Annotated in this window: 57 protein-coding genes and 1 pseudogene (1 of these 58 only partly in view); 32 read left to right on the forward strand and 26 right to left on the reverse strand. The window is 64.0% G+C overall.

All coding sequences use genetic code 11. From position 1 onward, the window contains the following. Positions 1–4 precede the first annotated feature (4 nt). Entirely contained in the window at positions 5–2,035 is a 2,031-nt protein-coding gene (locus AC04SI_RS14495; RefSeq protein WP_404280501.1) for a transcriptional regulator, read from the reverse strand. A 209-nt stretch (positions 2,036–2,244) separates the two neighbouring features. On the opposite strand from AC04SI_RS14495, the gene AC04SI_RS14500 reads away from it, so the two are divergent. Genes AC04SI_RS14500 through AC04SI_RS14510 form a run of 3 tightly spaced genes read left to right on the forward strand, consistent with a single transcriptional unit; the run spans position 2,245 to position 5,682 of the window. Then, positions 2,245–3,330: a PLP-dependent cysteine synthase family protein gene (locus AC04SI_RS14500; RefSeq protein ID WP_404280449.1), complete on the forward strand. Its 1,086-nt coding sequence runs from the start codon at positions 2,245–2,247 to the stop codon at positions 3,328–3,330. Positions 3,331–3,354: 24 nt separating this feature from the next. After that, entirely contained in the window at positions 3,355–4,827 is a 1,473-nt protein-coding gene (locus AC04SI_RS14505; RefSeq protein ID WP_404280447.1) for a pyridoxal phosphate-dependent decarboxylase family protein, read from the forward strand. Positions 4,828–4,851: 24 nt separating this feature from the next. Then, a complete protein-coding gene (locus AC04SI_RS14510) occupies positions 4,852–5,682 on the forward strand; it encodes an alpha/beta fold hydrolase (RefSeq protein WP_488474385.1) in 831 nt (276 codons plus the stop codon). Here AC04SI_RS14510 and AC04SI_RS14515 read toward each other — a convergent pair. From AC04SI_RS14515 to AC04SI_RS14525, 3 genes and pseudogenes are all read right to left on the reverse strand, one after another. Continuing rightward, a complete protein-coding gene (locus AC04SI_RS14515) occupies positions 5,679–6,059 on the reverse strand; it encodes a YciI family protein (RefSeq protein WP_404280444.1) in 381 nt (126 codons plus the stop codon). The genes AC04SI_RS14510 and AC04SI_RS14515 overlap by 4 nt on opposite strands. Before the next feature lie 145 nt (positions 6,060–6,204). After that, a pseudogene (locus AC04SI_RS14520) lies at positions 6,205–7,613 on the reverse strand (ATP-binding protein). After that, entirely contained in the window at positions 7,610–8,326 is a 717-nt protein-coding gene (locus AC04SI_RS14525) for a response regulator (protein ID WP_040582875.1), read from the reverse strand. The pseudogene AC04SI_RS14520 and the gene AC04SI_RS14525 overlap by 4 nt, the downstream one beginning before the upstream one ends. Positions 8,327–8,563: 237 nt before the next feature. Between AC04SI_RS14525 and AC04SI_RS14530 the strand changes: the two genes are divergently transcribed. The 4 genes from AC04SI_RS14530 (at position 8,564) to clpS (ending at position 10,125) form a co-directional block, all read left to right on the forward strand. Next, positions 8,564–8,866 (forward strand): hypothetical protein, encoded by a 303-nt coding sequence (locus AC04SI_RS14530; protein WP_192183772.1) that lies wholly within the window; start codon positions 8,564–8,566, stop codon positions 8,864–8,866. Between the two features lie 38 nt (positions 8,867–8,904). After that, positions 8,905–9,150, forward strand: coding sequence for a hypothetical protein (locus tag AC04SI_RS14535; protein WP_120014725.1), 246 nt, complete (start codon positions 8,905–8,907; stop codon positions 9,148–9,150). 175 nt (positions 9,151–9,325) lie between these two features. Then, the gene (locus AC04SI_RS14540) at positions 9,326–9,688 is read left to right on the forward strand and encodes a hypothetical protein (RefSeq protein ID WP_404280439.1); all 363 of its coding nucleotides are present in this window, start codon (positions 9,326–9,328) and stop codon (positions 9,686–9,688) included. A gap of 131 nt (positions 9,689–9,819) precedes the next feature. Beyond that, positions 9,820–10,125, forward strand: a complete 306-nt coding sequence (gene clpS, locus AC04SI_RS14545; RefSeq protein ID WP_120014723.1) for an ATP-dependent Clp protease adapter ClpS — start codon at positions 9,820–9,822, stop codon at positions 10,123–10,125. 6 nt (positions 10,126–10,131) lie between these two features. Here clpS and AC04SI_RS14550 read toward each other — a convergent pair whose 3' ends face one another. The 4 genes from AC04SI_RS14550 to AC04SI_RS14565 are packed head-to-tail and all read right to left on the reverse strand — an operon-like array spanning position 10,132 to position 16,957. Further along, positions 10,132–12,219 carry a hypothetical protein gene (locus AC04SI_RS14550; RefSeq protein WP_488474386.1) on the reverse strand — a complete coding sequence of 696 codons (2,088 nt, stop codon included), beginning with the start codon at positions 12,217–12,219 and terminating at the stop codon, positions 10,132–10,134. A gap of 3 nt (positions 12,220–12,222) precedes the next feature. Then, entirely contained in the window at positions 12,223–15,042 is a 2,820-nt protein-coding gene (locus AC04SI_RS14555; RefSeq protein ID WP_404280436.1) for a DUF4159 domain-containing protein, read from the reverse strand. Beyond that, complete coding sequence (locus tag AC04SI_RS14560) at positions 15,039–15,953, reverse strand: DUF58 domain-containing protein (protein ID WP_404280434.1); 915 nt, start codon at positions 15,951–15,953, stop codon at positions 15,039–15,041. Before AC04SI_RS14560 ends, AC04SI_RS14555 begins: the two co-directional genes overlap by 4 nt. Further along, on the reverse strand, positions 15,953–16,957 hold the full coding sequence (locus AC04SI_RS14565; RefSeq protein WP_192183777.1) for an AAA family ATPase: 1,005 nt from the start codon (positions 16,955–16,957) through the stop codon (positions 15,953–15,955). Before AC04SI_RS14565 ends, AC04SI_RS14560 begins: the two co-directional genes overlap by 1 nt. Positions 16,958–17,104: 147 nt before the next feature. On the opposite strand from AC04SI_RS14565, the gene AC04SI_RS14570 reads away from it, so the two are divergent. Genes AC04SI_RS14570 through AC04SI_RS14580 form a run of 3 tightly spaced genes read left to right on the forward strand, consistent with a single transcriptional unit; the run spans position 17,105 to position 19,634 of the window. Next, on the forward strand, positions 17,105–17,734 hold the full coding sequence (locus AC04SI_RS14570) for a DUF1285 domain-containing protein (protein ID WP_404280500.1): 630 nt from the start codon (positions 17,105–17,107) through the stop codon (positions 17,732–17,734). After that, a complete protein-coding gene (locus AC04SI_RS14575) occupies positions 17,734–18,366 on the forward strand; it encodes a CoA pyrophosphatase (protein WP_404280432.1) in 633 nt (210 codons plus the stop codon). Before AC04SI_RS14570 ends, AC04SI_RS14575 begins: the two co-directional genes overlap by 1 nt. Continuing rightward, positions 18,363–19,634 carry a CCA tRNA nucleotidyltransferase gene (locus tag AC04SI_RS14580; RefSeq protein WP_404280430.1) on the forward strand — a complete coding sequence of 424 codons (1,272 nt, stop codon included), beginning with the start codon at positions 18,363–18,365 and terminating at the stop codon, positions 19,632–19,634. Before AC04SI_RS14575 ends, AC04SI_RS14580 begins: the two co-directional genes overlap by 4 nt. Positions 19,635–19,646: 12 nt before the next feature. Here AC04SI_RS14580 and AC04SI_RS14585 read toward each other — a convergent pair whose 3' ends face one another. The 3 genes from AC04SI_RS14585 to hemF form a co-directional block, all read right to left on the reverse strand. Beyond that, complete coding sequence (locus AC04SI_RS14585; protein WP_006202582.1) at positions 19,647–19,832, reverse strand: DUF1059 domain-containing protein; 186 nt, start codon at positions 19,830–19,832, stop codon at positions 19,647–19,649. 269 nt (positions 19,833–20,101) lie between these two features. Next, positions 20,102–20,545, reverse strand: coding sequence for a DUF1344 domain-containing protein (locus AC04SI_RS14590; RefSeq protein ID WP_345892492.1), 444 nt, complete (start codon positions 20,543–20,545; stop codon positions 20,102–20,104). 62 nt (positions 20,546–20,607) lie between these two features. After that, the gene (gene hemF / locus AC04SI_RS14595) at positions 20,608–21,522 is read right to left on the reverse strand and encodes an oxygen-dependent coproporphyrinogen oxidase (RefSeq protein ID WP_404280427.1); all 915 of its coding nucleotides are present in this window, start codon (positions 21,520–21,522) and stop codon (positions 20,608–20,610) included. A 107-nt stretch (positions 21,523–21,629) separates the two neighbouring features. Here hemF and AC04SI_RS14600 point away from each other — a divergent pair, with 107 nt between their 5' ends. Continuing rightward, positions 21,630–21,887: a hypothetical protein gene (locus AC04SI_RS14600; RefSeq protein WP_120014714.1), complete on the forward strand. Its 258-nt coding sequence runs from the start codon at positions 21,630–21,632 to the stop codon at positions 21,885–21,887. Here the strand turns inward: AC04SI_RS14600 and soxR are convergent. Next, positions 21,884–22,330 carry a redox-sensitive transcriptional activator SoxR gene (soxR, locus tag AC04SI_RS14605; protein WP_006202577.1) on the reverse strand — a complete coding sequence of 149 codons (447 nt, stop codon included), beginning with the start codon at positions 22,328–22,330 and terminating at the stop codon, positions 21,884–21,886. The two genes, AC04SI_RS14600 and soxR, sit on opposite strands and share 4 nt — an antisense overlap. A gap of 153 nt (positions 22,331–22,483) precedes the next feature. Beyond that, a complete protein-coding gene (locus AC04SI_RS14610; RefSeq protein WP_404280424.1) occupies positions 22,484–22,942 on the reverse strand; it encodes a tRNA (cytidine(34)-2'-O)-methyltransferase in 459 nt (152 codons plus the stop codon). Positions 22,943–23,405: 463 nt separating this feature from the next. Between AC04SI_RS14610 and AC04SI_RS14615 the strand changes: the two genes are divergently transcribed. Genes AC04SI_RS14615 through AC04SI_RS14635 form a run of 5 tightly spaced genes read left to right on the forward strand, consistent with a single transcriptional unit; the run spans position 23,406 to position 28,460 of the window. Then, positions 23,406–23,855, forward strand: coding sequence for a hypothetical protein (locus AC04SI_RS14615; RefSeq protein ID WP_404280422.1), 450 nt, complete (start codon positions 23,406–23,408; stop codon positions 23,853–23,855). Between the two features lie 21 nt (positions 23,856–23,876). Beyond that, positions 23,877–25,778: an ABC transporter ATP-binding protein gene (locus tag AC04SI_RS14620; RefSeq protein WP_404280499.1), complete on the forward strand. Its 1,902-nt coding sequence runs from the start codon at positions 23,877–23,879 to the stop codon at positions 25,776–25,778. Then, positions 25,775–27,658 (forward strand): ABC transporter ATP-binding protein, encoded by a 1,884-nt coding sequence (locus tag AC04SI_RS14625; RefSeq protein WP_488474387.1) that lies wholly within the window; start codon positions 25,775–25,777, stop codon positions 27,656–27,658. The genes AC04SI_RS14620 and AC04SI_RS14625 overlap by 4 nt, the downstream gene beginning before the upstream one ends. 3 nt (positions 27,659–27,661) lie before the next feature. After that, positions 27,662–28,117 (forward strand): GNAT family N-acetyltransferase, encoded by a 456-nt coding sequence (locus AC04SI_RS14630; protein WP_488474388.1) that lies wholly within the window; start codon positions 27,662–27,664, stop codon positions 28,115–28,117. Between the two features lie 34 nt (positions 28,118–28,151). After that, positions 28,152–28,460 (forward strand): DUF6665 family protein, encoded by a 309-nt coding sequence (locus AC04SI_RS14635; protein ID WP_404280415.1) that lies wholly within the window; start codon positions 28,152–28,154, stop codon positions 28,458–28,460. Positions 28,461–28,544: 84 nt separating this feature from the next. On the opposite strand, the gene AC04SI_RS14640 is transcribed toward AC04SI_RS14635, so the two are convergent. Further along, entirely contained in the window at positions 28,545–28,889 is a 345-nt protein-coding gene (locus AC04SI_RS14640) for a cupin domain-containing protein (protein WP_404280413.1), read from the reverse strand. A 314-nt stretch (positions 28,890–29,203) separates the two neighbouring features. Between AC04SI_RS14640 and petA the strand changes: the two genes are divergently transcribed. The 5 genes from petA to AC04SI_RS14665 all read left to right on the forward strand — a co-directional run bounded on the left by petA (position 29,204) and on the right by AC04SI_RS14665 (position 33,961). Next, the gene (gene petA / locus AC04SI_RS14645) at positions 29,204–29,764 is read left to right on the forward strand and encodes a ubiquinol-cytochrome c reductase iron-sulfur subunit (protein ID WP_120014706.1); all 561 of its coding nucleotides are present in this window, start codon (positions 29,204–29,206) and stop codon (positions 29,762–29,764) included. A 16-nt stretch (positions 29,765–29,780) separates the two neighbouring features. Further along, entirely contained in the window at positions 29,781–31,082 is a 1,302-nt protein-coding gene (locus AC04SI_RS14650) for a cytochrome b (RefSeq protein WP_488474389.1), read from the forward strand. Between the two features lie 27 nt (positions 31,083–31,109). Further along, entirely contained in the window at positions 31,110–31,967 is an 858-nt protein-coding gene (locus AC04SI_RS14655; protein ID WP_488474390.1) for a cytochrome c1, read from the forward strand. Positions 31,968–32,179: 212 nt separating this feature from the next. Continuing rightward, entirely contained in the window at positions 32,180–33,325 is a 1,146-nt protein-coding gene (locus tag AC04SI_RS14660) for an alpha-hydroxy acid oxidase (protein ID WP_488474391.1), read from the forward strand. Positions 33,326–33,415: 90 nt separating this feature from the next. Continuing rightward, positions 33,416–33,961 carry an adenine phosphoribosyltransferase gene (locus AC04SI_RS14665; RefSeq protein ID WP_006202565.1) on the forward strand — a complete coding sequence of 182 codons (546 nt, stop codon included), beginning with the start codon at positions 33,416–33,418 and terminating at the stop codon, positions 33,959–33,961. Positions 33,962–33,971: 10 nt separating this feature from the next. Here the strand turns inward: AC04SI_RS14665 and AC04SI_RS14670 are convergent, their stop codons facing one another. The 7 genes from AC04SI_RS14670 to AC04SI_RS14700 form a co-directional block, all read right to left on the reverse strand. After that, positions 33,972–34,442, reverse strand: coding sequence for a MaoC family dehydratase (locus AC04SI_RS14670; protein ID WP_488474392.1), 471 nt, complete (start codon positions 34,440–34,442; stop codon positions 33,972–33,974). Continuing rightward, a complete protein-coding gene (locus AC04SI_RS14675) occupies positions 34,439–34,909 on the reverse strand; it encodes a MaoC family dehydratase (protein WP_404280403.1) in 471 nt (156 codons plus the stop codon). Before AC04SI_RS14675 ends, AC04SI_RS14670 begins: the two co-directional genes overlap by 4 nt. A 143-nt stretch (positions 34,910–35,052) precedes the next feature. After that, a complete protein-coding gene (corA, locus tag AC04SI_RS14680; RefSeq protein WP_404280400.1) occupies positions 35,053–36,018 on the reverse strand; it encodes a magnesium/cobalt transporter CorA in 966 nt (321 codons plus the stop codon). 84 nt (positions 36,019–36,102) lie between these two features. Beyond that, positions 36,103–37,206 carry a redox-regulated ATPase YchF gene (gene ychF, locus AC04SI_RS14685; RefSeq protein WP_404280397.1) on the reverse strand — a complete coding sequence of 368 codons (1,104 nt, stop codon included), beginning with the start codon at positions 37,204–37,206 and terminating at the stop codon, positions 36,103–36,105. A gap of 95 nt (positions 37,207–37,301) precedes the next feature. Then, entirely contained in the window at positions 37,302–38,027 is a 726-nt protein-coding gene (pth, locus tag AC04SI_RS14690) for an aminoacyl-tRNA hydrolase (RefSeq protein ID WP_404280394.1), read from the reverse strand. Positions 38,028–38,051: 24 nt separating this feature from the next. After that, positions 38,052–38,693 (reverse strand): 50S ribosomal protein L25/general stress protein Ctc, encoded by a 642-nt coding sequence (locus AC04SI_RS14695; protein WP_404280392.1) that lies wholly within the window; start codon positions 38,691–38,693, stop codon positions 38,052–38,054. A gap of 325 nt (positions 38,694–39,018) precedes the next feature. Next, on the reverse strand, positions 39,019–40,056 hold the full coding sequence (locus AC04SI_RS14700; protein WP_404280390.1) for a LacI family DNA-binding transcriptional regulator: 1,038 nt from the start codon (positions 40,054–40,056) through the stop codon (positions 39,019–39,021). 273 nt (positions 40,057–40,329) lie between these two features. Here AC04SI_RS14700 and AC04SI_RS14705 point away from each other — a divergent pair, with 273 nt between their 5' ends. The 10 genes from AC04SI_RS14705 (at position 40,330) to AC04SI_RS14750 (ending at position 49,071) form a co-directional block, all read left to right on the forward strand. After that, complete coding sequence (locus tag AC04SI_RS14705; protein WP_404280388.1) at positions 40,330–41,337, forward strand: sterol desaturase family protein; 1,008 nt, start codon at positions 40,330–40,332, stop codon at positions 41,335–41,337. 102 nt (positions 41,338–41,439) lie between these two features. Continuing rightward, the gene (locus AC04SI_RS14710) at positions 41,440–42,420 is read left to right on the forward strand and encodes a sugar ABC transporter substrate-binding protein (RefSeq protein ID WP_404280386.1); all 981 of its coding nucleotides are present in this window, start codon (positions 41,440–41,442) and stop codon (positions 42,418–42,420) included. A gap of 168 nt (positions 42,421–42,588) precedes the next feature. Further along, the gene (locus tag AC04SI_RS14715) at positions 42,589–43,590 is read left to right on the forward strand and encodes an ABC transporter permease (protein WP_404280384.1); all 1,002 of its coding nucleotides are present in this window, start codon (positions 42,589–42,591) and stop codon (positions 43,588–43,590) included. Then, entirely contained in the window at positions 43,590–44,408 is an 819-nt protein-coding gene (locus AC04SI_RS14720; protein WP_404280379.1) for an ATP-binding cassette domain-containing protein, read from the forward strand. Before AC04SI_RS14715 ends, AC04SI_RS14720 begins: the two co-directional genes overlap by 1 nt. A gap of 110 nt (positions 44,409–44,518) precedes the next feature. Further along, on the forward strand, positions 44,519–44,830 hold the full coding sequence (locus AC04SI_RS14725; protein ID WP_006202552.1) for a MocE family 2Fe-2S type ferredoxin: 312 nt from the start codon (positions 44,519–44,521) through the stop codon (positions 44,828–44,830). A gap of 1 nt (position 44,831) precedes the next feature. Further along, positions 44,832–45,614 carry a TIM barrel protein gene (locus tag AC04SI_RS14730; protein WP_404280376.1) on the forward strand — a complete coding sequence of 261 codons (783 nt, stop codon included), beginning with the start codon at positions 44,832–44,834 and terminating at the stop codon, positions 45,612–45,614. A 10-nt stretch (positions 45,615–45,624) separates the two neighbouring features. Then, positions 45,625–46,455, forward strand: a complete 831-nt coding sequence (locus AC04SI_RS14735; RefSeq protein WP_404280374.1) for a 3-methyl-2-oxobutanoate hydroxymethyltransferase — start codon at positions 45,625–45,627, stop codon at positions 46,453–46,455. Between the two features lie 128 nt (positions 46,456–46,583). After that, entirely contained in the window at positions 46,584–47,585 is a 1,002-nt protein-coding gene (iolG, locus tag AC04SI_RS14740) for an inositol 2-dehydrogenase (RefSeq protein WP_404280372.1), read from the forward strand. Between the two features lie 171 nt (positions 47,586–47,756). Further along, positions 47,757–48,641, forward strand: coding sequence for a formyltetrahydrofolate deformylase (gene purU, locus AC04SI_RS14745; protein WP_404280370.1), 885 nt, complete (start codon positions 47,757–47,759; stop codon positions 48,639–48,641). Between the two features lie 223 nt (positions 48,642–48,864). Further along, on the forward strand, positions 48,865–49,071 hold the full coding sequence (locus AC04SI_RS14750; RefSeq protein WP_488474393.1) for a transcriptional regulator: 207 nt from the start codon (positions 48,865–48,867) through the stop codon (positions 49,069–49,071). 325 nt (positions 49,072–49,396) lie between these two features. On the opposite strand, the gene AC04SI_RS14755 is transcribed toward AC04SI_RS14750, so the two are convergent. After that, positions 49,397–50,626 (reverse strand): MFS transporter, encoded by a 1,230-nt coding sequence (locus AC04SI_RS14755; protein WP_404280366.1) that lies wholly within the window; start codon positions 50,624–50,626, stop codon positions 49,397–49,399. A gap of 130 nt (positions 50,627–50,756) precedes the next feature. Here AC04SI_RS14755 and AC04SI_RS14760 point away from each other — a divergent pair, with 130 nt between their 5' ends. Further along, complete coding sequence (locus AC04SI_RS14760) at positions 50,757–51,641, forward strand: AraC family transcriptional regulator (protein ID WP_404280364.1); 885 nt, start codon at positions 50,757–50,759, stop codon at positions 51,639–51,641. Here AC04SI_RS14760 and AC04SI_RS14765 read toward each other — a convergent pair. The 4 genes from AC04SI_RS14765 to pgeF form a co-directional block, all read right to left on the reverse strand. After that, on the reverse strand, positions 51,638–52,573 hold the full coding sequence (locus AC04SI_RS14765; RefSeq protein ID WP_006202540.1) for a ribose-phosphate pyrophosphokinase: 936 nt from the start codon (positions 52,571–52,573) through the stop codon (positions 51,638–51,640). The genes AC04SI_RS14760 and AC04SI_RS14765 overlap by 4 nt on opposite strands. 156 nt (positions 52,574–52,729) lie before the next feature. Next, positions 52,730–53,356, reverse strand: coding sequence for a hypothetical protein (locus AC04SI_RS14770; RefSeq protein ID WP_404280362.1), 627 nt, complete (start codon positions 53,354–53,356; stop codon positions 52,730–52,732). 61 nt (positions 53,357–53,417) lie between these two features. Further along, positions 53,418–54,569, reverse strand: coding sequence for a M24 family metallopeptidase (locus tag AC04SI_RS14775; protein ID WP_404280360.1), 1,152 nt, complete (start codon positions 54,567–54,569; stop codon positions 53,418–53,420). Further along, positions 54,569–55,073, reverse strand: partial view of a peptidoglycan editing factor PgeF gene (gene pgeF / locus AC04SI_RS14780; RefSeq protein ID WP_404280358.1) — the 3' portion only. 290 nt of this gene lie beyond the right edge of the window; only the last 505 of its 795 coding nucleotides appear in the window; its start codon lies beyond the right edge, outside the window; its stop codon occupies positions 54,569–54,571. Before pgeF ends, AC04SI_RS14775 begins: the two co-directional genes overlap by 1 nt.

Genomic DNA, 55,073 nt, shown 5'->3' on the forward strand with positions numbered 1-55,073 from the left:
AAGTTCAATTCAATCCGATGAGCCTGGCGCCATTACGGAATAGGGCCTCTCCTTCGGAATCGAAACGGAAGGTGGCGATGAAATCGTCGGCGCGGTAGTCCGGCAGCGTCTTGCGGATGGCGGCGGCGAAGCTTCGTGCCTCATCCTGCCGGCCCGCCAGCGCCAGGCAATGCGCTGCGATCGACAGGATGATGGTGTGGGCGTTGGGCCGCGCGGCCGCTTTCAGGGCCCATTCGGCCGCCTCGTCGAACTGGCCGAGCCGAGCCAGCGCCATGGCCCGCGACCCCATCATGCCGAACAGCAGCGGGTCGAAGGGGCTGAGATGGCGCGAATGGTCGGATGAGCCGATCGCGGATTTCGGGTCGCCCGACTGGGATTGCACGAAGGACAGCGCATAATGGCCGAGCGCAAAGTTCGGGCTGAGGTCGACGGCTCTTTCCAGCTCGAGCAAGGACCCGTCCTGTTCCCCGCGCAGCCACAGCGCGCGGCCCATGGCCCAGTGGGCGGCGGGGTTGTGGTCGTCGACCAGCAGGCTCTGGCCGGCGCTTTCGAAGGCAAGCGCGGTTTCCTGGTCGCGATCGCCCCAGCGCTGGAAGGCGTTCTGCCAATGGGTGAAGGAGAGGCCGGCGTAGGCGCGGGCGAAGGTCGGATCCTGCTTCAGGGCCATGCCGAAGAACTGCTGGGCCAGTTCGTTCTCCGTGCGGGTGAAGCGGTACATGTGCCAGAGGCCGCGGTGATAGGCCTCCCAGGCATTGAGCGAGTTGGGTGCCTTCAGCATGGCGCGGTTGCGCTCGACCGTGGCGATCTCGGCTGCGATCGAGGAGACGATGCTGTTGCCGATATCGTCCAACACGATGAAGATGTCGTCCGGCTTGCGCTCGAAGGTCTCGGCCCAGACGATCCTTGCCGTGCGCACCTCGATGAGTTCGACCGAGACGATGATGCGGCCCGCCAGGCTGCGGACGGTTCCGGTGGCCACGTAGTCGACGTTCAGCCGGCGCCCTGCATCCTCCGGCGCGATGTTTTTCTCGGCCAGCGCGAACATCGACCCACGCGCGATGACGAAGAAATCCCTGAGCTTGGCGAGGCGGGTGATGATGTCGTGGGTCATGCCGTCGGCCAGCCCGCCGCGAATGCCGTCGGTGCCGGCGTGCTCGACAAACGGCATGACTGCAAGCGAGGCCCGGCGCGATGCGGCCGCATCCGGTTCGGCAAGCGCAATCGGAACCTGGGGCGCGAAGGCAATCGCCGGCTGCGCGCCTGGCGCCGCACCCGACTGCCGGTCCTTGATCGCCCGCCATGCCTCGCGCACGGGTGCAAATTCCAGCTCTTCCGATTGAAACAGCTGGGCGGCGACAACAAGGTGTTCCTCGCACTGGCCGATCTGGCCCCGCCTGGCCAGGTTCTCCAGCAGGGCCACATGCGCGCGCACGTCGAAGGGCGCGAGTTCCAGCCATTTGTCGAGATAGGGAGAGGCGTCGGAGCCAGCCGGCAGGGTGTTGACCAGATGTTCCAGGATGGCGATGTGGCAGGAGGTGAACCGGCGGCGTTGCGCAACCAGCCAGCTGTCGAAATGCGGACAGCGGTCCAGCTCCAGCCCATCGAGGAAATCGCCGGCGAACAGGTCGGACAGCGCCTGCAGTCGCTCCGGGCCAAGTGTTCCTATTCCCGCCGCCGCGGCAGCCGCGATCTCGACGGCATCGACCGAGACGCCGTCCAGGCGCAGTCCGACCGTGTCGCCCTGCGTTTCGATCCTGCTGAATCCCGGTTCGTCTAGAACGCCGCGCAGCTTGCTGAGGCACCAGCGAAGCTCGCCCCGCGGGTCGTTCGGCACATCCCACAGAAGCTCGCACAGGCGACTGCGCCCGACGGCATGCGGCGTGAGCGTGAGATAGGCCAGCAACGCACGCAGCTTGCGCGATGCCGGCAATGCCACGGGAATCCCGCCGCGAAGAACAGTCAGCGGCCCGAGCAGGCGCACGGAAGGGCCGGCAACCTCGCCACTTTGGATCTTTTGAGTGGATTCCACGGGCAATACCACGCTTGCTACCACGCTGGCCAACCGGTCCCTATTTTATCACCGAACCCGACAAGGCGCATCCGGCAGCGAATTCTAGGCGCCGGACGCCGCCATTGCCGTATTGACGGCAAGTCGGGAACCGTAACGCGGCAAGGTCTCGAAACCGCGCCGCCCAAACCGCCGGCCTGTAACCGGCTCGTGACGACAGCTTGAGGAGAGCGGACATGTTGCATCAGTCAAAGATCAGGACCACGGCCGGCCGCGGCCGCCTGTTCGACAGCATTCTCGACACGGTCGGCGATACGCCGGTGATCCGGATCAACAATCTCGGCCCGGCGCATGCGACGATCTATGTGAAGGCCGAGTTCTTCAATCCAGCGGCCTCGGTCAAGGATCGGCTGGCGCTCAACATCATCGAGGCGGCCGAACGCAGCGGTGCGTTGCGGCCTGGGCAGACCGTCGTCGAGGCGACCAGCGGCAACACCGGCATCGGGCTTGCCATGGTCTGCGCGCAGAAGGGCTATCCGCTGGTGGTGACGATGGCCGACAGCTTTTCCGTCGAGCGCCGCAAGCTGATGCGCATGCTTGGCGCCAAGGTGGTGTTGACGCCGCGCGCCCAGAAGGGTTTCGGCATGTACAAGAAAGCGGTGGAACTCGCCGAAGCCAATGGCTGGTTCCTGGCGCGGCAGTTCGAGACCGAGGCCAATGCGGCCATCCACGAAGCGACCACGGCGCGCGAGATCGTCAATGATTTCGCAGGCTCCAGGCTCGACTGCTTCGTCACCGGCTATGGCACCGGCGGCACCGTCGCCGGCGTGGCGCGCGTGCTGCGCCGGGAGCGGCCGGAGACCCGGATCGTGCTCACCGAACCGGCCAACGCGCAACTTGTCGGCAGTGGCAAGCCGCAGGAGCGCGGTAAAAACGGCGCACCGGCCGCCAGCCACCCGGCCTTCGAGCCGCATCCGATCCAGGGCTGGACCCCGGATTTCATTCCCAACGTGCTGCAGGAAGCGATCGACAAGCGCTACTATGACGAAGTGATGCCGATCGCCGGGCCCGAAGGCATCAAATGGGCCAAGGCGCTGGCGCAGCAGGAGGGGATCTTCACCGGCATCTCCGGCGGCTCCACCTTCGCCGTGGCACGCCAGATCGCCGGGACATCGCCGGCCGGCTCGGTGATCCTGTGCATGCTCCCCGACACCGGCGAACGCTACATGACGACGCCGCTGTTCGACGGCATCGAGGCGGAGATGGATGCGGAAGAGATCACGCTTTCGCGTTCGACGCCCGGCTGCCAGTTCGACGCCTGACAGCAGATCGCGGGGGACACCACTATGGACGCGATGCCGCAAACCTCGAGCGCGACAGCGGAGGAAACGCTCGATCCCCTGGACTGGGCCGATATGCAGGCCCTGTCGCACCGGATCGTCGATGATGCCGTCGGCTATCTGCGCGACGTTCGCGACCGCCCGGTGTGGCGGGAGATGCCGGGCGAGGTGAGGGCGTTCTTTGACGCGCCCTTGCCGCGCTCGCCTGCGCCGATCGCCGAGATTTACGGCGATGTCGCGCGCAACGTCATGGCCTACCCGATGGGCAACATCCATCCGCGCTTCTGGTCCTGGTACATGGGCTCCAGCAATTTCACCGGCGCGCTCGGCGATTTCCTGGCGGCGATCCAAGGTTCCAATCTGGGCGGCGGCAACCATGCCGCCGGCCTTATGGACAGCCAGGTGGTCGACTGGTTCAAGCAGATCGTGGGCTTTCCCGCTTCGGCCAGCGGCACGCTGGTCAGCGGCGGCTCGATGGCCAACATCATCGGGCTCACCGTGGCGCGCAACACCAAGGCTGGCATCGACGTGCGCGAGCATGGCGTCGGTGCCATCGCGCAGCCCTTGCGCTTCTATGGCTCGGACCAGACCCACTTCTGCCACCGCAAGGCGATGGAGGTGCTCGGCCTCGGCAACCGTGCGCTTCGCCGCATCCCAAGCGATGCCGCAATGCGCATCGATATCGCCGCCTTGCGGGCGGTGATCGCGGAAGACCGAAAGGCGGGCCTCAAGCCGGCCTGCGTCATCGGCAACGCCGGCACCGTCAACACCGGCGCGATCGACGATCTCGAGGCGCTTGCGAGGCTGGCGGCGGAAGAGGATCTCTGGTTCCACGTCGACGGCTGCATCGGCGCGCTGATTGCGATCGCGCCGGAGAATGCAGCGCTCGTCGCCGGCATCGAACGAGCCCATTCGCTTGCGCTCGACCCGCACAAATGGCTGCACGCGCCATTCGAGGCGGGCTGCGCGCTGGTCCGCGATGCCGAGGCGCATCGCGGCGCCTTTGCTGTCATACCGGAGTATCTGGAATCGACGTCGCGCGGCATCGCGTCCGGAAAATGGCTGCATGACTACGGGCTGCAGACATCGCGCGGCTTCCGCGCGCTCAAGGTGTGGATGGCGCTAAAGGAGCACGGCATTGAAAAATTCGGCCGCCTGATCGACCAGAACATCGCTCAAACCAAGTATCTGGCCAGCCTGATCGAGGCCGAGCCGGCGCTGGAGCTGATGGCGCCGGTGAGCATCAACATCGTCTGCATTCGCCACCGCGCCAATGGGCTGTCGGGTGAGCGCCTGAAGGCGTTCAACACCGAGATCATGCTGCGACTCCAGGAAGAAGGCATCGCGGCCCTTTCGGACACCACCGTGCACGACCAGCATTGCCTGCGGGTGGCGATCGCCAATCACCGCACCCGGTACGAGGATCTCGATTTGCTGGTCGCGGAAATCCTGCGGCTCGGCGCAGAACTTGCCGCGTGAGCGGCGCAGCACAGGGAGGGACGCATGTCGTCCATGGACTATGCGATAGACTATGCGGAAGAAGGCTCGGGACCGACCGTGCTGTTCATTCCGGGATCCTTCAGCACATATGCGGCCTGGCGGCCGATACAGAGATGGCTATCGCCTGACTACCGGATGATCGGCATCAGCCTTTGCGGATATGGCGCGACCGCGGAGACCCGCTCGCGCAATGATTTCGGCATGCGGCACCAGCTCCGGATCATCGAGCAGGCGGCACGTCGTGCCGGAGGACCCGTGCATCTGGTCGGCCATTCCTTTGGCGGTGCTGTTGCCCTTGCCGCGGCCCTGGCAAATTCCATCGACGTGGCGAGCCTGTCGCTTTTCGAGGCAAATCCCATCGCGCTCCTCAACAGCGAGCCGAGGCAAGGCCTCTACCAGGACGTTCTGAGGCTTAGCCGGGAGTTCAGCGCGGCGGTCGCGGCCGGCGACGCCGACGCGGCCGGCATCATCATCGACTTCTGGGGCGGTCAAGGCACCTTTGCAGCGCTTCCCGAAATCGTGCGGACCCACTGCCGGCAGACTGCCCCGACAAATGTGATCGACTGGCTGACGGTTTTCAGTTTCGAGGCTTCTCTCCGCGACTACAGTGCCCTCGATATCCCGGTGCTTCTCGTCAGAGGCGGGTTCGCCAATCCGGCCATGGCGGCAATGACCGACATGCTGCAACACGCCTTGCCGCATGTGCATAGCGCGGTTGTCGAAGACGCCGGCCACTCCCTCATTGCGACCCATGCGCAAAAATGTGCCGCGCTGCTGACACGGTTCCTGACGATTGCAGACGCGGAACTGCCGGAAGCCGCGATGGTGGCCTAATCCTGACCAGCGGGAAGTGGCGCGCCGGGGAGATAAAGCATGATCGGGCGGATCTCGTAGACGGCGCTGGGATTGACGCGCTTGAGGTCGCGCGCGACTGCGATCGCCTCTTCCTGGCTCGCGCAGTCGAGGACATAGAGCCCCAGCAACTGCTCCTTGGTCTCGGCAAAGGGACCGTCGATCACCATGCCCTCGCTTGGGCCGCGCAACGTGACGGCCGCCGCGGTTGCACCCAGCCTTGCCGCCGGCCCGAGTTTTCCCTCGCGGGTCAGCCTGGCGTTGACCTCGAGCAGGTCGTCCATTAGGGCCGCATCCTCGTCAGGCGTCCAGGACTGGACGGTCTGTTCGACGTGGTAGGCCAGGATCGCATAGAACATGGACGGTTTCCTCAAATCAAGTTCTACAGCGTCCTTTGCGCGTCCAAGAGGGCGCGCGGCGCTGTGGTGCCGGATTGGGCGGCAATATCACAAGGATCGCGGGACTGATCCAGCCTCGGTGCCGATCAGGCCGCCTCCTACTGACTCATGCTGCCAGCGGCAGGCGCAGTTCCGTCAGCAGGCCGCCGCCGGATCGTTGGAGAGGCTGATCTCGCCGCCGGCGGCACGCGCGATGTTGCGGGCAATGGTCAGGCCAAGACCGAGGCCGCCGGTCTGGCGGTTGCGCGATTGCTCGATGCGAACGAAGGAGCCGAACACCGTGTCGAGTTGTGCCTGCGGGATGCCGGGTCCCTCGTCGCGGATGGCGAGCGTGATTGTGTCCTGCGACCGCTCAAGGCTGAGATGCGCCTTCTTGCCGTAGGTCACGGCATTCTGGACGAGGTTGGTGACGCAGCGCTTCAGTGCTACCGGCCGGGCCATGCAGATCAGGCCGCGCGGCCGTGTACCGTCGTGGTCGAACGAGACCTCCTCGAAGCCGTCGGCGACCGCCTCCACCAGCGACCAGAAATCGATGCGTTCGGCCTTCTCCTCCGTCACCTCGAACTTGGCGAAGTCGATGACCGAGCTGGCAATGCTCTCGATGTCGGCGAGGTCATGCGCCAATGCCGCGCGGGCCGGCGATTTGCGCAGCAGTTCCAGGCGCAGCCGCATCCGCGTCAGCGGCGTGCGCAGGTCATGCGCGAGCGCCGCCGCCAGGTGCTCGCGATCCTCGACATAGTCGCGCAGCCTGAGCTGCATGGCGTTGACCGCCTTGGCGGCGGCGCGGATCTCGCGGCTGCCCGACTCGGCGATCGGCGGGCTCTTCAAATCGTGGCCGATGCGCTTCACGGCGGTTTCCATCATCCGGTAGGGCGCGGTCAGCCGGCGCAACGACCAGATCGACATCATCACCACCAGCCCGGCGATTAGGACATAGAGCGGCAGGCTGTCGAAGCTCAATATCGGGCCCACCGGCGTGATCGGCTCGGTGAAATTCAGCCACTGCCCGTCGGCGAAGCGCAGCGAGGCTGTCAGCTTGTCGCTCTGGGCGAAATCCGCCGCCAGCACCAGAAGGTCGCGCTCCACCTGGCCGACATCCTTGTTCATGATCGCGCCGCCGGGAGCATCCGACTCGCGCGTTGCCGGATCGCGCCGCACGCGCGCGTCGGTGATGCCGAATTTGGTCAGGCGCCCGACGAGGATGTCCTCCAGTTCGGCGAGTTCGTCGTCGCCGGCGATCGAGGAGGTGACGGCCGGCGTGTCCGAAACGGTCAGCGCGTAGGTGGCGTTGAACAGTCCCGACGCGGTCGCCTTGCGTTCTTCGGGCGTCGCATCGTGCATCAGTTGCACCAGCGAGAAGGCGCGGTCGTTGAGGCGGTAGAGATCGACCACGTCGTTGGCGGCGTCGCGGTCACGCGCGACGATGTAGAGTGTTGCGATCTGGCTGATCAGCAGGCCGGCAATGACGATGAGCAGCACCCACACGGGCAGGGTCTGCGGCAGGAAGCGTCTCATTCGGAGGTCGTTTCGGGCAGGAACTGATAGCCGCCGCTGCGCACGGTCAGGATCAGTTTCGGCGTCTTGGGATCGTCTTCCATCTTGCGCCGCAGCCGGCTGACCAGGATGTCGACGCTGCGGTCGAAACTGTAGCCGGTATCGCCGCCCGAGAGCTCGATGAGCTGGTCGCGGGTGAGCACGCGTTGCGCGCTTTTGACGAAGGTCTGCAGGAGGTTGAATTCCGCCATCGTCAGCTCGACCCTGACATCGCCGGGCGCCGTCAGGCGGCGGCGCGAGCAATCCATCGTCCAGCCGGCGAAGTGGTAGATCTGCTTGGTTGTCGGGCGGCGCGGCTCGGCGGCGCCGTTGCGCCTCAGCACGGCGCGGATGCGGGCCAGGAGCTCGTGCGGATCGAAGGGTTTCGGCACATAGTCGTCGGCGCCCATCTCGAGGCCGACCACGCGGTCGGTCGTCTCGGTGACGGCCGTCAGCATGATGATCGGCGTTGTGTGGTTGGCGCGCAGTTCGCGGCAAAGCTCCAGCCCGCTCTTGCCGGGCAGCATCACGTCGAGAACGATGAGATCGACCTGCATGCGGCGCAGGATGGCCTCCATCTCGACGCCGTCGGCGGCAACGGTCGTGTGCAGGCCCCGCTTCTGCAAAAACTCCTGAAGCAGGTCGCGTATGCCCTTGTCGTCGTCGACGATCAGTATGTGTGCGTCGGATTTCACGGGAACCCTGTCATTGCTGGTGGCCAAGCGGTCATTCGATCATCTCCCACACGATAGAATTCGGGCCATATGTTGGCCAGTGGCGATAGCACAGCCCAAGGCAGATGCGGCAGAAACAATCCAGAAACAAATTTCTATAGTCCGGAAAAACTCACGAAAAAATTCAAGGGCATAACGGTGTCGTGGCGGTCAGGTCATCGGCTGCGACGCAAGTCTCCGGAGTAACGGACAAGACCAATGCATAGGTTCACGATCAGCTTGATGGGTGCGTTGCTCGGCATTTCGCTCGTCACGGCCGCGGTCGGAGCCTCCGATGCAAAGGTGGCGCCGATCACCCGGGCCGAGCGCTGCAGCGACCTCAACCGTCAGGTTGACGAAGCCCTCGAAACCCATGCCGCGGCAACGCAGGTCACCGCGGCGAAAGCACTGCAAAGAAAGGGAACCCGGTTCTGCGCCAACAAGAAGCAGGCACAGGGAATCCGGATGCTCGCAAACGCTTTGAAGCTGCTTGGAGTGACACCGAACGACCCGGTTCAGTGACGCTCAAACCCCGACCCGCATAAAAAGGAAATGAAGCCATGAACAAGTCCCTCCTCTCCGCCCTCGGTCTCGCTGTTGCTCTCGCCTTCTCGATGCCGGCTCTTGGCAACGCAGCTGCGACCACGACCGCTGCTCCCGCTGCTTCGACCACCGCGCCGGCGGCTGCGCCTGCCAAGGCTGCTCCGAAGAAGGTCACTGCCAAGAAGACCGTCAAGGCCTGCAAAGTGACCAAGACGCACAAGTGCCCGGTCAAGAAGGCGCCGAAGGCAGCCAAGAAGTCCTGATCCCGGCCTGGCAGTAGCCAGCTCTCCTGACAAGGCCGCTCCAGCCGGAATTCGGCTGGAGCGGCCTGGATCGAGCCGGAATACCGGTGACGTCCAACCCCGGCATGCCAAAACTGGTTCAACGGCTGGCGATCCTTTAACCCGATCGCAATGCCGGCCCTGTAGGACAATCCGCATGAAGCGGCTTTCGTCCATTTTGCGCTCAATGGTCATCGGCGGCCTGGTGGTCAGCGGAGTGGCCAAGGTGTTGATCCTGCTCTCAGCCAGCCCGGTGCCGGACCCCGCCAGCGGACGGACCGAGCCGTCGCTGTTCGCGCCGAAAATATCCACCGACTGGGACTACATCACGCCCGGGCAGACCTGGCTGCTCATCGTGCTGACCGGCACGGTGCTGATCTGCTTCATCGCCTGGCCAGTCGCGGCCTGGATGGAGCGCCGGGTCGATGCACCCGATACGCGTTCCCGTCCAGAATCGCCATCTGTAGGGACGGTGCGGCAGATCCCGCCGCGGCGCATGTTCGGCCGGCATGGCCGTTGAACGGCCTGCGGCAGTGACCCACATAGATTTGTTAGAGATCGCGCTGCTGTTTGGCCGATCGAAAATGGACGACCGCTTTCGCCCGTGACAAAGTGAAGGCGAATTTCTCGCTTGCAGTTGCCGGGTTTCCAATGCCTGAAACCACCACCACACCGCGCACCAAGACGCAGCCGAAGACCGAACGGCCGAAGCTCTACAAGGTCATCCTCATCAACGACGATTTCACCCCGCGCGAGTTCGTGGTGACCGTGCTCAAGGGCGAGTTCAAATTGAGCGAAGACCAGGCGCAACGGGTAATGATCACCGCGCACCGGCGCGGCGTCTGCGTCGTCGCCGTCTTCACCAGGGACGTCGCTGAGACCAAGGCGACGCGGGCGACGGACGCCGGCAAGGCCAAGGGCTACCCGCTGCTGTTCACGACCGAACCGGAAGAGTGAAGAGCGTTACCGCCCCTCGCGGTACCACATCGAGCCCATCGCCAGAAGCAGCAGGCCGAGGCCGAGGAAGCCGCCGAAGAGCGGAACGCGCGAGACGGCCTTCAGCACGCTGTCGTCGGTGGTGCGGAGCCCAATCCAGTCGTTGCCGGAGGCCGCACCGGTGGAGCGGACCGGGACGATCGAAGGCAGCGCCACGCCGCCGGCAAGGGTGCCGAGCGTGGACGAAGGCGCCAGCCGGCGCACGCTGCCGCCGGTTGCCTCCGCCGGCGCCTTCAGCCGGTCCTCGGTGGAGATGACGTCGGTGAACTCCGGCGCGTTGATCGGGCCGACATGGGCAAGCGCGGTGAGGTCGCCATTGCCGACCTGGTAGAGGCCGATCTCGCTGGTCTGGACGGTGCCGAGGAAAATGCCGGGCTCAGATTTTTCGAGCCTGACGATCAGCGCTTTGCCCGACGGCGTGATCACCTGCGCCGGGCCGGGGTCGTCGCTCATCGTCTGGCGGCGTATTTCCAGCGTCATGCCGCGCCCGTCGGCGGTCAGGCGCTCCTCTTCGAGTTCGGGCTCTTTCATCAGCCAATGGGCGATGCGGCGATAGAGCTGGACATGCGGGCCGCCGCCCTCGAAGCCGCGCGCCCACAGCCAGCCCTGGTCGGACAGAAGCATGCCGACACGGCCTTCGCCCTTGCGGTCGAGCAGAAGCAGCGGCCGGTTGTCGGCGCCCTTCATCACCACTTCGCCCTCGGGGTTCTCGACGCCGATGGTGCGGAACCAGCGGCTCCAGTGCGGCGGATCGGTGGCCGAGCCGTCCAGCCCGCGCGTCACCGGATGATGCTGGCCGAGCTCGGTCAGGCGCGGGTAGAAGGCCTTGTCGACGACCTCTCCGGTCGGCATCGCCGGCAGCGCCGACATCAGCGGCGTGCGGGCGATCGAGCTTTCGCCGGCATATTCAGGCCCCGCGGCGATCAGCAGCGCGCCACCCTTTTCGACATATTCGGAGATGTAGTCGTAATAGAGGATCGGCAGCACGTCGCGGTGCTGGTAGCGGTCGAAGATGATGAGGTCGAAATCCTTGATCCTCTCGACGAACAGTTCGCGCGTCGGAAAGGCAATCAGCGACAATTCGTTGATTGGCGTGCCGTCCTGCTTTTCCGGCGGACGCAGAATGGTGAAATGGACGAGATCGACCGACGCGTCCGACTTCAAGAGGTTGCGCCAGGTGCGTTCGCCGGCATGCGGCTCGCCGGAAACCAGCAGCACGCGCAAATTCTCGCGGATGCCGTCGATCAGTGCGATGGCGCGGTTGTTGGCGTCGGTCAGCTCGCCCGGCACGGGGTCGACGGCGAGCTCGACGATGTTGCGGCCGGCGGTCGGGATCGTCACCTGCAGCGGCATCGCCTGGCCGATGGTGGCGTGCTCGACCGACACCTGCTCGCCATTGACCGAGACGCGGACATCGACCGGGCCGGTCTGATTGTCGGTGGCGATGACGCGGTAGCTCATATCGAGCGGCTTGCCGACCAGGCCGAAGCGCGGCGCGTTCTCGAAGCGTATGCGGCGGTCCTTCTCGTGCTCGTTGCCGGTGATCAAAGCGTGCAGCGGCGCATGGAAGTCGGGCGCGCCGGCCGGCGCATCGTGCACCTCGCCGTCGGTGATCATGATGGCGCCGCCGATGCGCGACGGCGGCACGTCGCGGAAAGCACCTTCGAGCGCGCCGAACAGCCTGGTGTCGGTACGCTCCTCGGCTGCCTCGGACCGGCCGGACTCGACGACGCGCACGTCGAACTGCTTGAAACGGCCAAGGCGCTGCTGAAGCCCGGCCAGCGCCTCGTCGGTCTGCTTGGTGCGCTCGCCGATATCCTGGCTCTGGCTGCGGTCGACGACGATGGCGACGACGCTTTTCAAGGCCTCGCGTTCCTCGTCAAGGAAGACCGGGTTGAGCAAAGCGGCGCCGAGCGCGAGCAAAGCGGCGAAGCGGAAGACCGAGCCGCGCTGGCGAAACCACAGGCCGACCAGCGCCAGCAACACCAGCGGCACCAGTACGGCGGCAAGCAGCGGCCAGGACAGGAGCGGTTCGAAGTTGATCGACCAGTTCATGGCTTACTGCCCCAGCCGTTCGAGCAGGACGGGCACGTGCACCTGGTCGGATTTGTAGTTGCCTGTCAGCATGTACATCATGATGTTGACGCCGGCGCGCAGCGCATAGATGCGCTGCATCGGGTCCGCCGGCACGGTCGGCAAAAGCGGGTCGCCATTCTCGTCGACGGCCCAGGCGCCGGCAAAATCATTGGCGGTGATCAGGATTGGCGAGACGCCGTCGCCGACGCGCACGGGGCGGTTCTCGGTGTTGCTGGCGTCGAGCGAGGCCTCGACCCAGAGCGGACTGCCGGCGAAGCGGCCGGGAAACTCGGGCAGGATGAAGAAGGACTTGGTCAGCACATGGTCCGACGGCACCGGCTCCAGCGGCGGCACGTTGAGATCGCCGAGAATGTCGCGCAGCCGCTCCGTCGCCGGGCTGGTCGAATCGGCGCCGATGCCGTTGGCAAACTGGTCGCGGGTGTCGAACAGAACCGTGCCGCCCTGTTGCATATAGGCATCGACGCGCGCGATCGCCGCTTGGCTCGGCATCGGCGCGGCAGGGTCGATCGGCCAGTAGATCAGCGGGTAGAAGGACAGTTCGTCCTTCGCGATGTCGACGCCGGCCGGCGCTCCGGGTTCGAGCGCGGTCTTTTCGATCAGGAAGCGGGTCAGGCCTTCGAGACCGGCGCGGCTGATTGAATCGACGCCTGGCTCGCCGGTCAGCACATAGGCGATGCGGGTCTTCGCGATGTCCTCGATCGCCTGGGCATCGCCCGGTTTCGCGTCGTCGGCGCGGGCGAGGTCGGCATGGCCAAAGAGCGCGCCCAGCGCGATCAGAACGGCGGCCGCCGTCGTTGCGGCGGCGCGGCGCGGCCGGCGCGCCAGCAGCCCGCCCATCCAGAACACCGCCAGCGTGTCGAGCACCATCAGCACCAGGGCGGCGGCGACCAGCGCGCCTTTCAGATTGCGCGATTCGTCGAAAGCGTACTGGACGGTGGTGACCGGCAACGAAACTTGAGGCCGGTCCAGCAGCGCGAACGTTCTGTCGGCCTCGAGCAAATTATGGGCGAAGACGCCGGTTTCGGAGCCGTAAAGGCCGGGCGGGTTCTCGAACGTCACCGGCAGCGGCCCGGCGCCGGGCACCAGGGGTCGTGCATCCGGCGTTGGCGGTACCAGATCGCCGTCGGCGGCAATCATGCGGTAGGGCGCCAGCGAAGTGGCGGCGGCTTCGGCGTTGGCGATCGCCGCGCCCTGGTTGCGCGACAGCTGCACGATGCGCCTGAGCATCTCGACGAAGCTGCCCGATATCGGCAGGTTGGACCAGGTTGCCTCGGGCGTGACGTGGAACAGGACGAGCGTGCCCTTGCCCTTCTTCAGCCCGGTCACCAGCGGCGTGCCGTCGGCAAGCGTCGCCCAGGTGCGCTCGACGATGTCGGGTGTCGGCTCGGCCAATACCTGCCTGGTGACGGTGACCTCGGCCGGCGGCGCGAGATCGGCAAAGGGACCGGCTTTTGGAAACTCGGTGACCGGCTGCGGCGTCGTCCACGACAAGGCGCCGCCCATCGAGCGTTCGCCGGTGCGCAGCCTGACCGGCAGCAGATCGTCGTCATTGCCGGCGGCGGCGAGCCTCGACCCGGCAAAGCGCACCAGTGTGCCGCCCTTGTCGACCCAATCGACCAGCCTCTGCTTCACCTGTTCCGGAATGGTGCCGACATCGGCCATGACGATCATCGCCGGCTTCTGGTCGAGAAGCTGCGGGATGGCGTCGGCAAGGTCGACGGTCGATGGCTCGACCAGATCGGCGAAAGGCTGCAGCGCACGGCGGATATAGTAGAGCGGCGACAAAAGCGGCTGCGCCTGGTCGGCCTCGGCCTGCGACAACAGCCCGACACGGCGGCGCTTGGAGCTTTCGTCCAGCACCCGCACGGCGCCGGCCTGGTGCTCGCCGTCGAGCGCGATCGAGGCGAAGTCGTTGCGCAGCTCGAATGGCACCGCCATCGTCCCGGTAGCGGTGGACTCGCCCGGCGAGAAGGTCAGCGTCGCGTCGGCGATGCGACGGCCCTTGTCGTCGAAGGCACCGGCGGTGACTTGAGCCGGCGCCGGATCGTTCGGTGCGCGGATGGCGGTGAGCGCAAAGCCGTCGACCTGGTTATCGGCGACCGTGAGGCCGGTCAGCGACAGCCTGTCGGACGTTGCCCAGACGAGGCGCGCCGCGTTTTTCGACAGCAGCGTGTTGAAGGCGGCTTCGTCGCCTTGCGCCGCCAGTCCATCCGCGAGCACGGCGACACTGGCGCCCGGCAGGCGCTCCAGGGCCGCCGCGACGCGTGCATAGATGGCCGGTCGATCGGTCGGGATCGGCCGCGGCTTGGCCGCGCGCAGCCGGTCGAGCGCGGTGGCAGCATCGAAGGGTCCGATCTCGGCGTTGGGCTTTTCGGCGGTGAAGGCGATGACGACAGGCACGCCATTCGAACTGGCGTCGGCGATCAGGCGCTGCGCGGTGGCGACGCGCTTGCCCCAGTCGGCCGCACTTGCCCAGTCATTGTCGATGACCAATGCAAGGGCCGAGCCCTCGGCAGGCAGCTTCTCGCGCGGATTGAAGACGGGTTCGGCAAGGGCTGTGACGACAAGGGCGGCCATCAGCAGCCTCAGCAGCGTCAGCCACCACGGGCTTTGATGCGGGGTCTCCTCGCGCTTCAGCACGCGGGCCAGTATCTTCAGCGGCGGAAACACTTCCGTCTGCGGCTTGGGCGGGGTGAGCCGCAACAGCCACCAGATCACCGGCAGCGCCAGCAGGCCCCACAACACCATCGGCGCCCCGAAGGAAAGCGGCAGCCAGCTCATGCGCTGATCTTTCCGGCATAACTGCTTTCAGCGGTCATCGCCATGTGGATGCGCACCAGCGCCTCGGAAGCCAGGCGATCGGTGTGGTTGACGGTGAAGCTCCAGCCGAGCCGCTTGCACCAGCCGGCCAGTTCCTGGCGGCGGGCGGTGTAAAGCAGGCGATAGTCGTCGCCCAGCATCTCGGCGCGGCCGGCGGTCAGCTTGTCGCCGGTCTCGGGATCGGTGAATTCGGTGCGGCCGGCATAGGGAAAATTCTCCTCGGCCGGGTCGGCGACCTCGATCAGATGGGCGCGCACGCCGTGACGGGCGAGCACGTCGAGCCAGGCCATGGTGTCCTCGACCGGATCGAGGAAATCGCTGACGACGACAATGTCGCAGAAGCGGCGAATGCCGGAGAGATCAGGCTTTGCCGGCAGCGCGCCGGCATGGGTGAGTTGGCTCGCGATTCGCTCGGCGCCGTCGCGGGCGGTGAACGGATCGGTGAGGCCCGGCCAGGCTATGCGTTCGCCGCTGCGCGACAGGAGCTCGGCCATGGCTAGCGTCAGCACCAGCGCGCGCGATTCTTTCGAAACGCTGGCGCCTGCGGATTTGTAGAGCATGGAAGGCGAGGGGTCGGCCCAAAGCCATACCGTATGGGCGGCCTCCCATTCGCGGTCGCGTACATAGGTGTGGTCGTCGCGGGCCGATCGGCGCCAGTCGATGCGCGAGGAATCGCCCTCGACATAGGGGCGGAACTGCCAGAAATTCTCGCCAATGCCGCGCTTGCGGCGGCCATGCCAGCCGGCGATCACGGTGTTGACGATGCGGCGCGCCTCGACCAGGAGGTCCGGCACCAGCGAGGCCCGCAACCGGCCACGGGCGAGCGCGTCGCGCGTCGCTACCGGTGCCTGGACCTCGCCTATGCGCGCCATCAGATACCTTTTGCCAGTTTCGCCACCACGTCGCGCACCGAGGTGCCTTCGGCGCGAGCGGCGAAGGTCAGCGCCATGCGGTGCTGCAGCACCGGCTCGGCCAGCGCACGGATGTCGTCGACCGACGGTGCCAGCCGTCCATCATACAACGCGCGAGCGCGGGCGCACAGTGTCAGCGCCTGACTGGCGCGCGGGCCCGGACCCCAGGCGACGAGCTTGTCGGTTTCGGCATGGCCCTGGCCCGGACGGGCCGAGCGCACCAGCTTGAGGATCGCCTCGACGACGCTTTCCGGCACCGGCATGCGGCGGATCAGCGTCTGGATCTCCTTCAGCCGCGCCGGCTGCAGCACGTTCGCGGCCTTGGCATCCTCGACGCCGGTGGTTTCCAAGAGGATGCGGCGTTCCGCCTCGATTTCCGGATAGAGGATGTCGACCTGCATCAGGAAGCGGTCAAGCTGGGCCTCGGGCAGGGGATAGGTGCCTTCCTGTTCCAGCGGGTTCTGCGTCGCCAGCACGTGGAAGGGCGCCGGCAAATCGTGGCGGGCGCCGGCAATGGTGACGTGGTATTCCTGCATCGCCTGCAGCAGCGCCGACTGGGTGCGCGGCGAGGCGCGGTTGATCTCATCGGCCATCAGCAATTGCGCGAAGATCGGCCCCGAAATGAAGCGGAACGAACGCTTGCCGAATTCGTCCTGTTCCATCACCTCGGAACCGAGAATGTCCGACGGCATCAGGTCGGGTGTGAACTGGATGCGGCGGGAATCGAGACCGAGCACGACGCCCAGCGTCTCGACCAGCTTGGTCTTGGCGAGGCCTGGCACGCCGACCAGCAGCGCGTGGCCGCCGGCCAGGAGCGCCACCAGTGTTCGTTCGACGACCGCTTCCTGGCCGAAGATGACCCTGCCGACGCCGTCGCGGATCCTGGAGATGTCGGCCAATGCCTTCTCCGCCTCGGCGATCATGTCTTTTTCGCTGATCGGGCTTTCCTTGATCATCACGCTCATGGCCGCATCGATCCTTGTGTTGGAAATACCGGCTTGCACTTGTCTGTGCCGCAGAATGCCGCGATTCGGCCTCGCATGGCGCCTGCGTTTGAATTTAAATCACAGACTTAGGCTGACAAGCGGAACAACAGTGACTATTTCGTGACCATGACGGAACGCTCCGAACATGCTGAAGAGAGTCTGACGGCCGCCAGGGAAGCGCGCGGACTGGAGGCGCTGATCTCGCGGGCGACGCGCGCCGGCAAGGGGCCGGCGCCGGTGGAGCGCTGGAATCCTGACTTCTGCGGCGATCTCGACATGGAGATCAAGGCCGACGGCACCTGGTTCTATCTGGGCACGCCGATCGGGCGCATGCCGCTGGTGCAGCTCTTTTCCACGGTTCTGCGCAAGGATGCAGACGGTAAGACCTATCTGGTGACGCCGGCGGAAAGGGTGGGTATCCGTGTCGCCGACGCGCCCTTCGTGGCCGTCGAGATGGACGTTTCCGGCGCCGGCGACGACCAGGTCATCACCTTCCGCACCAATGTCGGCGACGTCGTCGAGGCCGGGCCCGGCCATCCGCTGCGCTTCGTCGACGAGAACGCCACCGGCGGCCTGAAGCCTTACGTTCTGGTGCGCGGGCGGCTGGAAGCGCTGGTGGCGCGGCCGGTGATGTACGAGCTGGTCGAACATGGCGAGGAAATCGGCATCGGCGGCAGGACGATGTTTGCCGTCCGCTCGAAGGGCGCGGTCTATCCGATCATGCCGGCGGAAAAATTGAAGCGGCTGAGCGCGTGATGGACCAGGTGACGCCGGCGCCGTTTTCCACCGCTGATTTTCGCGCGCGCTTCGCCGCGCAGCCGGATGCGCATGCCAGCGACGATTTTGGCGATCATCGCTTCAATCCCGGCCATCCGCGCCTGACGCAAGCCAAGCCGCTGCGCGACGCCGCGGTGTTGATTCCGGTGGTCGATCATCGAGGCGATGCGACGGTCTTGCTGACAAAACGGGCCGAGAAGCTGCGCAGCCATTCAGGGCAGGTGGCATTCCCCGGCGGCACGATCGATGCAACCGATCCCAGCCCGGAGGCGGCTGCGCTGCGCGAAACCTTCGAGGAGATCGGGCTTGGCGAGGATCGCATCGAGATCATCGGCCGCATGCCCGACTATGTCGCGGGCAGCGGCTACCGCATCGCGCCGGTCCTGGGCATCGTGCGGCCGGGTTTCCAGCTGACGCTGAATTCCGAGGAGGTCGATGCCGCCTTCGAGGTGCCACTGCGCTTCCTGATGGACCCGGCCAATCACAAGCGGGACAGCCGCATGTGGAATGATCTCGAATGGTTCTTCTACGACATGCCCTATGGCGACCGGCGTATCTGGGGCGTCACCGCCGGCATCATCCGCACGCTTTATGAAAGGCTCTATGCGTGAGTGCTCCGGTGTCGCTTGCGGGCAGGGCCGACTGGCTCGGCGAAAAGCAGCTGCAGCGACTGCTCGCCGCGCTTTCGGGCGGCGGCGAAGAGGCGCGCATTGCCGGCGGCGCGGTGCGCAACGCGCTGATCGGCCAGCCCGTCGCCGACATCGACATCGCCACGACTTGCGTGCCTGAGGAAACCATCCGGCGCGCTGGGGCGGCGGGGTTCAAGACGGTGCCGACCGGCATCGAGCACGGCACCATCACCGCGATCGCCGGAGGCAAGGCCTATGAGGTCACCACGCTGCGCGCCGACATCGAAACCGACGGGCGGCGGGCAAAGGTGTCGTTCGGGCGCGACTGGAAACTTGATGCCGAGCGGCGCGACTTCACCATCAACGCGCTTTACGCCGAAGCCGACGGCACCGTGGTCGACCTGGTCGGCGGCATCGCCGACATCGAAGCGCGCCGGCTGCGTTTCATCGGCGATGCGGAGGGGCGCATCCGCGAGGACTATTTGCGCATCCTGCGCTTCTTCCGGTTCTTCGCCTGGTATGGTGATGGCCGACCCGACGCCGAGGGGCTGAAGGCCTGCGCGCGGCTCAAGGAGGGGCTCGGCCAGCTTTCGGCCGAGCGCGTCTGGTCCGAGTTGAAGAAGCTTCTGTCGGCGCCCGATCCGTCACGGGCGCTTCTTTGGATGCGCCAGGCCGGCGTTCTCACCAGCGTCCTGCCGGAGAGCGAGAAATGGGGCATCGACGCCATCCACGGACTGACCAGGACCGAAAAGGAGCTGGGTTGGACGTCGGACCCGCTGCTCAGGCTGGAAGCGATGGTGCCACCGGATGCGGCGCGGATGAAAACGCTTGCCGAGAGGCTGAAATTCTCGACCGGCGAGGCGGATCGCCTGCGCCACTGGGCGCTGACGGCCGCTGTCGAACCCAAGACAACCGAAGGCGATCTGGCGAAAAAGCTCTATCGTGGCGATCGCCAGGGCTTTGTCGACCGGCTGCGGCTTGCGCTGGCCTCGGCGCGGGCGCGGGCGGTCGAGGACAATGCAGCGCTGCTCGATGCCGGCGGCCTTTCGCGCCTGCTTGGTTTCGCGCTGAAGTGGCAAAGGCCCGACTTCCCGGTCAAGGGAATCGATCTGACCGAGCTTGGCGCTGCGCCGGGGCCGAAGCTCGGCGCCATCCTGAGAAACCTGGAAAGGGAGTGGATCGAGTCCGGTTTTGCGCTTGATCGCGGCGCGCTGCTCGAGCGCGCCGCGGAAGCCTTGAAAGCCAGCTGAGATCAGCTGAGATCAGGCCGCGTCGCGGGCTTTCTCGATGCGCGAGCGGATCGCTTCGACCATCGTCTCGCGGATCACCGTCTCGCCGTGGGTCTCGCGCATGTGCTCAACGGCACGGCGCATGATCTCGGCCTCCTCGTCGGCCCGCGTATGCCAGTCACAACCGGGGACGAGCGAGCCGCAGTGGAATTCCTTCATGGGATTCTCCTTTTTCCTCCCTGGAGCGGGCGGCAGCTGAGACACGGGCGCTCCAGCACTTTGATCGTTGCATGATCCTTCCGAAACCGGTTCCGATCTTGCTGGGCCGACCTTCGGTTCAGGACACGCTCGGGGGAGCAACCATAACACAAATGCCTGGTTTTGGTTGCCGGCCAGGAACAAAAAGGCGGAGCATCGCTGCTCCGCCCTCTTACGCTACCCCGGAGCAAGACCAGACAAAAGCTGGTCTTGTTCCGACGAGCGGGCCATCACTTCACGATCTTGACTGCCTCGGCAACTTTGTTCTTGCCGCTCATGTCCCAGGAAACGCGGACCTTTTCGCCGGCCTTCAGGCCAGGATCCTTGAAGGTCTTGGGAAGCGTAAAAGATGATCCATCCTCGAGAACCAGGCTCATGGCCGTTGCGTCAAAGGCCTTGACCGTCCCGGTGGTGTGCTTGACGGCGGCAAAGGCAACCGAGCCGGAGGCGAGAAGGGCGGCCGCGGCGGCCGACACAATGATTTTGCGCATTGCAAAGTACTCCTGGGAAAAGCGGACATCCTTGTCGAGAAGATGATCCGCGTCGTCTTGGGCCGTCCGGTTGCGTCGAGTCGCGGTTTCGCGGGCGAACCGCCGGCGCTTCCCGACCCGAGACGACAAATAACCCAGTTTTTTCAAATGGATATTAGACGAAAAAGAAATCTGTGGTGCCACATTCCCTGCCAGAATTCGGCGAATGGGACGTCATTGCGGCTCACGCCCCGCTCACCGATTTTTTACGGCCATCTTACCTCCGGCGGCAGGCTGGACAGGATCGAGGCGACATTGCCGCCCGTCTTGAGGCCGAAGATGGTGCCGCGATCGTGAAGAAGGTTGAATTCGACGTATCGGCCGCGCCGGATCAGCTGTTCGTCGCGGTCGCCATCGGTCCAGTTCTCGTTGAAATTGGCCCGAACCAGATGTCCGTAGACGACGAGGAAAGAACGCCCGACATCCTGGACGAAGTTGAAATCGGCGTCCCAGCCACCTTTGTCGTCGTCCGAATGCAGCCAGTCGAAAAAGATGCCGCCGGTACCGCGCGGCTCGTTGCGGTGCGGCAGGAAGAAGTATTCGTCGCACCAGGCCTTGAATTTCGCATGATCGGCGACACCGGCGTTCTTCTCGCAGGCGAACTGCATGGCGCGGTGAAAGGCCAAAGTATCGGGGTCGTCCTGGACGCGGCGGCGGTCGAGCACCGGCGTCAGGTCGGCGCCGCCGCCGAACCACTGGCGCGAGGTGACGACCATGCGGGTGTTCATGTGCACGGCTGGCACGTTGGGGTTCCATGGGTGGGCGATCAGCGAGATGCCGCTTGCCCAGAAGCGCGGGTCTTCCTCGGCGCCCGGCATCTGCTTGCGGAATTCGGGCGAGAACTCGCCATAGACGGTCGAAGTGTGGACGCCGACCTTCTCGAAGACGCGGCCATACATCATCGACATGGTGCCGCCGCCGCCCTTGCCTTCGTCGCGCTCCCACGGCGTCTTCTCGAAATGGCCGGGCGACCATGAGGCGAGCGGTCCCTGAACATCCTGCTCGATCTGCTCGAAGGCGGCGCAGATGCGCTCGCGCAGCGTCTCGAACCAAAGCTTGGCCTTCATCTTCTTCTGTTCGATGTCGTCCGGCAGCCCCACGGGTATTTCAGGTCGTTCCAAAATGCTGTCTCCCGTCGCAGCCGACAAATGACTCGTCTTTTCCGGGCGCGATCCCTAATCTCTTAAGGGCAAGGGTCAAGTGTCATTAAGGTGCAAGGAGTTGTTTCGTGCGCACCCCGGCAAGACCGAAGCTGGATGGGTTGAAGAAAAGGCTCGATCGTTCGCGCGCCGAGCGCGAGCGCATGCCGCGCGACGGTTTCCTGCGCGAGACCTTCGTCTTGCCGCGCTCCGATGCGCGCCTCAAGGCCAAGGAGTGGTTCGAACGTTTTCCCAAACAGGCCTATTGGACCGAGATCGAAAGCTGGTTCGAACGGCCGGGGGATGTCATCGAATTCACGATCCGCAGATTGCCGGCGGCGGACTAGCGCTCCACCAACAGGCGCCGCGCGCCCGCGCCCTGCTTCGACAGCTTGTCGCCCTTGTTCCTGAGCGGGCATTTGTCGATCGACATGCAGCCGCAGCCGATACAGTCTGTGAGCCCGTCGCGCAGCTTCTTCAGCTGACTGATCTTTTGATCGAGGCTGTCGCGCCAGGCCGTTGAAAGCAGATTCCAATCCTCGCGCGTCGGCGTGCGGCCCTCGGGCAGGGACTGAAGGGCGGCCGCGATCTCGGCCAGCGAGATGCCGACCTCCTGGGCGACCCGGATGATCGCCACCCGCCGCAGCACGTCGCGGCCGTAGCGCCGCTGGTTGCCTGACGTGCGGTGGCTGCGGATCAGCCCGCGCGCCTCGTAGAAATGCAGCGCCGACACCGCGACGCCGCTGCGCATCGCCACCTGGCCGACCGTCAATTCCGTTACCGGAGCCATCTCGCACTTTCCGCTTGACCTCAAGTTAAGTTGAGCTTGTAGCGAAGAGATCCAGACAAGGCAAATCAGGAGAAGGCGATGTGCGCCTGGGTGAGAATGACTCAAGCAGCTGAGGTCAGCGACAGGGGCGGCGTTGCCGCCGGACTGGAGATTCTATCGCAGCTGCCGGATCGCTTCGCCCGCGACCATGGCGACGGAAAGCGCGACATTGATGCTGCGCGCGCCCGGCTGCATCGGGATCACCAGTCGCGCATCCGCCGCTTGGTGGACCGGATCCGGCACGCCTGCGGACTCGCGGCCGAACAAAAGGACATCGCCATTGGCAAAGGCAAAGTCGGTGTAGGCGGTCGCGGCCTTGGTCGACAGCAGCACCAGACGCCGCGCGCCGCCGCTGCGCCATTGCTCGAAGGCGTGCCAGTCAACATGCCGGGTCAGCGCCGCCATTTCGAGGTAGTCCATTCCGGCCCGTTTCAGCGTCCTGTCGGAGAGCGGGAAGCCGGCCGGTTCGATGATGTCGACGCCGAGACCGAGGCACGCGGCAAAGCGCAGGATTGTTCCGGTATTGCCGGCGATGTCAGGCTGGTAGAGCGCGATGCGGAGACGGTCGTTCATTTCCGCATCCTTCTAATAAGTGGCAGATCGGCCACAGGGATTTCGCGGTTTCGGAAATTCCTGGACTGGCGGGTGGCCATTTTCTGCGAAGTCGGGTATACGCCGCTCATTGTCAACCCGAACCGATGGAGGGGTAATTCATGATGACCATGCACATCCAGCGCCCCTCTTGGGGCCTTGTACGCCCGACGGCGGTTTCGGTACGACGATTCTCCTGACTCTCTAAAGACTCTGATCGCACCGATTCCCGCCGAACCCAGTTTTCGGCTCTCGAAGGAATCTTGCGATGTTTTTCAAACTGCCAAAGGGGCTCGACGCCCCATCTGAACGTATCCGGGCCGACGCTTGCCGTCGTGCCCGGACTGACGCAATGCGCGCCGACGCCATCCGTGCCTTTGGCCGAATGCCGGCGGTCGAGCTTGCTTCACCCTTTTTATCGCATTTGCACATGGAGGACGGACCGATGTTCGATCCCTACAAAATACCCGGTTCAAGAAGCCTGCACGAACGCAAGATGGCGACCTGGGCGCTGCTGATCGGCGAAACCTATTCGTCGGCGGTCCACGCCGAGACGCGCCGGCGTCCGCATCGCGGCATGCTGCCGGATGTCGACTTCTCGCGCGCCGTTCCCGACCCCAGCCGGCCGTCGCTGGTGCGCCGGATCATCAGGATGATCCGGCCGGGGGCGAAGGACCGGGCTGGCGGCACCGTGCCGTCAGGATCGTCAAGCGAGCCTGTCGGCGAAAAGCACGCGAGCCCCTATATTGCGCGAAGCAGGACCAGCGACGCGGATGATTCCGTATCGCTGGTCCCAGGCGCCACGCAGTCCGGAGACGCTACGCGCTCCGGGGACGCCACGCGCTCCTGGGACGCTACGCGCTCCAGGGATTTCGTCCGTTCCCGTGCCGCGTGAGCGGAAAAGAGATTTATGAGCATGATGATGTTTAGCTGGTTTGAGAAAAGGCTCGATCCGTTCCCGGCGGCGGAACCGGTCGAGCCGCCGAAGACGCTGGTCGGCTTCTGCATGCATTATACACGCGGCGCCTGGCCCTACATCGTCCTGGACGCGATCCTGGTGGCGGCGATTGCCTTTGCCGAGGTGTGGATGTTCGGCTTCCTCGGCCACATCGTCGACTGGCTGTCGGGGCAGAACCGCGAAACCTTCCTGCAGACCGAAGGCTGGAAGCTCGCCGGCATGGCCTTCATCGTGCTGTTCGCACTGCCGGGCACGGTCTGGCTGCATTCTCTGCTCAACCAGCAGACGCTGATGGGCAACTACCCGATGCGCATCCGCTGGCAGGTGCATCGCTATCTGCTGAAGCAGTCGATGGCCTTCTACCAGGACGAGTTCGCCGGACGCATCGCGACCAAGCTGATGCAGACGGCGCTCGCCGTGCGCGAATGCGTCATCAAGCTGATCGACGTGCTCAACTACATCATCGTCTATTTCCTCGGTGTGCTGTTCATCGTCGGTTCGGCCGATTGGCGGCTCGCCACGCCGCTGGTCGTCTGGCTCATCGGCTATATCGGGCTGCTGCGCTTTTTCATCCCGCGGCTCGGCAAGGTCGGCGAGGAGCAGGCCAATGCACGCTCGACCATGACCGGCCGTGTCGTCGACAGCTACAGCAACATCCAGACGGTCAAGCTGTTCAGCCACGCGCGCCGCGAGGCCTCCTTCGCCAAGGAAGGCATGGCCGGCTTTCTCGATACGGTCTACCGGTCGATGCGGCTGGTGACGGTACTCTATGGCCTGCTCTACATCCTGAACGGGCTGCTGTTGTTCTCCGTCACCGCGCTGTCGCTGTGGCTGTGGCTCGGCCAGGCGGTGACGATCGGCGCCGTCGCCGTGGTCATCGGCCTCGTGCTCAGGATGTGGGGCATGTCGCAATGGATCATGTGGGAAATGTCGAGCCTGTTCGAGAACGTCGGCACGGTGCAGGACGGCATCGCATCGATCTCGCTGCCGCGGCTGGTCGAAGACGGGCCGGGTGCGAAAGACATCACCGTTTCCAAGGGTGAGATCCGCTTCGAGGACATCCGCTTCCACTATGGCAAGCAGAAGGGCGTCATCGAGAACCTGTCGCTGACGGTGAAGCCGGGCGAAAAGGTCGGCATCGTCGGCCGTTCCGGCGCCGGCAAGTCGACGCTGGTTAACTTGCTGCTGCGTTTCTACGACCTCGAAGCAGGCCGGATCCTGATCGATGGCCAGGAGATAGCTTCGGTGACGCAGGATTCGCTGCGTGCGCAGATCGGCATGGTGACGCAGGACACCTCGCTGCTGCACCGTTCGGTGCGCGAGAACATTCTCTACGGCCGGCCCGACGCCACCAACGAGATGCTGCTCGAGGCGGCGGGGCGGGCCGAGGCGCTCGACTTCATCGGCGGGCTCATCGATGCCAGCGGCCGTAAGGGGTTCGACGCCCATGTCGGCGACCGCGGCGTCAAACTGTCCGGCGGCCAGCGGCAACGCATCGCCATTGCCCGCGTGATGCTGAAGGACGCGCCGATCCTCATTCTCGACGAAGCGACGTCGGCGCTCGATTCGGAGGCCGAGGCGGCCATCCAGGAGAACCTCTACAGGCTTATGCAAGGCAAGACCGTGATTGCCATCGCGCACCGGCTGTCGACCATCGCGGCGATGGACAGGCTCGTCGTCATGGACATGGGCCGTGTCATCGAGGAAGGTTCGCACGAGGAACTGGTCGCCAAGGGCGGACTCTACGCGCAGCTCTGGCAGCGCCAGTCGGGTGGCTTCCTGCTCGACGAGAGCCCGGCGGAGGCCGCCAACGACGCTATCGCCAACGACATTGGCGCCAAGGGTGAAGCCGCCGAATGATGACTGCCGTCTATCGCTGGTTCGAGAACTGGGTCTATCCGTTCCGGGAGCCGGCGAGTCTCAGGCCACCTGCCAGCGTCGGCGGCTTCCTCTGGCACTATGTCGGGCAGGCGAAGTTCGCCTTCTTCGCCATGCTGGTCATCGGCGGCATCGCGCCGCTGGTCGAGGCCGGACTGTTCTATTTCGTCGGGCGGCTGGTCGATATTCTCGACCAGCTTCCTGGCGAGCGCAGTTGGCACGCTTTGTGGACCGCCGCCGGCCCCGAACTCGTCTTCATGGCCGCGGTGGTGCTGGTCATCCGCACCCTCGTCGTCGGCCTGTCGGCGCTGGTCAACGAGCAGACGATCACGCCGGGCTTCTACAATCTGGTGCGCTGGCAGGGGCATCGCCACGTCTCGCGCCAGTCCTACGCCTTCTTCCAGAACGATTTCGCCGGCCGCATCGCCACAAAGGTCTGGCAGGCCGGGCAGGCGACCGGCGACCTGATGGAGAGCTTCATCGAGGTCGTCTGGTTCATGATCGTCTACACGGTGACGACGCTGGCGCTGGTCGCGGGGCTCGATCTCAGGCTGGCGGTGCTGGTGGTGATCTGGATCACCGCCTTCGGCTTCATCGCCAAGTTCTACCTGCCGGCGATTCGCAAGCATGCAGAGGCAACCGCCGAGGCGGGCTCGATGATCACCGGCCGCATCGTCGATTCCTATTCCAACGTGCAGACGCTGAAGCTGTTCTCGGCCGATGGCGACGACCGCTATATCCGGAACGGCTTCGACATCTATCTCGATGCGCTGCGGCCATTCACGCGCAGGCTGACCGGCGTGCGCATGGCGCTGACGACGCTGTCGGGCATCATGATAATGGCGATCGCCGGCTTTGCCATCTATCTCTGGGTGGAAGGCTCGATCACCGTCGGCGCGGTCGCCTTCACGCTGTCGCTGGTGCTCAGGCTCAACATGCTGCTTGGCCGGCTGATGATGCAGCTCAACAGCATCCTGAGGAATCTCGGCGTGCTGGAGAATTCCAAGGCGCTGATTTCGCAGCCGCTCGGCCTGACCGATGCGCCGGATGCCGGCGAGCTGGTCGTGGGCGGCGGCCGCATCGAGGTGAAGAACGTCACCTTCCACTATGGCAAGGGGTTCGGCGTGCTCGACGGCATCGACCTCGTGGTGCGGCCGGGCGAGAAGGTCGGGCTGGTCGGGCCGTCCGGCGCCGGCAAGACGACCCTGGCCAATCTGATCCTGCGCCTCTACGGCCTCGAGGGCGGCAAGATCCTGATCGACGGGCAGGACATATCGGGCGTGACGCAGAACTCGCTGCGCGCCAACATCGGCGTCGTCAGCCAGGACACGGCACTTTTTCATCGCTCGCTGCGCGACAACATCAAGCTCGGTATGCCGGATGCGACCGAGGCGCAAGTGGTCGCGGCGGCCACGAAGGCCGAGGCGCACGACTTCATCCTCGGCCTGCGCGACAACAGAGACCGTAAGGGCTACGAGGCCTTTGTCGGCGAGCGCGGCGTGAAGCTGTCCGGCGGCCAGCGCCAGCGCGTCGCGATCGCGCGCGTCTTCCTCAAGGACGCGCCGATCCTGATCCTCGACGAGGCGACCTCGGCGCTCGATTCCGACATCGAGGCGGCGATCCAGGAAAATCTGGCGCGGCTGATGGCGAACAAGACCGTCATTGCCATCGCGCACCGGCTGTCGACGATCGCGGCCCTCGACCGGCTGGTGGTGCTCGACGGCGGCCGCATCGTCGAACAAGGTACGCATGACGAACTGGTGGCGCTCGACGGGCTCTATGCGCGGCTGTGGAAGCGCCAGTCCGGCGGCTTCCTGTTCAACGAGGAAAGCGTGCTGGAAGAGACGCGTCCGGCGGAGTAGGGCATGGGCGGATCAATGGTAACCGGCTATGTGCTGAAGCGGCTGCGGCCGACGACGCCAGCCTTCCGCGCATTGATGGAAGAGAGCCGCCTCGAGGGATACTGGATGCTGGTGCGCCTGGCCGATGGCTGGGCAAGCCGCCGCAACAGGTTCCTGAAACATGGCGAGGCGCTGTTTGGCGTCTGGCATGGCCGCGAAGTCGTTGGTGTGTGTGGGCTGAACATCGACCCCTATTTCGACGGCAGGGAGCAAGGCCGGGTCCGTCACCTGTTCGTCAGCGCGCTGCATCGCCGCAACGGTGTCGGCAGAATGCTGGTCGAGACGGTTGTCGACAGGGCACGTCGACATTTCGCCGCGCTGAACACAAGGGCGCCGCAGGAAGCCTTCGCTTTCTATGAGGGACTCGGCTTCGGGCCGGTCAAGGGCGAAGAATTCGTCACCCATCGTATGACGTTCTAGACAAAGTCCGCGGCCGGCAGGAAAGGAGACTGAGATGTCGTTGCGCCCGCCGTCCACCGGCAGTTCGGCCGGGGAAGCCGCCTTCGACGCGCTCGGCCATGAAATCCTGGCCGAGAAGGCAGCGGCGCTCGGACGCGCCGGGCAGCGCGTCGAGGAGACGCTGGCCAAACTGCGTGAGAATGGAGACGACAAGGAGCAGCGGCCCAGGCTCCTCAAGGAAGCGGCCGAAGCCGTGCACGGCTACTTCATCCAGCGCGAACTCTGCGGCCTGCGCAAGCACGACGCGGTGATCCGCGAGTACGATATCCCAAGGGCCGTGTTGGTCAGGCTCGGCGCCAAATAGCGCTATCTTTTTGTTTGACCATGATCTTTTCCGAAAACCGGCCTCCACTTTTTGCTACGCTGACCTTCGGCTCGGGATCATGGTCTACTCCAGCCATTTGGTGATGAAGCTGCCGTTCTCGTGGATATCGGTGGTCTCGAGCGCGCCCGGGCCGAGATTGGTGAATTTGTGCGGCGTGTCCGGCGGCACGATGACGATCTGGCCGGCGGACGCCTCGATTTGCCGGTCGCCGACCGTGAACAGCCCGGTGCCCTGACGGATGATGAAGATCTCTGCGTAGGGATGGCTGTGCAGACGTGGGCCGCCGCCGACGTCAGGCAAATAGTTGAAGATCAGGCAGCTGTTGGAGCCAAAGGCGCCGCACTGCAGCTCGCCTTGCCAGCAGTCGGGCGCCTCGGCCCAGGTGTCGCGGTCGATGACGTGCGCCATGGGAGCAGGATAGGCCAGGCTGGCATCGCCTGTCGAGGCAAAGGCGAGGCGTCGGTTTGCCGTTGCTTTTCCAGCTGTTTCCCGGTCTTCGCGGATACTCCGGCACAGCGTCGCCCGACGCCGGATCATGTCCCCGCGACAATCTGCCCTTGTGCCTCCACGCCGCTGGACAAAAACGGGCTTCACGCATAAACCGAAGTCCAAATGCCGGAGGAATTCGCTAGCCTGTTCGCCATGCGCTGTCGGGTTGGCGTGAATGAGCGGGGAACGAGGCTCGACCACCGGCACGGACGAGGCGAAAGGATCAGGCACCCGTGAGCGCAACCGACACCCAGGATCCCAACCGTCGTGATTTTCTCTACGTCGCCACCGGCATGGCCGCTGTGGTTGGCGCGGGCGCCGTCGCATGGCCGTTCATCGACCAGATGCGCCCCGATGCCTCGACGTTGGCGCTGGCCTCGGTCGAGGTCGATGTCGCTTCGCTGACGCCGGGCATGTCGCTGATCGTCAAATGGCGCGGCAAGCCGGTCGTGGTGCGCAACCGCACCGAGCAGGAGATGAAGGACGGCGAGGCCGTCAACCTCGCCGAGCTCAAGGATCCGATCGCCCGCAACGCCAACCTGCCGGCTGATGCCCCGGCGACTGATGCCAACCGGACCACGCCCGGCAAGGAAGCCTGGATGGTGATGGTGCAGGTCTGCACCCATCTGGGCTGCATCCCGCTCGGCCAGGAAGGCGATTTCGGCGGCTGGTTCTGCCCGTGCCACGGTTCGGTGTACGACACCGCCGGCCGTATCCGCCAAGGTCCGGCACCGGAGAACATGGCGGTGCCGGTATTCAAGTTCATTTCCGATACCAAGATCCTTATCGGTTGAGGCAGGGGATATTTCGATGAGCGAGGGACACTCGACCTATACGCCCAAGACCGGTATCGAACGCTGGTTGGACGCCCGCATGCCGCTGCCGCGGCTGATCTATGACAGCTTCGTCGCCTATCCGGTGCCGCGCAACCTCAACTATGCCTGGACCTTCGGCGGCATCCTGTCGATCATGCTGGTCTCGCAGATCCTTACCGGTATCGTGCTGGCCATGCACTATACGGCCGACACCAACCTCGCCTTCGACTCGGTCGAAAAGATCATGCGCGACGTGAATTCGGGATGGCTGTTGCGCTATCTGCATTCCAACGGCGCCTCGTTCTTCTTCGTCGCCGTCTACATCCATATCTTCCGCGGCCTCTACTACGGCTCCTACAAGGCGCCGCGCGAGCTTTTGTGGATCCTCGGCTGCATCATCTACCTCCTGATGATGGCGACCGGCTTCATGGGCTACGTGCTGCCGTGGGGACAGATGAGCTTCTGGGGCGCCACCGTCATCACCGGCTTCTTCAGCGCCATCCCGCTGGTCGGCAACTGGATCCAGGAGCTGTTGCTCGGCGGGTTTGCCGTCGACAATCCGACGCTCAACCGCTTCTTCGCGCTGCATTATCTGTTGCCGTTCATGATCGCGGGCGTCGTCGTGCTGCACGTTTGGGCGCTGCACGTCGTCGGCCAGTCGAACCCGACCGGCATCGAGGTCAAGTCGAAGACCGATACCGTCGCCTTCACGCCTTACGCGACCATCAAGGACGCGTTCGGCATGATCGTGTTCCTGTTCTTCTTCGCCTATTTTGTCTTCTACCTGCCGAACTTTCTCGGCCATCCCGACAACTATACGGTCGCCAATCCGCTGAAGACGCCAGCCCACATCGTGCCGGAATGGTACTTCCTGCCGTTCTACGCGATCCTGCGCGCCATCACCTTCAACATCGGCCCGATCAACTCCAAGCTCGGCGGCGTGCTGTGCATGTTCGGCGCCATCGTCATGCTGTTCCTGGTGCCGTGGCTCGACACCTCCAAGGTGCGCTCGGCGGTCTACCGGCCCTGGTACAAATTGTTCTTCTGGCTGTTCGTGGCCGACGCCGTCCTGCTCGGCTGGCTCGGCTCGCAGCCGGCCGAAGGCACCTATGTCTTCATGGCGCAAATGGCGACGCTGTTCTACTTCGCCTTCTTCCTGGTTGCGCTGCCGGTGCTCGGGCTGATCGAGACACCGCGCAGGCTGCCGAATTCGATCACCGAGGCGGTGCTCGAGAAGAACAAGGGTGGCGGACATCATCCTGCGGGGGCTACGGCCGCGCCGGAAACCAAGGGCTGAGCGGCAGAGAATCTAAGGGGATTTGGCATGAAGAAGATTCTCACCTCGCTGGCGCTGCTTGGCCTTGTGGTTGTTGGCACCGCGGCGATCGCCGCCGAGGAGGCACACAACGCGGCCGCGCCGACGCACTTCCCGATCGATGAGCCGAAGGAGATGGACTGGAGCTTCGCCGGGCCGTTCGGTACCTACGACAAGGCGCAGCTGCAGCGCGGCCTGAAGGTCTACAAGGAAGTCTGCGCGGCCTGCCACTCGATGAACCTGGTGGCGTTCCGCACGCTGGAAGGGCTCGGCTATTCGGAAGCGCAGGTGAAGACGCTTGCCGCCGAATACACCATCCATGACGGCCCCAACGACGCCGGTGACATGTTCGACCGTCCCGGCAAGCCGTCCGACTACTTCCCGGCGCCGTTCGCCAACGAGCAGGCTGCTGCTGCCTCCAATGGCGGCGCCGCTCCGCCCGACATGTCGCTGCTGGCCAAGGCGCGCGGCGTCGAGCGCGGCTTCCCGCGCTTCGTATTCGACATCTTCACGCAGTATGCGCAGGGCGGCCCCGACTATATCCATTCGCTGCTGACCGGCTACGACGAGACGCCGCCGGCCGGCATGGTGATCCCCGAGGGCACGCACTACAATCCATACTTCCTGTCCGGCGTGTCGCTGAAGATGCCCAAGCCGCTGTCGGACGGCCAGGTGACCTATGATGACGGCGCGCCGCAGACGGTCGACCAGTATTCGCGCGACGTGTCGGCGTTCCTGATGTGGGCGGCCGAGCCGCATATGGAAGACCGCAAGAAGACCGGCTTCCGCGTGCTGGTGTTCCTGCTCCTGTTCGGCGCCCTGGTCTATCTGACCAAGCGCAAGGTGTGGGAAGGCGTGGCGCACTAAGGCCTGGTTGATAAGGGCCTAAGCCGCTTTGAAGCAAGACGATCATGGAGGGCGCCGGAAGGCGCCCTTTTTGCTTGGATGAGGCCCGGGCCGGCGGCATGGTCGATTGCCGGCCGCTTGAACAAGCCCGTTGGCACGGCGCCATGTGATTGCTATGCCACGCGGCGTCTGTGACGGGAGATCGTCGACGGCATGATGTTTGGAAATCGATGATGCGGCTACGCGACTGTCACAATTTTTCCGATTTCCGGCGCATGGCGCAGCAGCGGCTGCCGGGGCCGATCTTCAACTACATCGACGGTGCGGCCGACGACGAGGTCACCTATCGCCGCAACACCGAAAGCTTCGAGAGATGCGACCTGGTTCCCAACGTCTTGCGTGGGGTGAGCGAGATCGACATGTCGGTGACGGTCATGGGCCAGAAGCTGGCAATGCCTGTCTATTGTTCGCCGACCGCCTTGCAGCGGCTGTTCCACCATCAGGGCGAGCGCGCGGTCGCCAAGGCCGCAGCCAAATACGGCACGATGTTCGGCGTCTCCTCGCTCGGCACGGTCAGCCTCGAGGAGGCGCGCAAGATCAGCAGCGGGCCGCAGGGCTACCAGTTCTACTTCCACCGGGATCGCGGCCTGAACCGGGCGATGATGCAGCGCGCCAAGGACATCGGCGTCGAGGTGATGATGCTGACCGTCGACAGCATCACCGGGGGAAACCGCGAACGCGACAAGCGCACGGGCTTTGCCATTCCCTTCAAGCTCAACCTCGCCGGAATGCTGCAGTTCGCCGTCAAGCCGGGCTGGGCCTTCAACTATTTCACGCATGAGGGGTTCAAGCTGCCGCAGCTCGACGAGCATGTCGACATGGGCGGCGGCACCATGTCGATCAGCCGCTACTTCACCGAGATGCTCGATCCGTCGATGAATTGGGACGACGTCGCCGAGATGGTCCGGCTGTGGTCGAGTCCATTCTGCCTCAAGGGCGTCATGTCGGTCGAGGATGCCAGGCGCGCCGCCGAGATCGGCTGCAGCGGCATTGTCCTGTCGAACCATGGCGGTCGGCAGCTGGACGGCTCGCGGGCGGCTTTCGACCAGCTTGCCGAGATCGTCGATGCCGTCGGCGACCGGATCGACGTCATCATGGATGGCGGCGTGCAGCGCGGCACGCATGTGCTGAAGGCGCTGTCGCTCGGCGCCAAGGCCGTCGGCGTCGGCCGCTATTATCTGTTCCCGCTGGCGGCGGCCGGGCAGGCGGGCGTCGAACGGGCGCTCGAACAGATGCGGGTCGAGATCGAGCGCGGCATGAAGCTGATGGGCTGCACCACGATCGAACAATTGACGCGCGAAAATCTGCGTTTCAGGTAATCTCGCGCGAAACGGGCGGACGCCCGAAGAAGCCAACGGGTCTCGCTATTCGCGGCAAGACATCGAATACGCCAGTGTGGAGTGCGAACCATGAAATCCTCCCTCGAAGAGACGCTGCTCTCGGCGATCCGCACCATTCCCGACTATCCCAAGCCTGGCATATTGTTTCGCGACATCACCACGCTGCTCGGCAATGCGCGCGCTTTTCGCCGCGCCATCGACGAGCTTGTGCATCCCTATGCCGGGCTGAAGATCGACAAGATCGCCGGCATCGAGGCGCGCGGTTTCATCCTCGGCGGGGCTGTCGCGCATCAGCTTTCGGCGGGCTTCGTGCCGATCCGCAAGAAAGGCAAGCTGCCTTACGAGACGGTACGCGTCGCCTACAGCCTGGAGTATGGGCTGGACGAGATGGAGATGCACAAGGACGGCGTTGCCGAGGGCGAAAAGGTGATCCTGGTCGACGATTTGATCGCCACCGGCGGCACGGCGGAGGCGGCGGTCAAGCTGCTCAGGCAGATCGGCGCTGACATCCTTGCCGCCTGCTTCGTCATCGACCTGCCGGATCTCGGCGGCCGCAAGAAGCTGGAGTCGCTCGGCGTGCCGGTGAGGACGCTGATCGGCTTCGAGGGGCATTGAAAAGGGCGAACTACTCGACCTTCACCAGCACCGCACTGTCGAACTCGATGACCTTGTCGCCGGTCGAATCGGAGGCCTCGCAGAGCAGCGTCAGCAAATGCCAGCCGGGGCGCGCGGTGAGCGGGCGATGGGCGAGCGCGGTGCGCATGAATGTCACGGTCTCGCCGGCATAGACCGGCTTCAGCCATTTCAGGTTCCTGAAGCCCGGGGAGGGGCCGAATTCCGGCTGCGGGCCTGGACCTGTCCAGCGGACGCCTTCCGTCTCCATGCGCTTTTCGAGGTTGTACTTCATCCAGGTGGCGGCGGTGTGCCAGCCGGAGGCGCAGAGACCGCCGAGCACGCTCGTCTTTGCCGCCTCCTCGTCGACATGGAAGACCTGCGGATCGTATTTGCGGGCGAATGCCTTGATGTCGTCCGGTTCGAATGTGTGCGAACCGAGCGTGACGGTGACGCCGATCAGGAAGAACTCGTCGAGGGTCATGACAGGCCTTTTGCGGCATCACGCGCGAGGAACATGCCAGTGTTTTCGAGTTCGAAGACGCTTTCGCCGCGCTGGTTGAACAGTTCGCTGCGCATGGTGATCAGGCCAAGCTGAGGCCGCGACCTGGACTGGCGCTTGGCGAGTACGGTGAGCGTGCCACTCAACGTATCGCCGGCCAGAACCGGCTTCTTCCATTTGACGTGTTCGATGCCCGGCGAGCCCTGCGAGGTCGAGTCGAGCAGGAAGGCATCGCACAGCATGCGCATGAACATCGCGCAGGTGTGCCAGCCGGAAGCCGACAGACCGCCCAGAATGCTGGCCTTGCCGGCCTCCTCGTCGAGATGCATCGGCTGGGCGTCGAATTTACTGGCGAATTCGATGATCTCGGCGGCGCTCACCTGCTTCACGCCGAGGTCGAGCGAGGCGCCCTCGACAAAATCCTCATAGGCCCAGGTCTTTCCGGTCATGTCCAAGTCTTTCCGGTCATCGTCTAAATCCGGTTGCGGAACACCGATCAGGACGGATCGGGGTTTCCCGGATGAAGGCCGCACGGGTTTTGGTCAAGCAATTTCTGGTGCGCCAGCATCGACGGCGCGTGGGCCTGGGGCGCCTAAAGCCAGCCGCGGCGGCGGAAATACCAGAAGGGCAGGATCGCCGACAGCACCATCATGGCAATGGCGAAGGGATAGCCGAGCTGCCATTTGAGTTCGGGGATGATGTCGAAATTCATGCCGTAGATCGAGGCGACCAAAGTCGGCGGCAGGAAGATGACGGCGGCGACCGAGAAGATCTTGATGATGGCGTTCTGCTCGATCGAGATCATGCCGAGCGTGGCGTCGAGCAGGAAGGAGATCTTCTGCGACAGGAAGGTGGCATGGTCGGCGAGCGACAGCACGTCGCGCGACAGCGTCTTGATGCGCGCCTTTGTGTCCTTGCTCATCTTGGTGCGGGTCGAGGCATGGGCGAAGAAGCCAGCCAGGCGCTGCAGCGAGATCAGGCTGTCGCGGATCGAGGAGGTAAGATCTTCCTTGCGGCCGATGGCTTTCAAGAGTTCCTGGAAGTCGCGGTTGCGCTTGGAAACCTTGGTCGAGGTCGCCTGGAAGATGTCGCGCGAGATCGCCTCGACGTCGCGGCCGGCGCGCTCCAGAATATCGGCGAGCCGGTCGACGATCGCCTCCAGCAGGCCGATCAGGATGGTGTCGCCGCTGGTGCAGCCGGTCGCCACCTTCTCGGCGCGCTGCGGAAAGGTCTTGAACGCCTTCGGCTCGTGATAGCGCACGGTGATCAGTCTCGTGCCGGCAAGCACGAAGGTGACCGGCGACATCAGGGGATCGTCGATCTCGGTCTGGGCCGGCAGCGTGGCAGTCATGAAATAGGCGCCGTCCTCGACATAGAGGCGGCTCGAAATCTCGATCTCCTCCATCTCCTCGCGGGTCGGAATGGCGACGCCGAGCCAACTCTCGATGGCGGCCTCTTCTTCCTTTGTCGGGCTCAAGAGGTCAGCCCAGACGACATTGTCGTCGAGGTTTTCGGTAATGCGCAGGCGATCATTGTCCACGACGAAGGCTTTGATCATCGCCGGGTCTCCCTTTGCTCGTGTGGCAATCCGAAATTCGCCTTCCCCAGGAGCGCCCGCCGCGAGGGCGGGCTGCCCGCAAGGTCAGGTGTTGAACTTGAACAGCATGATGTCGCCGTCCTGGACGACGTATTCCTTGCCTTCGTCGCGCGCCTTGCCGGCTTCCTTGGCCGCCACTTCGCCGCCAAGTGCGACGAAGTCGTTGTAGGCGATGGTCTGGGCGCGGATGAAGCCGCGCTCGAAATCGGTGTGGATGACGCCGGCCGCCTGCGGCGCCCTCGCGCCCTTGTGCACAGTCCAGGCGCGCGCTTCCTTCGGTCCGACGGTGAAATAGGTGATCAGCTGCAAAAGCTCGTAGCCGGCGCGGATGACCTTGTTGAGGCCTGGCTCGTCGAGCCCCAGCGAGGCCAGGAATTCCATCTCCTCCTCGTCGCTGAGTTGGGCGACCTCGGCCTCGATCGCGGCCGAGATGACGACCGTGCTGGCGCCCTGCGCCGCGGCCACCTTTTCCACCGCGCTGGCGTGCTCGTTGCCGGTGGCCGCATCGGCCTCGGCGACGTTGCAGACATAGAGCACGGGATGCGAGGTCAACAAGTTCAGCCCCTGCAGGATGCGCAGGTCTTCCGGCGAGATGCCGTTGAGCAGGATGCGGGTCGGCTTGCCTGCTTGCAGCAACTCGAGTGCCGCTTCCATGGTCGGCAGCACCGTCATCGCTTCCTTGTCCTTGCCGGACGCGCGCTTGCGGAACTGCGCGATGCGGCGTTCGAGGCTCTCCAGGTCGGCGAGCATGAGCTCGGTCTCGACGGTCTCGGCGTCGGCGACCGGATCGATGCGACCTTCGACATGGGTGATGTCGTCATCCTCGAAGCAGCGCAGCACATGGACGATGGCGTCGACCTCGCGGATGTTGGCGAGGAACTGGTTGCCCAGCCCTTCGCCCTTGGAGGCGCCACGCACCAGGCCGGCGATGTCGACGAAGGAGATGCGTGTCGGGATGATCTCCTTCGACTTGCCGATCGCGGCGATCTTTTGCAGGCGGGGGTCGGGCACTGCCACCTCGCCGGTGTTCGGTTCGATGGTGCAGAACGGATAGTTGGCGGCCTGCGCCGCCGCCGTCCTGGTCAACGCGTTGAAAAGCGTCGACTTGCCGACGTTGGGCAAGCCAACGATGCCGCATTTGAAACCCATTTTGTCCGGTCCTATCGGGAAAGCGAAATTTGATCAGGGCTATGGGCGATAGCGCCAAGGATCGTCAAGCCCTACGGCCGCGATCGCGTCCCGGTTCAGCCCTTGCCACCGAACAGCTTCTTCAGCATGGCGGCCATCGGGCCGGTTTCGGGCAGCTTGGCCGGCGCCTGCTGCGGCCGTGCCTGGCGAATGTGGCTCTGGGCCTTCGGGGCCTTGGGCGGCGGGCGGTCGTCGTCGCCGGTCGGCGTCAGTCTGTCGCGCAAGGCAAGCGTCACCCGGTTCATGAAAGAATTGTCGTCGCCCTTGACCAGCAATCCGGCGTCATCGGCGATCGTGTCGAGCAGAACTTGAAGCCACTCGCGGTCGGCCTTGGCGAAGTCGCCAAGCACATGGCCGTGCACCATCTCTCTGACGCCGGGATGGCCGACGCCAATGCGGACGCGACGAAAACCCTTGCCGACATGGTCGTCCAGCGAGCGGATGCCGTTGTGACCGCCGGCGCCGCCGCCTACCTTGACCCTAACCTTGCCGGCGGCAAGATCGATCTCGTCATAGAAGACGGTGAGAGCGGAAGGTTCGAGCTTGTAGAAGCGCAGCGCTTCGCCGACCGACTGGCCGGACAGGTTCATGAAGGTCTGCGGCTTGATCAGGATGATCTTTTCGCCGTCGATCGTGCCTTCGGCGATCAGGCCCTGGAACTTCTTCGACCAAGGCGAAAAGGAATGGCGGCGGGCGATTGCGTCCGCCGCCATGAAGCCGACATTGTGCCGGTTGTTGGTGTATTTCGCGCCCGGATTGCCGAGGCCTGCAAAGACAAGCATCGTCGTTCTCCGAGCGGAAAGGGATTACTTCTCTTCGGCGGCCGGAGCCGCTTCGGGGGCAGCCGCCTCGGTCGTCTCCTCGACCTCCGGCTTCATCGCCGAGGAGCCGGCAATGGTCGCGATGGTGAAGTCGCGGTCGGAGATCGCCGGCTTGACGCCGGCCGGCAGCGTAACCGCCGAAATGTGAATCGAGTCGCCGATGTCGGCGCCGGTGAGATCGACGGTGATGAATTCCGGGATCGCATTGGCCGGGCAGTGGAACTCGACTTCGTGACGCACGATGTTGAGCACGCCGCCGCGCTTGATGCCGGGCGACTTGTCCTCGTTGATGAAGTGGACAGGCACGTCGACATTGACTTCGGTGTCCTTGCCGATGCGCAGGAAGTCGACATGGACAGGGAAATCCTTGACCGGGTCGAGCTGGAAGTCCTTGGGCAGGACCTGGATCTTCTTGCCGTCGACATCGATCGTGGCGATCGTGGTCAAAAACCCGCCGCCATGAATCTTGTAGTAGATGTCCTTGTAGGTGAGCGCGATCGCCAGGGGAGGCTGCTTGTCACCGTAAATTACTGCAGGCACTTTACCGTTGCGGCGAACTGCACGGGCGGACCCCTTACCGACCTGTTCGCGCGCTTCGGCCTTGAGCTCGTAAGTATCGTGGCTCATGGCATTTCCTTTCGCGTGTTATGGAGCGTTCACGGCCGGCAAAGTGCTTGGGCTGTAAACGTCGAAAGCCGCCAGGCCTGGATGTCCGAAAGCCGGAAGCCGCATACGCGGACCTTTGTTCGGGATCACAAGGGAAGGCAGCCTTCCGCCGCGTTGCCTCCAAGGGTGTCTACGCGGGTGGCGGCTCTATAGCGGAAGGCGAGAAAGGGTGCAAGCCGTGGCAGGGCATGGGCGTTGAGCCGACTTTCTATATCGTGTCCAAACACGTTCGTGCAACCTGCAGGTCATTCCGGGGACGTTACGCGCTCGCAGGCGATGGATCCGCCTAGATGTTTTCGCGCGTGTAGATCTCGAAAGGGAGGATGTTGGTGAAATTGCCGCCCTCGTTCGGGGCGGAAACGGCTCGGATCATGCCGGCCAGCGCTTCCTGCGCTATGCGGGCGAGCGGATGCGAGATGATGAAGGTCAGCGTGCCGTCGAGCAGCGCCGGGCGGGTCGACTCCATCAGCTCGTAGCCGACGACGACGAGGCTGCCGGCCCGGCCGGTGGAGCGCAGCGCGGCGATGGCGCCGGTGATGCCGCCGCCGGCGACATAGAGGCCGGACAGGTCCGGATTTTCGTTCAGCAGTTTTTCGGTCATCTCCTGCGCGATGGCGCTGGATTCGAAGGTCAGCAGCGGCTCGAGCAGCGTGAAGCCGGGGGCGTGCTCGCGGAAATAGGAGCGAAAGCCGCTCTCGTTCATTTCCTGGCAGCGGTAGCGATGATTGCCGACGAGGATGCCGAGCTTGCCAGGCGCTCGACATACATGCTCGAACACCCAGGCCGCGGTGCGCCCGACCTTCCAGTTGTCCAGCCCGATATAGCGAACGTGCCCGGTCGCCGAGATCTGCGAGATCAGCGCAAACACCGGCACGTTGCGGGCATTGAGCGTGTCGACCGCCTGGGTGACGAGTGGATGGACCGCCGCGACGACGCCGACCGCGTCGCATTCGGCGCCCAAAGCCAGCATGCGCGAGGCGACGTTCTGTGGCGACAGATCGTCAAGGAAAACTGTGCGCAGCTCTATTTCGCAGTCGGGCATAGTTGGCACCGCCGCACGCAGCGCCTCGGCAATGTTGCGGTAGAAGGCGCGGCTGGGCTGGTGCAGCAGGAAGCCGAACCGGTAGCGCGGCCGGGCGGCCGCTATGCGGCTGCGCAGCGCACCCATGCCGTAGAAGCCGATCTGCTCCGCCGCCAGCCTGACGCGCTCGCGCGTGCCCTGGCGGACGGCACCCGAGCCGCTCAGCACCCGGTTGACGGTGGCCACCGAAACATTCGCCTCGGCGGCGACATCTTTTATCGTCGGCCGCTTGGTTTGGTCCATTTCGTGTCATCAGCCTGTAGCAATTGATACAAACGTATCATTCATCAGGCAATTCTGAGACGAATGATACAATCATTTTGGAATAGACATTCTATTCTTGATTCATTTTGGATCAAGATGTTTATCTCGGGCAGAAACAAAGAAGGCGCAAGCACCGCCAGCCCAAGGATAGCAGCAGCACAGCGCAGACAGGTTCTGACCCTCCGCCCTATGGCGGTGTGAGGCAGCGTGCGCGTGCGAGCCATCCCAAGGCGTTGCGGGTGGAGGATTTGCATGGACGATCTCAAATACGGCGTACGCGACAAGCGCGGCGACTGGAAGCCAAACGGGCGCATCGAGGCCGTGCCGTTGTGGAGCTGGCCACCGAAGCTGCCGAAGGTCCTGGCATGGCTGCCCGGCTATATCTGGCCGTGGAATGCCTTCCACATGGCCACTGCGCTGATCTACTGGTCCTATGTCGTCCCCAGCGTCGAGACGATGAAGACCATCGACTGGCGCTGGGCTCTGTGGCTCTATGCCGTCAACGCAGCCGCGATCCTGGTCTTCTACGGCATCTTCGAGCTGCGCTACTACATCAAGCGCGCCCAGCAGACTCGGTTCAAATACAACCACAAATTCCCCGGCGATGCGCCGTCCGACGTGTTCTGGTTCCAGAGCCAGAACCTCGACAACTTCCTGCGCTCGTTCTTCATAACCATCCCGTTGTGGACGGTGGTCGAAGTCATCTTCCTGTGGTGCTTTGCCAAGGGCTACGTGCCGTGGGTCGGCTGGCAGGACCACCCGGTCTATCTCGCGGCGCTGGTGCTGGTCGCGCCGGCCATCCACGAGGTGCACTTCTTCTTCATCCACCGCCTGATCCACTGGGGCCCGCTTTATCGCTGGATCCACTCGGTCCACCACAATTCGATCAACCCGTCGCCCTGGTCGTCGCTGTCGATGCATCCGGTGGAGGGGTTTCTGTACCACGCGGTCGCCTTCTGGCACCTGGTCATCCCGTCCAACCCGATCGTCGCGCTGTTCCAACTGCATGTTGCGGGTTTCGGCGCCGTCAACGGCCATCTCGGCTTCGACAAGCTGGAGGTGACCGAAGACACGGCCATCAACAGCCACGCCTACACGCACTACCTGCACCACAAATATTTCGAGGTGAACTACGGCGGCGACGGGCTGATCCCGCTCGATAGATGGTTCGGCACCTGGCACGACGGCACCAAAGAGGGCGATGCCATGATGGACGCCCGCTTCCAGAAGAAGAGGGAGCGCATGAACGCCGGGGCGTGAGCCGGGCGAAGCATCGATCACGGCGCGCAATCGGGAGAGAGGCGCGTGAAGCGACAAAGTTTTTCAAAACCCGTCTGACGACGGCAACTGGGAGGAGACGACATGAAGCGTGCAACAAGACTCTTGACGGCAATGATGACAGCGGCCGTGATGGCGACAGGTGCCACAGCCGCAATGGCCGATGGGGCGAAGATCTTCGTCATCGGCGGCAAGGCGGACGACCCGTTCTGGTCGAAGGTCAAGAAGGGCGCCGACGACGCCGGCAAGGTTGCCGAACTGACCGGCGGCTCGGTGACCTGGCTCGGCCCGCAGAATTACGACAATCTCGGCCCGGATGCCGCCAAGCTGATCCGCACCGCGCTCAGCCAGAAGCCGAGCGCCATCGTCGGCCCGGACTGGGTGCCCGAGGCCATGGATGACGCCTTCAAGGAAGTCGTTGCCGCAGGCGTGCCGCTCATCATCTACAATTCCGGCGGCATGGATGCAGCCAAGCGGCTCGGCGCCATGAACTATGTCGGCAACGAGGAATACGCGGCCGGTCTCGGCGGCGGCGAATATTTCGGCAGCCATGGCGCCAAGAACGTGCTTTGCGTCAACACATTGCCGGGCTCCACCAATACGGAAGACCGCTGCAAGGGCATCGCCGACGCCATCGCCAAGAGCGGCGGCAAATCCACCCAGTTGCCGCTGCCCTCATCCAGCTTCGGCAACCCGACAGCGGTCGCCGAGGCGATCAAGGCCGCCGTGCTGAAAGACAACACCCTCGACGGTCTCATCACCATCAGCGCTGGCGACGCCAACAGCGCGGCCAATGCCATCAGCCAGGCCAATGTCGGCGACAAGGTCAAGCTCGCTTCGTTCGACATGGACGAAACCGGCCTGCAGCGTATCAAGGACGGCCAGCAGATGTTCTCGATCGACCAGCAGCCTTACCTGCAGGGCTATCTTGCGGTGTCGCTGCTGAACGGCTTCGTCAACTATGGGCTCGATCTGCCGACGAAGCCTGTGCTGACCGGACCGGGGATCGTCGACGCCGCCAACGTCGACGCGACGTTGGCTGGTGCCGCGGCCGGCGCCCGATAAGTTGCGCAAACCGAGTGTCCGGCCCATCCGAGGGCCGGACATCGCCAGCCGGCGCCCCCGACGAGGGCCGCGCCAGGCTTCCCATTGTTCAAGCCAGGGACCACTTCGATGACATCCCAAGCCCATGACCAACCCGCTGTGACAGCGACTGCGCCCCCGCATTCTTCGATGCCCTCGATCGGCAGCCTGGTGCGGCGCCCCGAGGTCGGCTCGCTGATCGGCATGATCGCCGTGCTGGTGTTCTTCTCGATCTTTGGCGGCGCCAATTTCATGTCGGCCGGCGGTGCCGCCAGCTGGCTCAACGTCGCCTCTGAACTCGGCATCATCGCACTCCCGGTGGGCCTACTGATGATCGCCGGACATCTCGATCTCTCCGTCGGGTCGATGGTCCCCGCCAGTTCGATGACCATCGCCATCCTCTCGGGCCACTACGACCTGCCGATCATCGTCGGCATCCTCGCCGCGCTTGGCCTTGGGCTGGCCGTCGGCTTCATTAACGGGGTCTTGGTGATCCGCACCAAGGTGCCGTCCTTCGTCGTCACCCTGGCAACGCTGTTCGCGCTGGCCGGCCTGACGCTCGGGCTTTCGATCATCCTGTCCGGCAGCACGAGTGTCGCGCTAAAGGGCGGACCGATCGCCAAGCTTGTGTTCGGCGACTATCTCGGCGGCAAGTTCCAGGTGACCCTGTTCTGGTGGATCGCGATCGTCCTGATCGTCGGCTTCATCCTGAATTTCTCCCGCTTCGGCAACTGGATCCTGGCCATGGGCGGCGACGCCGTCAGCGCCCGCAATGCCGGCATCCCGACGGACCGCGTCACCATCGCACTGTTCATGAGCAGCAGCCTGTGCGCAGCCTTCGTCGGCATGTCGCAGGCGATCCTCTACAACAGCGCCCAGGTGGCCGCCGGGCAGTCCTTCATCTTCAACTCGATCATTGCGGTGGTCATCGGCGGCGTGCTGCTCACCGGCGGATATGGTTCGGTGGTCGGCATCGTGTTGGGCACGCTGACCTTCGCAATCGTCAACCAGGGTATCTTCTACACCGGCTTCGACGCCAACTGGGCGAGCCTGATCATCGGCGTCCTGCTGCTCGCCGCCGTGCTGATGAACAACACCTTCCGCACCATGGCGCTGACCTACGCGCCGCGCACCAAGACGAGGGCCCGCTGATGACAACGCCCTTGCTCAGACTGACTGGGATCAACAAGTCGTTCGGTCCCATCGACGTGCTCCATGACATTTCCCTCGAGGTCAACAGAGGCGAGGTGCTGTGCCTGCTCGGCGACAATGGCGCGGGAAAATCCACGCTGATCAAGATCCTCTCCGGCGTCCACAAGCCGACATCGGGCAGGTTGGAAATGGACGGCAAGGCCGTTGAGTTCGGCAGCCCGCGCGACGCCAGCGATCATGGCATCGCGACGGTCCACCAATTCGGCGGGACGTTCCCGCTGATGAGCATCGGCCGCTCCTTCTTCGTCGGCGCCGAGCCGACGCGGCGATGGGGGCCGCTCACCATCTACGACCGCAAGCGGGCCAACGAGATCGCCGTCACCGAGATGCGCCAGCTCGGCATCACCCGCATCGACGACGGCGACCGCCTCGTCGGCGGACTGTCCGGGGGCGAGCGTCAGGCGCTGGCGATCGCCCGTGCCGTCCATTTCGGCGCCAGCGTGCTGATCCTCGACGAGCCGACGGCCGCGCTCGGCGTCAAGGAGGCGGCGCACGTCCTGCGCATCGTCCTGCAGGCGCGCCGCAAGGGCATCGCGGTCATCTTCATCACCCACAATGTCGTCCATGCGCTGACCGTCGGAGACCACTTCGCCGTCCTTATCAGAGGCTCCAAGGCCGCCGATTTCCGCAAGGGTGAGAAGAGCCGCGAGGCGATCACCGACCTGATGGCCGGCGGCGAGCAGATGGCCGAGCTCGAAGCCGAGATCGAGAGCTTCTCCGCGACCAACGATGCGCCGCGCGACGGAGCACATGCGTAACCCAGTGAGGATGCCTTCCACACGGGCATCTTCCCTCCCGGGGCGGCCGGCGGACATGTGTTCCGCCGGCCGACTTTTCGACCAACCGAGGACCAGGCTGCAGGAAGACAATGGCAAAGTGGATTGATGCATGTGCGACGGATGATATCGATGAAGAGGACGTCATCCGCTTCGATCACGAAGGCCGGACATTCGCCATCTATCGGAGTCCCGACGATGCGTTCTTCTGTACCGACGGCCTGTGCACGCATGAGAAGGTGCATCTGAGCGACGGGCTGGTCATGGAATACAGGATCGAATGCCCGAAGCACAACGGCGTCTTCGATTACCGGACCGGCGAAGCGGTGCGCGCACCGGTCTGCGTGAATCTCAAAGCCTACAAGACAAAGGTCGAAGACGGCCGCGTGTACATCGAGGTCTGACATGTCCGATACCTTCACCCTTGCGGCCTGCGCCGAGATGCTGTGGCGCGACCGGCCGATGGAATTCCGCGTCAAGCGCCTGACCGAAATGGGTTTTCAGGTCGGCCTCTGGAACTGGCCCGAGCATGACCTCGCAATGCTGGAGAAATCCGGCGCCACCTTCTCGATCATGAACGGCTATCTGCGGGGCCGGCTTGCCGATGACGAGGGTGCCGCCGAACTTTTGAAGACGGCGAAGGAGACGGCGGACGTCGGCAAGCGCCTCGGCGTGGCGCGGCTCAATCTACACGGGACGGGACTGGGCGAGGGCGGCCTGCCGGTCACGCCTTGCGGGACCGTCACCGGTGCGATGTGGCTCAAGGCGCGCGACACGCTGAACCGCATTGCGGACCTCGCCGAGGCGGAGGGCGTGACCTTCACGCTGGAAAATTTGAACCTGCCGGTCGATCATCCCGGCGTGCCGTTCGCGCGCGCCGAGGACACGCTTGCGCTGGTTTCCAGCGTGAACCGGCCGGGGCTGCGCCTCAACCTCGATCTCTACCATGCGCAAATCGGCGAGGGGAATTTGATCGAGCTCTGCCGCGCCTGCCTGCCGTGGATCGGCGAGGTCCAGGTTGCCAACGTGCCTGGTCGAATGGAGCCCGGCACCGGCGAGATCAACTACAAGGGCATCGCCCGTGCGCTGAAGGACATGGGCTACCGCGGGCCGGTCGGCATGGAGGCGTTCGCCTCCGGCGATCCCGAGGCGGCACTGCAGGCCTTCCGCGACGCTTTCACTGTCTGAGGGAACAAGAATGGTCACGAAAAACACCCGGCCCACCGTCGCAGACATTCGCGCCATGAAGAGCCGCGGACAAAAGATTTCCATGCTCTACGTCACCACGCTCGAAGAGGCGGCGGCAGCGGACGCGGCCGGTGTCGACATGCTGTCGATCGAGGGCCGCTTCTTCTCGCCCGAGATGCGCGAGGCGGCCGGCAGATGCTTCGTCCAGGTCGGGCTGCCTTATGGCGGTTGGGGAACCTTTGAGGGCCGGCCTCTCGCAACTGCCGAGGATTATCTGCGGGCAGCTTTCCATTTCGCAGCGATGGGAGGTGACTGCTTCTATTGCGCTGCCTCTTATGACATCCAAAAGACATTATGCGACAACCACGTGCCAATCGTCGCGCATGTCGGCCTCATTCCTTCCTACATCACCTGGACAGGCTTTCGCGCGGTGGGCAAGACCGGGCAGGAAGCCCTGAAAGTCTGGCAGCAGGTGAAGCGGCTTGAGGCCATCGGCTGCTTCGGAGCCGAGCTCGAAGTTGTCCCTGACAAAGTCGGTGCATTCATTTCGAAGAACACTTCGATGATCATGCTCGGCATGGGAGCCGGGCCGGGTGCTGACGCCCAGTATCTCTTCGCCGAAGACGTATTGGGCCATACCCAGGGTCACAAGCCACGGCATGCGCGTACCTATCGCAATTTTGCAATCGAATACGAGCGGCTCCAGAACGAGCGGGTTGCGGCCTTCAAGGAGTTCATCGCCGACGTCAATTCTGGCGCCTATCCGGCGCCGGAACACAACGTTCCGATCGCCGACGAGGAATTCGCTCGCTTCGTCAATCAAGCCGAAGCCGGATCCTAGACCTCGGCGGATGGGCCACCACGATGTACGGCGCAAGAAAGAACACGAACGCCTGCGGATGTGGATCGTCTCAGAGCAGCGAAAGCTGACCCCTATCAATTCAATGTCGTACGGAGCTTTGGAAACTGATGCTTAATGTTGGACTTCTCGGGGCCGGGCGGATTGCCGGCGTTCATGCGACGGCGATCGCGTCGCACCCTGGCAGCAAACTCGTCGCCGTGTCGGACATCAATACGGCGGCCGCCGAAAAGCTCGCTGCCCAATACCGGGCTGAGGTACGAACTACAGAAGCCGTCCTAAATGATCCCGCCATCGATGCGGTTTTGATTGCCACCTCGACAGACACTCATTCTGATTTGATCGAGCGGGCGACAGCTGCTGGCAAAGCTGTTCTTTGCGAGAAGCCGGTGGACCTCAGTCTTGCGCGCGCGCTGGAATGCCGCAAGGCAGTTGCCGCCACGAAGCGTCCGGTAATGATCGGCTTCAACCGCCGCTTCGACCCAAATTTCGCGGCGCTGAAGGCTGCTGCCGACAGAGGCGAGATCGGCAAGACCGAACTCCTGTCAATCACATCCTTCGACCCCGCGCCGCCGCCCGTTGCCTACATCAAGGTCTCGGGTGGACTGTTCCGCGACATGATGATCCACGACTTCGACATGGCGAATTTCATCATGGGTGCCGCACCCATGGCGGTGACCGCCGTCGGATCCTCGATCGTCGATCCTGAAATCGGCGCAGCGGGCGATGTCGACACTGCTGTGGTCACGCTCACCTACGATGATGGCCGGATTGCTGTCATCAAGAACAGCCGGCGCGCGGTTTATGGCTATGACCAGCGGTTGGAACTGCTGGGTTCGCAAGGGCTACTGCAGGCGCGGAACATGCTGGAAAACTCGGTGGTGAAGTCCACCACCACCGGCGTGACGGGGGCCAAGCCGACCTACTTCTTCCTGGAGCGCTACATGCCGGCCTATGCCGCCGAATGGGCCGGTTTTGTCGAGGCAGTTAATGGCGGTAAGGCGGTTCCCGTCACCCTGGACGATGGCATTGCCGCGCTGGCGATGGCAGAGGCAGCATCGGTGTCGGCGAAGACCGGGGCTCCTGTGAGACTCGCCAGCGTGCTTGGCTGACGGTCCTTGCGAGCAGGCGCCAAGCGCCTGGCCGCATAGTGTTGCAATTGACGGAAACCAGAAACGGCCTGGTCACAGGGCGGGCGGTTATTGTGTGTGCGCCGCCAAACTTTGCGACATGCCCATCGTTTTGGCTCACGAAGCATTTCGAAAGACCAACGGAAGAAATTCATGTCCAGCTTCGCCCTCAGAGTCAAATGCCGCTCAACCAGGGGAATTGTTGCAGCGATCTCGACCTTCCTTGCAGATCAGACCTGCAACATTGCCGATAGCGCACAATTCGATGACGCCGACACCGGCAACTTCTTCATGCGGATAAGCTTCCGCTCCGAGGGCGGCTGTGACCTCGAGCAACTACGTGCAGGTTTCGGTGCGATCGCCACGCGTTTTGGCATGGAGGCCGAGTTTTTCGACGAAGCGGTGAAGCGCAAGGTGATCATCATGGTCTCACGCTTCGGACACTGCCTCAACGATCTCCTGTACCGCTGGCAGATCGGCGCGCTTCCGATCGACATCGTCGCCGTGATTTCCAATCATATGGATTATCAGAAGGTTGTGGTGAACCACGACATCCCGTTTTACGGGATCACGGTGACGAAGGAGAACAAGGTCAAAGCTGAAGCGCAGCAGATGCGCATTGTGGAGGAGACCGGGGCCGAGCTGATCGTGCTGGCACGCTACATGCAGGTGTTGTCCGACGAGATATGCCGGACGATGTCAGGGCGCATCATCAATATCCACCATTCATTTCTGCCGTCTTTCAAGGGTGCCAACCCCTACAAACAGGCCTACGAGCGCGGCGTAAAACTGATTGGTGCAACATCCCACTACGTGACTGGCGATTTGGACGAAGGCCCAATTATCGAGCAGGACACGATCCGTGTGACGCATGCGCAATCAGCTGAGGACTATGTCAGCCTCGGTCGCGATGTCGAGGCGCAGGTCTTAGCCCGCGCCATCCATGCGCACATTTACGGACGGGTTTTCTTGAACGGAAACAAGACGGTTGTTTTTCCTGCGTCGCCGGGCTCCTACGCATCGGAACGAATGGGATGATCTCACAAATCAAGCGGCCGTTGGAGGATCCGGCTCCATGTAGTCCGATGATCGCAATCCGATTTCAAAGCTCAAGCGACTTAGCCGAATTTGCAACATGACAGTCATGGTGTCGAACGTCTTCTTCGCATTCTTCAAGAGCTAGAACGATGAACAAACCTCGAACTCTCGATGAAATCAAAGTAGCTATCGCCAAACGCGAGCTGGTCTTGCCAAGGGCGATGTGGCGCGACAAATTCTTGAGAAGCCCGAGATTGCCGCTTTCGATAGTACATTTGTTGTCGCTTGCCGCTGCCAAGTGGGAACCTCGACGGTTTCCCGGCTTGCTCGTCACTTGGGGTTCGCGAATTATCGGGAACTCAGACGGGTGTTCCAAGATCATCTTCGAACTCGGTCCCAGACGTCAAACGTGCGCATGCCTGCATTTTGAGATAGGTCGACGTTCGTGGCGACACTGGTGACCTTACACACCATCGCGCAGCTGCCGGCTACTGGCTTGTAGATCGGTCTTTGACGCGGAAAAGCGGGCCGTTCGAAAATCTCCCGGGCACTCAGGACGGCTTTCCTGCAGTCGCCGACGACGGCAACCACGATCCGTCGAAAGCTCGAGCCTTCGGCGCTATAGCGGACTAGCGCTCTGCAAATATTTCTGCCGTGCTCCCGGGCCGATCGAGCTTCCAGACACGTGCTATGCAGCGGCGCATCATGCAAGCGTGTTGCCGCGCACTTTTCCTGGAATTGCTCGCGGCCTCCGTCTAGACCCTTCTCGCTTCCTTCGTGTTGGGCAAAAACACGGTCAGCAGGCCGAGCAGCGGCAGGTAGGAACAGATCTGGTAGACGAAGTCGATGCCCTTCATGTCGGCGACGACGCCGAGCACGGCTGCGGCGATGCCGCCCATGCCGAAGGCGAAGCCGAAGAAGATGCCGGCGATCATGCCGACCCGGCCCGGCACCAGCTCCTGCGCGAAGACGACGATGTTGGAAAAGGCCGAGGACAGGATCAGGCCGATCAGCACGGTGAGCACCATCGTCCATTCGAAATTGGCATAGGGCAAAGCCAGCGTGAAGGGCAGCACGCCAACGATCGAGAACCAGATCATCGCCTTCTGTCCGTAGCGGTCGCCAAACGGGCCGCCGAGCAGGATGCCCAGCGCCGAGGCGCCGAGGAACAGGAACAGCATGACCTGCGACATCTGCACCGAAACACCGAATTTATGGATGGCGTAGAAGGTGTAGTAGCTGGAGATCGAGGCGATGTAAGCGTTCTTGGTCAGCACCAGCAGGGTCAGCACCGCCAGCGCCCCCATCACCTTGCGGCGCGGGAAGGGCGAGACGAAGCTTGCCGCCTTGCGGTTGGCGAGCGTGGCGCGCAGCCGGCTGTACCAGCCGCCGACCCGCCACAGAACGATGATGCCGATCAGCGAGCCGACGGCGAACCAGGAAATGCTGGTCTGGCCGAACGGCACGACGATGAAAGCGGCGAGCAGCGGCCCCATTGCCTGGCCGAAATTGCCGCCGACCTGGAACAGCGATTGCGCAAGGCCGAAGCGGCCGCCAGAGGCGAAGCGGGCGATGCGGGAGGATTCCGGATGGAAGATGGCCGAGCCGATGCCGATCAGCGAGGCGCCAATCAGCAGCAGCCAGTAGTGGCCGGCATGGGCGAGCACGATCAGGCCGATCAGCGACGAGGCCATGCCGTAGGGCAGCGAATAGGGCATCGGCCGCTTGTCGGTGACCGCGCCGATCATCGGCTGCAGCAAGGATGCCGTCACCTGGAAGGTGAAGGTCAAAAGGCCGATCTGCCAGAAATCGAGACCGTAATTCTCCTTCAGCAACGGATAGATGGCCGACAGCAGCGACTGCATGATGTCGTTGATGCAGTGGCAGAAGCTTACCGCAAGGATGACGGTGAAGGCCGTCGCTTGCGCCGAAGTGTGGCTGGCCGTCGCAGGTGTGGCGACGGCGGTGGCTGTCGTGTCGGTCAAGGCATGCTCCGTGGTCTTCCAGCGGGCTCACCCGCAAAGGCGGCCCCATAGGTCGGTTGCCTTATAATCCGGTTGATCGGCGACTTCTTTCGTGGTTTGGTCCAATAGTTTCGCAAGTGGGCCATAGCCGATGCCGCATGGCAGGGAGATATTCAGGGGCGACGCCGCCGAATTGGGGCGCCTGCACCAGAGCCGCTGGCAGTGGCTGGAGCAGGCCGTCGGGCCGGCGGTGGCGCTGCCGACCGAGTATCCCGACGGCTACCACGTGCCGCAGCATTCCCACAGCCGCAGCCAGCTCTTGCATGCGCTGGTCGGCGTCGTGCTGGTGACGACCAGGCATGGGCGCTGGATGGTGCCGCCCGACCATGCCATGTGGATCCCGGCCGGCATCGAGCATTCCGTCGAGATGCTGGGCGATGTCTCGATGCGCTCGGTCTATGTCATGCCCGACGCGATAGCCGGGCTGCCGGATGGACTGCGCGTCGTCGGCATCACCGATCTGATGCACAGCCTGATCGTGGAATCCGAAAAGCTGCCGCAAGGTGCTGAGCTGGAAGGGCGCGGCGGGCTGATCATGGGCCTGTTGCTGCACGAGATCCCCAACCTGCCGGAACGGCCGCTCGGCTTGCCTTTTCCGTCGGACCCGAAGCTGGCCGCACTGTGCCGGCGTTTCGTCGCGGCACCCTCGCCACACGCGACGATCGACGAATGGGCCGACATCGTCGGCATGAGCCGGCGCTCCTTTACCCGCGCCTTCCATCGCCAAACCGGGCTGTCGCTGTCGACCTGGCGCCAGCAGGCCTGCCTGTTCGCGGCGTTGCCGCGGCTCGCCGACGGCGAGCCGATCACCAGGGTGGCGCTCGATCTCGGCTATGACAGCGTGCCGGCCTTCATCACCATGTTCAAGCGCATGCTGGGCGCCTCGCCGCGCGGCTACATGCGCGGCGCGCGCGATGCCGGCGAAGGTATGAAGCGGCTAAGCGGTCCCGCCAGGCCGGAGAGTGCGACGGTTTAGTCGAACAGGCTCGATACCGATTCCTCGGTCGCCGTGCGCGAGATCGCTTCGCCCATCAGGTCGGCGATCGAGATGACGCGGATGTTGGGAGCGTCGAGCACGCCTTGCGTCGGCTGGATGGAATCGGTGATCACCAGTTCCTGCAGTTTCGAGCCGCTGATGCGGGCGACGGCGCCGCCGGACAAGACGCCGTGGGTGATGTAGGCGGTGACGCTGGTGGCGCCATTGGCAAGCAGCGCATCGGCTGCATTGCACAGCGTGCCGCCGGAATCGACGATGTCGTCGATCAACAGGCAATCCTTGCCGGCGACCGCGCCGATGATGTTCATGACCTCGGATTCGCCGGGACGTTCGCGGCGCTTGTCGACGATGGCGAGCTGGGCGTCGAAACGCTTGGCCAGCGCGCGGGCCCGCACCACGCCGCCGATATCGGGCGACACGACGACGACATTGGCGAGCTGCTTGTATTTCGCCTTCACGTCGCGGGCCATCACCGGCACCGAGAACAGATTGTCGGTCGGGATATCGAAGAAGCCCTGGATCTGGCCGGCATGAAGATCGAGCGTCAGCACGCGGTCGACGCCGGCGCGGGTGATCATGTTGGCGACCAGCTTGGCCGAGATCGGCGTGCGGCCGGAGGCGCGGCGGTCCTGCCTGGCGTAGCCGAAATAGGGGATGACCGCCGTGATGCGCTTGGCCGAGGAGCGCATGAAGGCGTCGATCATGATGAGTAGTTCCATCAAATGATCGTTGGTCGGGAAGGAGGTCGACTGCAGGATGAAGACATCCTCGCCGCGCACGTTCTCCTGGATCTCGACGAAGATTTCCTGATCGGCGAAGCGCCTGACGCTGGCCTTGCCCAGCGGGATGTTGAGATAGCGAGCGACCGCTTCGGCCAGCACCCTGTTGGAATTGCCCGCGAAGAGCTTCATGCACCGTTCCTGGCGAAGGATGGAGAGACCCGACAGACTCTCATGAGCCTCTTAAGCGGGCTTTTAGCGGCCCGTGCCGGTATTGCAAGTCTCGTGATCGGGAATCCGCCGGCTAATCTCAAGAAAGACCTGCCCCCGAGGAAAGCCTGCAACAGCTCACCCGGCTTGTCCGCCGAGCCACGCGGCAAACTGGTCGATCGTCTGGTCGGCGATCCCCTGCATGGTCGCCGGAGCCACCGCCGCCCAGCCTTCGCCACCCTTGATCGAGGGCGCCTTCTGCTGGCCGTTGATGCGATGCAGCCGGTTGCCGGCGGGATCATAGACGTCCCAGACATAGATGACGGTGGTGTCGCTGCCTTCCGACATTGTCGAGAAGTAGCCCTTCAACACATGCGTGGCGGTCTGGTCGGTGCTGCCGGCGAGTGTGATGCCGCGCTGCCTGGCGCGCGCCTGAAGCTCCGCCGTCAGCGGCGTCGCGGCCTCGACGGAGGCGCCGACGATTGGTGCGACCTGTAGCCGCGTCTTCGACAGGGCGGCGCTCTGGGCCGGCGAGACAGGCGACGATCCAGCCGGAGCAGCCGGAGTTGACGAAGGTGGTGCCGGGGCAGGGGCGGCGGCCGTGGTGCTGCCCGATGTGGCCGGCCCCGATGTGCCTGGCAGCGTCTGCGCCGATGTCGTCGGTGGGGTGATGGCCGAGGGTTCGAGCACGTCCTTGGCATTGGTGCAGGCAGACAGCGCCAACGCCAAAAGCAATGACACGGTCGTCACATGCGATCGTCTCATTTGCCTGACAACTCCTTGGCGACGTTTAACCTGATGAACGCGCCTCCCTCTCATTATGGATTCACTGCACGATCAAGTCGAGATCATGGCGGGAGAGCGGCTTTGGCTGGGATTCGGTGGTTAGGTAGGTGCGGCCAAGCGTCATCGCCGTCTCGGTTTCGGAGTCCATGATGATGATGTGGGAAAACAGCGTCATGTTGGGCGCGATCGGCTCGGGATTGCCCTGGTAGAACATCGGCATGTCCATCCAGGACGGGGTGAAGCGCGCGCCGACGGAGTAGCCGCAGGCGTTCAACCGGTGCTTGGTCAGATTGTGCGCCTCGAGCGTGCGGGCGTGCGCGTCGAAGACGTCGCCGAAGCTGTTGCCGGGCGTCATTGCCTTCTCCACCGCCAGAAGTGCGGCATGCGCGGCATCGAACAGCTCCTGATGGCGCTTCGACACCTTGCCGGTCAGCACTGTGCGCATCATCGGGGCATGGTAGTGGTGGAAGACGCCGGCCCATTCGAGCGTCAGCTGGTCGTTCTTGGTCAGCTTGCGGCGCCCGGACTTGTAGCGGCAGAGCAGGGCGTCGATACCCGAGCCGATGATGAACTCATTGGCCGGATAATCACCACCGCCGGCAAAGATCGCGCCTTGCATGGCGGCGAGGATTAGCGCCTCGTCGCCGCCCTGCTTGATCAGCGGCAGGGCCGCATCGAGCGCGTCGTCAGACAGGTTCGCGGCCTTTTCCGCCTTGGCGATTTCGGCCGGGCTCTTGAACAGGCGCAACCGGCTGACGATGCCCGAGGCATCGGCGATCTGGCCGAAGGTCTGCAGCTGCTCGTCGAGGCGCCGGCCATTGTAGGCGGTCAGGCCATGAGTATCGTATTCGACGCCGATGCGGGCGCCGAGCAGGTCGAGTTCGTTGAGCAGGTTGCGCAGGTCGATCGCCGGATTGGCGCCGTCGCGGTCGGTCCATAGCACGATGTTGTCTATGATCGAGGTGTGGCGCGCCTGGCGCAGGTCGGCCGAGCGGGTGAGCAACACCATCGAGCCGTCGGCCTTCACCACCAGGCACTGGAAGAAGCAGAAACCGAACGTGTCGTAGCCGGTGAGCCAGTACATGCTCTCCTGCGCGAACAGGAGCACGGCGTCGAGCTTCTTCTCGGCGAGCTCGATCATCAGCCGGTCACGCCGGGCGTCAAATTCCGAGCGTTCGAAATGCAACGCCATCACTCATTCTCCAAGACAATTGCTGAAACCTGTCGTCCGTAATCCGCTTCCTTGCGGTGCGTGGTGCGCCGGTAGGAGTAGAAAAGGTCTTCCTCGGCGTAAGTGCAGCGGCCGAGCCCCTCGGCCTGCACGCCGGCCTTGCCCAGCCGGTCGACCGTGTAGAGGTTGAGGTCGAACATCGCATGGCCAGTCTTTGCCGAAGGTGCGAAATAGCGCGCATTGCCGACGTCTGCGTCGACGAAGCGGGCGACGAATTCCGGCCCGACCTCGTAGTTTTCCGGACCGATGGAGGGGCCGAGGACAGCGACGATGCGTTCGCGGCGAGCCCCTAAGCCCTCCATCGCGGAAATCGTGTTTTCGAGCACGCCGGTGAAGGCGCCTTTCCAGCCGGCATGCGCGGCGCCGATAATTCTTGCCTCGGCGTCGGCGAACAGGATCGGTCCGCAGTCCGCCGTCGAGGCGCCGACGGCGATGCCCGGCCGGTCGGTGACGACGGCATCGGCC

It is taken from the genome of Mesorhizobium sp. CNPSo 4689 (genome assembly GCF_057784325.1).

Bases quoted from the DNA above. Each gene is read 5' to 3' on its own strand.
- AC04SI_RS14500 (WP_404280449.1), top strand. From the start codon at position 2,245: ATGTTGCATCAGTCAAAGATCAGGACCACGGCCGGCCGCGGCCGCCTG.
- AC04SI_RS14505 (WP_404280447.1), top strand. From the start codon at position 3,355: ATGGACGCGATGCCGCAAACCTCGAGCGCGACAGCGGAGGAAACGCTC.
- AC04SI_RS14510 (WP_488474385.1), top strand. From the start codon at position 4,852: ATGTCGTCCATGGACTATGCGATAGACTATGCGGAAGAAGGCTCGGGA.
- AC04SI_RS14515 (WP_404280444.1), bottom strand. From the start codon at position 6,059: ATGTTCTATGCGATCCTGGCCTACCACGTCGAACAGACCGTCCAGTCC.
- AC04SI_RS14530 (WP_192183772.1), top strand. From the start codon at position 8,564: ATGCATAGGTTCACGATCAGCTTGATGGGTGCGTTGCTCGGCATTTCG.
- AC04SI_RS14535 (WP_120014725.1), top strand. From the start codon at position 8,905: ATGAACAAGTCCCTCCTCTCCGCCCTCGGTCTCGCTGTTGCTCTCGCC.
- AC04SI_RS14540 (WP_404280439.1), top strand. From the start codon at position 9,326: ATGAAGCGGCTTTCGTCCATTTTGCGCTCAATGGTCATCGGCGGCCTG.
- clpS (WP_120014723.1), top strand. From the start codon at position 9,820: ATGCCTGAAACCACCACCACACCGCGCACCAAGACGCAGCCGAAGACC.
- AC04SI_RS14550 (WP_488474386.1), bottom strand. From the start codon at position 12,219: ATGAACTGGTCGATCAACTTCGAACCGCTCCTGTCCTGGCCGCTGCTT.
- AC04SI_RS14555 (WP_404280436.1), bottom strand. From the start codon at position 15,042: ATGAGCTGGCTGCCGCTTTCCTTCGGGGCGCCGATGGTGTTGTGGGGC.
- AC04SI_RS14560 (WP_404280434.1), bottom strand. From the start codon at position 15,953: ATGGCGCGCATAGGCGAGGTCCAGGCACCGGTAGCGACGCGCGACGCG.
- AC04SI_RS14565 (WP_192183777.1), bottom strand. From the start codon at position 16,957: ATGAGCGTGATGATCAAGGAAAGCCCGATCAGCGAAAAAGACATGATC.
- AC04SI_RS14570 (WP_404280500.1), top strand. From the start codon at position 17,105: ATGACGGAACGCTCCGAACATGCTGAAGAGAGTCTGACGGCCGCCAGG.
- AC04SI_RS14575 (WP_404280432.1), top strand. From the start codon at position 17,734: ATGGACCAGGTGACGCCGGCGCCGTTTTCCACCGCTGATTTTCGCGCG.
- AC04SI_RS14585 (WP_006202582.1), bottom strand. From the start codon at position 19,832: ATGAAGGAATTCCACTGCGGCTCGCTCGTCCCCGGTTGTGACTGGCAT.
- soxR (WP_006202577.1), bottom strand. From the start codon at position 22,330: ATGGCTCCGGTAACGGAATTGACGGTCGGCCAGGTGGCGATGCGCAGC.
- AC04SI_RS14610 (WP_404280424.1), bottom strand. From the start codon at position 22,942: ATGAACGACCGTCTCCGCATCGCGCTCTACCAGCCTGACATCGCCGGC.
- AC04SI_RS14615 (WP_404280422.1), top strand. From the start codon at position 23,406: ATGTTCGATCCCTACAAAATACCCGGTTCAAGAAGCCTGCACGAACGC.
- AC04SI_RS14620 (WP_404280499.1), top strand. From the start codon at position 23,877: ATGATGATGTTTAGCTGGTTTGAGAAAAGGCTCGATCCGTTCCCGGCG.
- AC04SI_RS14625 (WP_488474387.1), top strand. From the start codon at position 25,775: ATGATGACTGCCGTCTATCGCTGGTTCGAGAACTGGGTCTATCCGTTC.
- AC04SI_RS14630 (WP_488474388.1), top strand. From the start codon at position 27,662: ATGGGCGGATCAATGGTAACCGGCTATGTGCTGAAGCGGCTGCGGCCG.
- AC04SI_RS14635 (WP_404280415.1), top strand. From the start codon at position 28,152: ATGTCGTTGCGCCCGCCGTCCACCGGCAGTTCGGCCGGGGAAGCCGCC.
- AC04SI_RS14640 (WP_404280413.1), bottom strand. From the start codon at position 28,889: ATGGCGCACGTCATCGACCGCGACACCTGGGCCGAGGCGCCCGACTGC.
- AC04SI_RS14650 (WP_488474389.1), top strand. From the start codon at position 29,781: ATGAGCGAGGGACACTCGACCTATACGCCCAAGACCGGTATCGAACGC.
- AC04SI_RS14655 (WP_488474390.1), top strand. From the start codon at position 31,110: ATGAAGAAGATTCTCACCTCGCTGGCGCTGCTTGGCCTTGTGGTTGTT.
- AC04SI_RS14660 (WP_488474391.1), top strand. From the start codon at position 32,180: ATGCGGCTACGCGACTGTCACAATTTTTCCGATTTCCGGCGCATGGCG.
- AC04SI_RS14665 (WP_006202565.1), top strand. From the start codon at position 33,416: ATGAAATCCTCCCTCGAAGAGACGCTGCTCTCGGCGATCCGCACCATT.
- AC04SI_RS14670 (WP_488474392.1), bottom strand. From the start codon at position 34,442: ATGACCCTCGACGAGTTCTTCCTGATCGGCGTCACCGTCACGCTCGGT.
- AC04SI_RS14675 (WP_404280403.1), bottom strand. From the start codon at position 34,909: ATGACCGGAAAGACCTGGGCCTATGAGGATTTTGTCGAGGGCGCCTCG.
- corA (WP_404280400.1), bottom strand. From the start codon at position 36,018: ATGATCAAAGCCTTCGTCGTGGACAATGATCGCCTGCGCATTACCGAA.
- ychF (WP_404280397.1), bottom strand. From the start codon at position 37,206: ATGGGTTTCAAATGCGGCATCGTTGGCTTGCCCAACGTCGGCAAGTCG.
- pth (WP_404280394.1), bottom strand. From the start codon at position 38,027: ATGCTTGTCTTTGCAGGCCTCGGCAATCCGGGCGCGAAATACACCAAC.
- AC04SI_RS14695 (WP_404280392.1), bottom strand. From the start codon at position 38,693: ATGAGCCACGATACTTACGAGCTCAAGGCCGAAGCGCGCGAACAGGTC.
- AC04SI_RS14700 (WP_404280390.1), bottom strand. From the start codon at position 40,056: ATGGACCAAACCAAGCGGCCGACGATAAAAGATGTCGCCGCCGAGGCG.
- AC04SI_RS14705 (WP_404280388.1), top strand. From the start codon at position 40,330: ATGGACGATCTCAAATACGGCGTACGCGACAAGCGCGGCGACTGGAAG.
- AC04SI_RS14710 (WP_404280386.1), top strand. From the start codon at position 41,440: ATGAAGCGTGCAACAAGACTCTTGACGGCAATGATGACAGCGGCCGTG.
- AC04SI_RS14715 (WP_404280384.1), top strand. From the start codon at position 42,589: ATGCCCTCGATCGGCAGCCTGGTGCGGCGCCCCGAGGTCGGCTCGCTG.
- AC04SI_RS14720 (WP_404280379.1), top strand. From the start codon at position 43,590: ATGACAACGCCCTTGCTCAGACTGACTGGGATCAACAAGTCGTTCGGT.
- AC04SI_RS14725 (WP_006202552.1), top strand. From the start codon at position 44,519: ATGGCAAAGTGGATTGATGCATGTGCGACGGATGATATCGATGAAGAG.
- AC04SI_RS14730 (WP_404280376.1), top strand. From the start codon at position 44,832: ATGTCCGATACCTTCACCCTTGCGGCCTGCGCCGAGATGCTGTGGCGC.
- AC04SI_RS14735 (WP_404280374.1), top strand. From the start codon at position 45,625: ATGGTCACGAAAAACACCCGGCCCACCGTCGCAGACATTCGCGCCATG.
- iolG (WP_404280372.1), top strand. From the start codon at position 46,584: ATGCTTAATGTTGGACTTCTCGGGGCCGGGCGGATTGCCGGCGTTCAT.
- purU (WP_404280370.1), top strand. From the start codon at position 47,757: ATGTCCAGCTTCGCCCTCAGAGTCAAATGCCGCTCAACCAGGGGAATT.
- AC04SI_RS14760 (WP_404280364.1), top strand. From the start codon at position 50,757: ATGCCGCATGGCAGGGAGATATTCAGGGGCGACGCCGCCGAATTGGGG.
- AC04SI_RS14765 (WP_006202540.1), bottom strand. From the start codon at position 52,573: ATGAAGCTCTTCGCGGGCAATTCCAACAGGGTGCTGGCCGAAGCGGTC.
- AC04SI_RS14770 (WP_404280362.1), bottom strand. From the start codon at position 53,356: ATGAGACGATCGCATGTGACGACCGTGTCATTGCTTTTGGCGTTGGCG.
- AC04SI_RS14775 (WP_404280360.1), bottom strand. From the start codon at position 54,569: ATGGCGTTGCATTTCGAACGCTCGGAATTTGACGCCCGGCGTGACCGG.